Here is a 57671-nt window from a genome sequence, read left to right as displayed (position 1 = left end):
GCCTCTGGGCCGATCGGCACCCTGGCCGCGCCGACGCGCTGCTGCTGAACAGCCCGTGGCTGGAGCTGCAGACGAAGGCGATCGGACGGCAGGTCATCGCGCCGATGCTCGAGCTGCAGTCGCGGGTCGACCCGCACAACACGCTGCCGTCGATCGACCTCGGGTTCTACAACCGTTCGGTGAGCGCCCGGGCGCAGGGCGAGTGGACGTTCGACGAGCAGTGGCGGCTGCCCCGAGGCAGTGACATGCCGGCGATCTGGCTGTCGGCCGTGCTCGCCGGTCACGCGCGCGTCGCCGCCGGGCTCGACGTGCGCAGCCCCATTCTCACCATGACCTCGGCGCAGAGCACGCTGTCGACCAGCTGGAATGACGCCATGCTGCGCACCGACAGCGTGCTCAACGTGCGCGACGTGGCCGAACGGGCGCTCGGTCTGGGCCCGGAGGTCACGGTCGTGCGCATCGAAGACGCCCTGCACGACATCTTTCTCTCGCGGCCGCGAGTGCGGCAGACCGCGTTCGCCGCGATCGAGCGCTGGGCCGGCGGCTATCTGCGGTGAAGTGCCGCCGGCCGACCCCGATCAGCAGACCGAGTGCGTCTCGCTCACAGCGTGAGCCCGTCGACGTAGTCGCTGTGCTCGTCTGACCACTCGCGCAGCGGCCGCGTGTAGTCGTTGCCGTCGACTCCGCTGTTGAACAGCGCGTTCTCGAGCGAGGCCAGCGTCGCGGTATCCATGCGGAAGTTGCGCAGCCAGCCCACCAGCTCGGGGTCGTCGTCTTCGAGACCGGCCCGGGCGAAGCTGTGGATCTGCTCTGCCTGTCCGAGCGCACCAAGCGGGTCTTCGAGATCGCGCACCGGGAACGCGTCGTAGGCCCAATGCGGCTTCCACAGGGTGACCACGATGTTCTGCCCATGACTGGTGGCGTTCTTCAGCTCGGTCAGCATCGCGGTCGTCGACGAGGTCGTGTAGTCCATGCTCTGCAGACCGTACTGCGGGATCACCGCATCTTTGGTGATGCGGGTGAGCCCGGCGCCAGGTTCGATGCCGATCAGGCGGTTGTCGAACGCGTCGGCGTTCGCCGCCAGTTCAGCGAGCGAGGTGATCGGGGCATCCTCGTTGACGGCGATGGTCAGCTTGGCCTCGTCGTTCCAGACACCCAGATCGATCATCTTGTCACCGTACTGCTCGATGTAGTCGCGGTGCGTCTCTGGCAGCCAGGTGTCGAGCACCAGGTCGAAGTTGCCCTGCGCAACACCGGTGTAGGCGGCGGCCGGGTCGACGTTGGTCAGCTGCACCGTGTACCCTTTGCCCTCGAGCTCCTGCTTCCACAGCCAGGATGCGGCGATGCCCTCGTCCCAGCCGTTCATGACCGCGATGCGCACAGTCTTCTGCGTCGAGCCGATCCCGGCGAGACCACCGTTGAAGATGCTCGCGAGCACCAGCACCACGACTCCCCCGAGCGCGATGAGCGCGTTGCGACGCGTGCGACTGGCAGGCGACGCGGTCGGCTCCCCCGCCGCGGCATCCGCCGACACCGGCTGTGCCGACGTCGAGACCCGACGACCCATGGCCGAGGTCACACGGTCGAGATAGACGGCCAGGATCACGACTGAGAGCCCCGCCTCGAAGCCGAGCGCCACGTCGATGCGGCTCAGGCTCTGCACCACCGGACTGCCGAGTCCGTCGGCGCCCACCATGGCCGCGATGACGACCATCGACAGGCTGAGCATGATCACCTGATTCACGCCGGCCATGATCGACGGCAGCGCGAGCGGCAGCTGGATCTGTTTGAGGATGCGCCAGGGGGACGCCCCGAACGACCGGCCCGCCTCGACGACCTCGGGGTCGACGCCGCGGATGCCGAGCTCGGTGAGGCGCACACCAGGTGCGAGCGAGAAAATGATGGCGGCGACGATGCCCGGCACCACGCCGACCGAGAAGAGGATGATCGCCGGGATCAGATAGACGAAGGCCGGCATCGTCTGCATGAAGTCGAGCACGGGTCGGATGACCTTCGAGGCGGTCTGCGACTTCGCCGCCAGAATGCCCAACGGCACTGCGATGATGACGGCGATCAGGCTCGCGACGATCACGAGCGCGAGCGTGTCCATGGCGTTCGACCACTGGTTCAGCGTGTAGACGAGGGTGAGGCCGACCAGCGAGAAGAGTCCGAGGCGCCAGGTCGCGACCCAGGTGGCCAACGCGCTGAGCAGCATGATCACCACCCAGAACGGCGGGGTGACGAGCAGCCAGGCGAGGCCGTCGTAGACACCGCCGAATCCGGTGCCGAGACCGGTGAAGAACCAGCCGAGCACGTCGGTGATCCATGAGATGAATCCGGCGACCCAGTCGCCGAGCGGGATGCGCACGATGGGATCCATCAGTTGGCCCGCTCTCGGTCGTCAGCCGGTGCTTCCGGCGCGACCATGGCATCTGCCGTCGCGCCGGTGCCGATCGACACCGATGCGGGCGTCTCGCCGCCGATGGCATCCTGTAGCACCGCGTGCGCCTGCTCGGTCAGGGTGTCGCCCTCGGCGAGCGCGCGCACCTTCGGGGTGATCACGTCAATCGCCTGCGTCGTCGAAGGCACGCTGCCCAGCGAGGCCAGCAGCGTCGCACGCGGGATGCCGCCCAGCAGACGGCCGTGGTCGTCGACGACGCCGAGCGGAATCTTCGAGATGACCGACGGGCGCACCAGGTCGGCCAGCAGCTCGTCGGGGCCGACCGTGATCGAGGGCTGCACGACCGAGCCGAGGTCGCTGACACCGTCTTTGATCAGGCGCGTCACGTCGCGGTCAGAGACCACGCCGCGGTATTTGCGACCGCGGTCGAGCACAAACGCGAAGGGAATCTGCTGCTCGCGCATCAGACGCAGCGCGGTGCGGGGGCCGGAGCTGACCTGCACCTGACCGAGGATGGGCTCCATCACGCTGCGCGCCGTGAGCACGCGGGCCCGGTCGACGTCTTGCACGAACTGGGCGACGTAGTCGTTCGCCGGGTCGGTGAGGATGTCTTCAGGCGTGCCGCTCTGCACGATGCGGCCGTCGCGCATCACCGCGACCCGGTCGCCGAGGAACATCGCCTCGTTCAGATCGTGCGTGATGAACACGATGGTCTTCTGGAGGTCTTCCTGCAGATCGAGCAGCTGCTCCTGCATCTCGCGGCGAATCAGCGGGTCGAGCGCCGAGAATGCCTCATCCATGAGCAGGATGTCGGTGTCGGCCGCAAGCGCACGAGCCAGCCCGACGCGCTGCTGCATGCCGCCGGAGAGCTCGCCGGGATACTTGGTCACCCAGTCGCGCAGCCCGACGCGTTCGAGCACCGCCATGGCGCGCTCGGCGCGCTCGGCGGGGTCGACGCCCTGCACTTCGAGGCCGTACGCGGCGTTCTCGAGCACGGTTCGGTTGGGCAGCAGGGCGAAGTGCTGGAAGACCATCGAGATGCGTCGGCGTCGCAATGCCCGCAGCTCTTTGGCGTCGAGGTCGCCGAGGTCGTGACCGAAGATGCTGACCGACCCGGCAGTCGGCTCGTTGAGCCCGTTCAGCATGCGGATCAGTGTGGACTTGCCCGAGCCGGAGAGGCCCATGACCACGAAGAACTCGCCGCGGTCGACCGTGAAGCTCGCATCGATCACCGCGGCCGTGCCGAGCTGGGTCAGCTCGCTGCGGTCGGCACCGTCTGTGAGGCGCCGGATCACTTCTTGGGGTCTTCTGCCGAACACCTTGTACAGATGCTCGACTTCGATCACTGCAGACGTCATGCTCACCTCCGTGGCACGTCGTCTGAGGCTGGCGCTGCGGTGCGTGGCGCTCAGACGTCGTGCCGAGTGTCGCGAACGGGTCGCCGAGAGCCCGAGACACTCACCGGATCAAGCCTGACCTTCATGGCGGCGATCAATGAGACTGTACGTGCGCGGTTCGCACGCCCCTCCGACGACCATACGAATGACCGCGGAGCAGAGCCCGACACGATCACGCGCGTTCTGTTGTGCTCCGAGCAGTGTACGCCAGTGCGGCGCGGCTATTTTACCGAGTGAAAGAGATGCGGGGCCGAGCACTCAGTCTCGACCCCGCATCCGCGGCTCACGGCTCGGTCACCGCAGCGGTGTCACGTCAGCTCTCGACGACACCCTCGGCGTTGATCTCAAGGCCGTCTCCGTCAGGCTTCACCGTGACGCGCACGCTCTGGCCGTCACGCACCTCGCCGGCCAGCAGCTTCGTGGCCAGCTGGTCGTCGACCTGCTTCTGCACCAGACGACGCAGCGGGCGTGCTCCGTAGACCGGGTCGTAGCCCGTGTCGGCCAGCCAGGTCTTCGCCTCGGGTGAGACCACCAGGCGCAGCCGACGCGATTCCAGCCGCGCGCCGAGCCGTTTGATGTAGAGGTCGACGATCTTGGTGAGCTCCTCTTTGGTGAGCGAGTCGAAGAGCACGATGTCGTCGAGCCGGTTCAAGAACTCCGGTTTGAACGTCTGGTGCACGACCTGCATGACCCGCTCGCGCTTGACGTCGTCGGTGAGCGATGCGTCGATCAGGAACTGGCTGCCCAGGTTCGAGGTCAGAATCAGGATCGTGTTGCGGAAGTCGACCGTGCGACCCTGGCCGTCGGTCAGACGGCCGTCGTCGAGCACCTGCAGCAGCACGTCGAAGACGTCGGGATGCGCCTTCTCGACCTCGTCGAGCAGCACCACCGAGTAGGGACGCCGCCGCACGGCCTCGGTCAGCTGGCCGCCCTGCTCGTAGCCCACGTAGCCCGGAGGCGCACCGACCAGACGTGAGACGGTGTGCTTCTCGCCGTACTCCGACATGTCGATGCGCACGATCGCGCGCTCGTCGTCGAAGAGGAACTCTGCGAGCGCCTTCGCCAGTTCAGTCTTGCCCACGCCGGTCGGCCCCAGGAACAGGAACGACCCGGTCGGACGGTTCGGATCGGCGATGCCGGCACGCGTGCGGCGCACCGCTTCGGCGACCGCATGCACGGCATCCTTCTGACCGATCAGGCGCTTGCCCAGCTCGTCTTCCAGATGCAGCAGCTTCTCGGTCTCACCCTGCAGCAGCCTGCCGACGGGAATGCCGGTCCACGCTGCGACGACCTCGGCGATGTCGTCTTCGGTCACCTCCGTGCTGACCATGCGCTCGCCGTTCTGCTCGGCCGTCTGCTCGGACTCCTCGGCCTGCTTCAGCTGACCCTCGATCGCCCGCAGCTTGCTCTCGATCTCAGACAGCTTCTTCCAGACGCCGGGGTCGTTGCTGCCGCTCGCCAGCTGCTCGTTCAGCAGTCGATCCTGCTTCTGCTCCAGTTCGGCCTTGCGCTCGCGCAGCTCTTTCGCCCCCTGGAAGACCTGGCGCTCCGACTCCCAGCGCGTCTTCATCTCATCGAGATCGTGCTCGACCTTCGCCTTGTTCTTCTGCACGTCGGCGAGGCGATCCCGACTGGCGGCATCACTCTCTTTCTTCAGCGAGGCCTCGGCGATGTTCAGCCGGGCCAGCTCGCGGTTCAGCGCGTCGATCTCTTCGGGCGACGACTCCTGCTCCATCTTGAGCCGACTCGCCGCCTCGTCCATCAGGTCGATGGCCTTGTCGGGCAGCTGACGATCCGGGATGTAGCGATTCGACAGCTGTGCGGCCGCCACGAGCGCGCCGTCTGTGATGCGCACGCCGTGGAAGTTCACGTAGGTGTCTTTCAGCCCACGGAGGATCGCCACCGTGTCTTCGACGCTGGGCTCACCCACATAGACCTGCTGAAAACGGCGCTCCAGCGCGGAGTCCTTCTCGATGTACTCGCGATACTCGTTCAGCGTGGTCGCGCCGATCAGGCGCAGCTCACCGCGAGCCAGCATCGGCTTCAGCATGTTGGCGGCGTCCTGGCCGTCACCGGCACCCGCGCCCACCAGCGTGTGGATCTCGTCGATGAAGGTGATGACCTGTCCTTCGCTCGCCTTGATCTCGGCGAGCACCTTCTTCAGCCGCTCTTCGAACTCGCCACGATACTTCGCACCGGCGACGAGTGCGCCCAAGTCGAGCGAGATGAGCTTCTTGTCTTTCAGCGAATCGGGAACGTCCCCCTTCACGATGCGCTGGGCGAGGCCTTCGACGACGGCCGTCTTGCCGACGCCCGGCTCGCCGATGAGCACCGGGTTGTTCTTCGTGCGACGGGTGAGCACCTGCGACACCCGACGAATCTCGGCGTCACGACCGATCACCGGGTCGAGCTTGCCGCTCTTGGCGATCTCGGTCAGGTCGGTGCCGTACTGCTCGAGCGCCGATTTCTCCTCCTGCTGATTGGCCTGTTGCCCCTGTGGCTGCTGTGCCATGCTGTCTCCTTTCGTGCGGCGAACCCTGTCGTCTCGTCCGCACCTGCGGTAAAACCTCAGTCAGACATGTGTGAGATCTGCGGCTGCCACCGCGACCCCACTCTCACGTTCACATCTCTCACAACATCTCTCAGCTTGAGTCTATTCCACTCAACTTTCATTCGCACAGTCGATGCGAGTCCGTTCTGCAGCCCGAGCCGCCACGTCATCCAGCCGGGCAGCCGGTCTGCAACGCCCGTGCTGTGCAGATCACCGACGGCATCCTCCCTGCCACCGCTACAGTGATGCAGAGAACACAGCATCAGTCAGTCGACCAGAGCAATGCCGAGCAGTCGGCGACACGTCGACGCGGAAAGGCCCCCATGTCGAGACAGCGCGCCCAGACCGTCACCTTCGATGAGCTCGTCGGCGACGCCGAAGACTCCCCCACACGAGCGCGACGCAGCACCGGCTCGCGCTGGGCGAGCGTCTTCTCAGGCCTGCTGCTGACACTCGCCGTACTGGCCTCGCCTCTGGCCATGGGCGGCTGGTGGCTCGAGCACGACCTGCTCGACACCGACGCATTCGTGGCGCAGAACGCCGATCTGATCAACGACTCCCAGGTGCGCGACGCCATCGTGACGAAGGCCACGAGCACGATCAAGGCCCGGCTCAATCTGCCGGCCGCAGCACAGGCCGTCATCGGCGACGCCATTCAGAAAGATCTGCTTACCGGGATCGACGCGACCCTCGCCCCAGACACCATGCAGCAGACCTGGCGCGCACTGCTCACCGCATCGCATCAGCAGAACGTCGCCGCACTGCGCGACGAGGCCACCCCCGCTGACTCCTCGTTCACGCTGCAGCTCGGCCCCCTCGTCGATCAGGCGCGCACCCAGCTCGCCACGGTCAACGCGCCGTTGGCGGCGATGCTGCCCGATGCAGACATCAGCATGTCGATCGGACCCGCCGGCTCGATCGAGAAGACCAGGCCCGTCGTGGCGATCGCCGATCAGTACGCCACCCCGCTGGTCATCGGCGTCATGGTCGCGCTGGTCGCGGGCGTCGCGCTGGCTGCCGGCGGGCGGATGCGTGCGCTGAGTCGCGTGGCCACGTGGCTGGTGGTCGCGTGTGCGGCGACCTTCGCACTCGCTCGAGCCGGTGCCTGGGTGATGGCGAATCTGCTGCAGCGGCAGCTGGGCGACGCCGCACAGCCGCTGTTCACGAGCGTGTCGATGCCGCTGCAGACGCTGGCCACCGTCATCGGCGTGATCGCCCTGGTGATCGCCCTGGTCAGCCGGGCGATCTTCGTGATCGCCCGCCGCCGCCGCGCCTGAACGACGATCAGCGCTCGGCGGCGACCAGCGCTCGGTAGCGTCGCAGCATCTGCTCGGTGAGCCGGCTCTGCAGCCACCGCCCGCGGTCGATGCCGCCGACGCGCAGTTCGCGACCCTCGGCCCGGCTCTGACCGATCGCCGCGACCGCGTCGTCGATCGCCTGCGTGAGATCTGCCGTCGTCGCGACCGCCGCCACCCAGCGCGGCTGCACGTCGACCTCGTCGGCGATCGAACGGTCGCAGAACACCACCGGGGTGCCGAGGGTCGCAGCCTCGTACACCGTCATGCCCTGCGTCTCGAACCCGACCGAGGTCTGCAGCAGAGCGTCTGACCGAGAGATCGCGCGCAGCGCCTCGAGGTGCGACACCGCACCGTGCAGCCGCACACGGGCGCTGACCCCGAGTTCGTCGATGCGTCGCCGCACCGTCGCTTCGAGCAGCCCGTGGCCGTAGACGTGCAGCTCGGCCGACGACGCGTCTGCGCGCTCGCTCGCGGCGAACGCCTCGACGGTCTCGACGATGCGCTTCTCACTGCTCATGCGCCCCAGCCAGACGAGTCGAATCGGAGCGCGGCCCGGTGCCGCCTCTGCCGCCGCCGGCTCGTGCATGTGGGCCTGAACCTGCTCGATCAGCCGGTCGTCGACCCCCGTCGGCATCACGATCGCGCCTTCGACGCCGTGCTCGCGCAGTCGTCTGGCGAAGTGCGCGCTGGGCGAGATCACCAGTCGGGCCGCAGCGGTGAGTTCGGCGAGATATCGCCACGCACCTCGAGCTCGGGGCGACACGGGCGGCGACCCTCCCAGCAGCATCCGCCGCCAGGCCCGCAGCGCGACGAACACCGGCCCGGCCAGCGGGGTGACCGCACGGGTGCCGGAATCGACGTCGTTGTGCAGCGTGTGCACCACCGGCACATGCAGCAGCCGTGCGATGCGATAGCCGATCAGCGCTCCCCAGAAGTCGCCCTGCACATGCACGACGTCGACCGGCGGCAGCAGCGGGTCGGCGAGACGCTGCAGCAGAAACCGGTCGGTTCGGCGCCCGGGCCACGACATGCCGTACTCGCCGTCGCGAGTGAGGCGCATCGAAGGCAGGTCGATGTCATCGGCGTGCGGGGGATGCGCCCGGTGCAGACGCGGGGCCACCACTGTGGCGAGATGGCCGGCTTCGGTCAGCGCCGCCTGCTGCTGTCGGATCGACACCTGCGCCCCGCCGAGGGAGTCGGCGTGCTGGTCGGTGACGATGAGCACATGCATGGTCAGCGCGGTTCGTTCGACGCGCCCGGCCGCCCCGCCTCAGGTCGATGCCCGTGATAGAGCTGCTCGAACACGTCGAGCGTGCGATCGATGTCGTGCACGCGAACACCCTGCAACGAGGCGTTCTGCATGCGCAGCCGCTCTGCCCGACTCTGCCGCAGCACCTCGACGAGCCTGGCCGTGAGGTCGGCGACGTCGCCGGCGCGAAAGAGATAGCCGTTGTCGCCGTCGTGCACCAGATGCGGCAGCGCCATCGCGTCGGCTGCGACGACGGGCAGCCCCGACGCCATGGCCTCCATGGTCGCGATCGACTGCAGCTCGGCGATCGAGGGCATCACGAAGACGCTGCCCTCAGAGAGCACACGACGCAGATGCTCGTCGGTCACACGCCCGTGGAACACCACGTTGTCGCTGATGCCCAGCACCACCGCGAGTCGCTTCAGACGGTCGAGCTGATCGCCGCCGCCGACGATGTCGAAGCTCACCTGCAGCTGCGGCGGCAGCGCGGCCAGAGCCCGCAGTGCCACGTCGATCTGCTTCTCTTCGGTGACCCTGCCGACGAAGACCAGCCGCTGGCCGGCGCCCGGATCGGCGGTGACGAGTCGGGGCGAGTAGTCGCTGGCGCGGATGCCGCAGCTGACCGGCAGCACGTCTCGCAGCCCGGTGCAGCGCTCGAGGTAGTCGGCGGCCCGCTGCGTGGGCGTCGTGACGAACTGCGCCAGCGCGAAGACTTTGCGGGCCTCACGCCAGACCGCGTCGATGAGCCTGCGGTCGAGGTTCGCCGGAAGACCGGTGAACTCGACACCGTTCTCGGGCATGAAGTGGTTCGTGCCGATCACCCTGATGCCCCGAGCATGGGCCTCGATGGCCAGCCCGCGACCCACGATGATGAACGACTGAAAGTGCACGACGTCGGGCCTGACCTCGTCGAGCAGCGCTCGCGCCCGACGCCTGATCGTGAGGGGCCAGACGAAGCGCAGCCAGTCATGCGGGTACCACCGCCAGGAGGGCCACCGGTGCACGGTCATGGGCACGCCCTCGATGACTTCGGTCGACGTGCCCGCGGTGCGGCGGCTGGTGGCCGGGGCGACGATGTGCACATCGTAGCCGCGCTGCTTGAGACCTGCGGCCAGCCGCTCGGTGAATCTCGCCGCCCCGTTCACATCGGGTGAGAAGGTGTCGCAGCCGAGGAGAATGCGAAGTGGCGGGTCGTGGGGCGTCTGAGTCACGCCCTCAAGAGTACCGAAGAGTGCAGACGCGATCAGCCGACCCGGCTCAGCACGGTCGAGAATTCCACGAATCCGTGATCCTCGACGGCGACGAAGCCGAGACTCGGCGCCTCCACCCCGAAGTCGGCGAACGTGATCGGAATCTGCCCGGCGACCCGCACGCCGGCGCCCTCGGTGGCGACGGCGGCATCCACCGTCACCGCCTGCCGCACCCCGTTGATCTCGAGATCGCCCTGCAGCTGCACCGACGTGCGCGCGGCACCGGCCTCGTCGGTGAGGTCGACCGGCTGGGTGAGCGTGAACGTCGCGGTCGGATGCTGGCTCACGTCGACCGCCTGCGTGCGGAAGTACCGGTCTCGCCCGTCGGCGTCGCTCGCGATGCTGCCGACGTCGGCGCTGATCTGCGCGGCGGTCAGCTGCGTCGACGTGGTCGTGGCGGTGCCCGTCACCTGCGAAGTGCGCGCGGTCACCGTGACATTCTCGCCCCGCAGCACCTCATCGAGGCGATAGCCGGCATACGACCCGGAGCTGACCGACCACTGCCCCGCCGTCATCGGTGACGGCTGCCCCGTCGACTCGGTCTGCAGCTCGTCGATCGGGTTCTCCGCCGCCGGCGCGACGAAGGCCGCCCGGTAGACCGACGGCCCCCAGATGAGGGCGGCGGCGGCGAGCACGACGACTGTCGTGAGCGCCCAGATCCAGCCGCGACGACGGCGCGGGCGGGGCGACTTCGGTGAGGCCCCGGCTGCCGCGTCTCGGGCTTCGTCTGACAACGGGTTCGACTTGGGTGTGGGAGTTGCGGGCATCGTGTGCTCCTTTGCGTTGGGGGCCGCAGCCCGATCGCTGCTCTCTCGTCTCAGGTCACTCGTGCATATTGCTTGTATCTGCAACATTAGAGTGGCAGGCTGTGCTGCCACTGTGACCTGGGGCAGCGGGAGCGGGCCTCGGCCCGAGACGGAGAACGCCCCGCGGCACCGGCATCGAGGTGATGCCGACGCCGCGGGGCGAACGACTGCGGTCTGCTCGGATCAGCAGACGCGAACCGACTTCAGGTTCGTGAACTCGCGGATGCCCTCTGCGGCGAGCTCGCGGCCGTACCCCGAGCGCTTCGTGCCGCCGAAGGGCAGCTCCTGGTATGAGATCGTCGAGCTGTTGATCACCACGCTGCCCGCATCGAGCTCGGTGATCAGACGCTGCTGCTCGGCCTCGTCGTTGGTCCAGGCGGCCGACCCCAGGCCGAACGGCGTGTCGTTCGCCAGCTCGATCGCCTCATCGAGGCTCGAGACCTTGTAGACCGATGCCACTGGGCCGAACGCCTCTTCGTAGAACAGGCGAGCCTTGGTGGTGAGGCCGGTGATCACGGTGGGCTCGACGAACCAGCCGTCGCCCTCGGGAACACTGCCGCCGACGAGCACGCTCGCGCCGTTCTCTTTGGCGTCTTCGATCAGGTCGACCAGATCGGCGCGACCCTGCGCGGTCGAGACCGGCCCGATGTCGGTGCCGGCGTCGAGCGGGTCGCCCAGGCGCAGCTTCGAGAACGCGTCGACGAACTTCTCGAGGAACTCGCTGTAGACGTCGGCGTGCACGATGAAGCGCTTCGCATTGATGCAGGCCTGACCGTTGTTCGACACGCGTGCGGTCACTGCGGTCGCGACCGCCTGGTCGAGGTCTGCCGAGGGCAGCACCACGAAGGGATCCGAGCCGCCGAGCTCGAGCACGCTCTTCTTGACCTCGTCGCTGGCGATGGCGGCGACCGAGCGGCCCGCAGGCTCGCTGCCGGTCAGCGTGACGGCGGCGACACGGGAATCGCGAATGACCTTCTCGACGCGGCGTGCGCCGATCAGCAGCGTCTGGAAGACGCCCTCGGGCAGGCCGGCGCGCAGAAAGAGCTGTTCGAGATAGACCGCGGTCTGCGGAACGTTCGACGCGTGCTTCAACAGCCCGACGTTGCCGGCCATGATGGCGGGAGCGGCGAATCGGATGACCTGCCAGACCGGGTAGTTCCACGGCATCACCGCGAGCACCGGGCCGATCGGCTGGAAGACCGAGAACGCCTGCTTGGCGTCGACGACTGACGGGTCGGCCAGAGGTTCGGGAGCGAGGAAGCCCTCGGCCCTCTCGGCATAGAAGCGCAGGGCCTTGGCCGACTTGTGCACCTCGCCGACGGCCTGCGCCAGCGGCTTGCCCATCTCGATGGTGATGGTGCGGCCGAGCGTCTCTGCGTCGGCGTCGAGCAGGTCGGCAGCCTTCTGCAGGAACGCCGAGCGCTCGGCGAACGTCGTCTTGCGGTGAGCGAGCCAGGCGTCGTGCGAGACCTGCAGGCGGCGCTCGAGCTCGGCATCGTCGATCTCGTCAAACGACTTCTCGACGGCACCCGTGGTGGGGTTGACGGTTGCGATGGACATGTCTGATGGGCCTCTCTTCTTCTCTGAACAGGTGACGCGGCGTGCGGGTGCTCATGCGACCGTGGCCGTGGATTCCCAGCAAAAGAGTATCGCCGCCGCCGGCGGCGTTCCAGCGGATACGCTCACAGCGCACGAGCACGACGGTGGGGCGGCCGATACGGTCACCCCGCCGTCGATGACGAGCGATGCCTGGATCAGTATCCGACGGTGAAGCGCTGGCGGCTGTGCGTCGAGTGCTCGATCTCGTCGACGAAGGCCTGAGCGAAGTCGGCACCCGAGATGAACGAACGGCCGTCTTCGGTGGTGAGCAGCACATCGCCGCCGAGGCGGAACGTGCCGGTGTGCTCACCGGGGTTGAACGAGCCGTACTCGCCCGAGGGGCTCACGTAGAACCAGTCGACGTCGTTCGGCTCGGTGCGCAGCAGATCGAGGATCTTCGCGTGGTTGCCTGCCTCTTCTCTGAAGGCATCCGGGAAGTCAGGAGTATCGAGCACCTTGGGCCCACCCTCTGAGACGCTGAGCGACCCGGCGCCTCCGACGACGCCCAGACGCCTGCCTGCAGCGGCCACAGCCGAGGTCACGCCGGCAATCGCCTCGATGAGCCTGTGCCCGTCGATCTCGCGCGCCGGCAGCGCGACGACGACGACATCGCTCGCCTCAGCAGCTGCGCGCACCACCTGCGCGTCGAAGATCGATCCGGTGCGGTAGTCGACGCCCGGCGCGCGCGAATCGTCAGCCGGCAGGTGGCGAGAGTACGAGATGACGCTGATGCCGCGCGACGCGGCCTCCTTCGCGATGTTTCCGCCGGTGTAGCCGGTTCCGCCGAAGATGCTGATGGTCGTCATGACGAGCCTTCCTGTCGAGTATTCGTTGATTCTTCAACTATTCGAACGAGCTGGTGCCCGTGTTATTCCGACACTGCCGCAGCCCCGCCCGCATTCTGGACGATCTGCCCGCCGCGGGGCCTCCAGCCGAGACGCGGTGCGAGCTCGCCCGCGATGTCTTCGATCAGCTGGTCGTAGTCGACCTGTTCGAAGCTGAACGGCAGCGCGAACGCCACCTCGTCGACGAGCCGGAAGGCGTGCAGTTCGTTCAGCTGCTCGGCGATCTGCTCCGAGGTGCCGATCAGGTCACGGGCGAAGAGCGTGTTCTTCGGGCCATGCCCAGAGGTCGTGCGCGGCAGCCGTCGTTCGACGTACTCCTCGTACCTGCGCACCTGGCCCGGCGTCGCGCTGTCTGTGGGAATCACCACGAGGCCCTGCGACACCCGAGGCGCGCCGACGCCCTGGTAGCTCTCGCGGTACACCTCGATCTGATGCCGCTGGTTCTCGTCGAAGTCGTCGCCGAGCTCACCGCTGATCACGCTCGACGTCAGCAGGTTGAGTCCGTGCTCGGCCGCCCAGCGCACCGAGCGCTCTGAACCGGCACCGTACCAGAGCCGGTCGATGAGGCCTTCGGCGTGCGGCTGCACCCGGTCCGAGTACTCCTCGACGATGCCGTCGGCGCCGGCGAAGTCGCTGACGCGATCACCGCGCACCGCCTCGATGAGTCGCTCGACGCGCCGGTAGGTGAAGTCTTCCTCGTCGAAGGTGTCGGGGTAGAGCGCGTGCTTCCAATCGTCATAGTGAAACGGCCGCCCGACGCTCACACCGGGGTTCACCCGCCCGCCCGAGAGCACGTCGACGGTGGCGAGGTCTTCGGCCAGGCGCAGCGGGTTCTCGGCGCCGAGCGGAATCACCGCGGTGCCCAGCTCGATGCGCGAGGTGCGCTGCGTCGCAGCGGCGATGACGGCGATCGGCGACGAGATGCCGTACTGCAGGTGGCGCTGCCTCAGCCAGGCGCTGTCGTAGCCCAGCCGTTCGCCTCGCTCGATGATCTCGAGCGTGGTCTCATGCCCGCCGCGCGGGTTCTGCTCGTCGAAGAGTCCGATGGTGAGAAACCCCAGGCGTCGCAGCGACAGGTTGTCGGTCATGGTGTGCGGTCTCCTCGGTATTCGTCGAATGTGCGGGTGCAGAGGCGGATGCGATGGACTCGTCGAGCAGCCCGACCGATGCGAGCATCGCACGTGCGACGCGGTCGTTGCATCTGAAGCTCGGCGCGTTCGTGTCGGGGCGGGCGAAGGCGGCGGGGCGGCCCACGTCGGTGAACTCCCCCAGCGCCCAGCGGTTCGACAGCTCGCAGCCGTCGGCGGCGACCACCCGGAACGATGCGGGGGCCACGACGAGTTTGCCGTTGGTCGCATGCCGACCGTCGACGCGCAGACGGCGCTCGTGGCCGAGACCGGTGCGGTGCAGGTCGCTGAGCGCCGGGTTCGCCGAGGCCGACACCGAGCACTGCGGCTGGTACGCCTCGATCAGCACATCGGCCGTGCGCCGCTCGTCGAGCGTGCGGCTGTGCACCACATAGCCGTCTGCGATCGGCTGTGCGTCGTCGATCGAGCCGAGAAACTCCAGCACGCCGGCGTCTGCGAGCGCGAGCAGCAGCTCGAGACGTTCGCCGGGCGGGCCGCTCGCGATGAAGCTGAACAGGTTCTGCCAGAACCCGGTGAACTGCGCGGCCTGCGCAGCGTCGCTCCAGGCCGGGTGGTCGAGCGTCTCGGCCAGCACGAACGAACAGCCGATGATCGCCTGCACCAGCGCGGCCTGCTCGCTGTGCTCGTCGGTCTCATGCCGCCGCAGGTCGTCGAGCAGATAGGTGCGCAGCAGATCGCCGAGCGCTTTCGCGCTCTCGCCCCGCACCTCGGCCAGCGGATGCTGCAGCCGGGCCAGATCGAGTCGGTCGTCATCGTCGACCCGTGCGCGCAGCCAGGCGTCGACGACCGGGGTGCCGACGCCGCCGGCCGCCTGCACGAGCTGCTGCAGCTCGGACCAGCTGCCGCGCACACGATCGGCATGACCGGTGAACAGCTCTCGGTAATAGGCATAGCCCAACTCGCTCTGCACCCAGGGCCAGACGTCGGCGACGAAGTCGACGCGCTGCCACGCCTCGAGGTGCGCATCGAGATGGTGCCGCAGCCACTCAGCGGTGAAGAACGTCGTGGCGAAGCCGTGATCCTCACCCTGCACTCGCGAGGTCGTCTTGGCGTGATAGGGCACGCCTCGACGCGATCCGGTCAGGATGCTCGGCTCGCGACCGCTGGCGGAGTACGTCACCCGGTGGCCGAGCGGCTTGGCGGGGTCGAACGCATAGCGGCCGCCTCGATCGACGGTGAGCCGGACGACCAGGTCGACGAAGCTGAGCCCGGCGCCGCGCAGCAGCACCGTGTCGTGCTCGGTCACCGCGTCGAGGTCGAGGTCTGCGGCGTAGCCGGGCGGCTGATAGCGAAGCCCGTGCGCAGCGGCCTGCAGCGCGATCGCCCGATGCCGAGGTGCGACCTGCGCGTCGACGTGCCCGATCGCGTAGAGCACCGCGTCGGCCGCGATCACAGAGCGTGCGCGCGCATCGCGGCCGAAGCCCTCGATCACCGTCACGTCGAGCTCGTGACCGGCGCCGGCATCCGCATCACGCACGCCGACCACCGTGCCGCGATGCTCGATCACACGCCAGCAGCGCGGGGCCCGGTCGCGCGCGCGCTCGTAGAACCAGCGCAGATAGTGGCTCTGCAGCCGGCGGCTGGGAAAGCTGCGCGGAGTGATCCGTGCGATCTCGGCGCGCACACCGTCGTCTATGTCAGCGGTCAGCGCCGCCGAAAGGCGAAGTGTTCCCGCGTGCACACCGTGCGCCCACTCATAGAGGCTGGGACCGGGCGCGATCGGCCCGTCGAGGGTCGAGGTGCGGTCGCTGAACAGCGAGACTTCACCGGCGAGCGAGTTGAGACGCAGCTCGGCCGACTGCTCACGGCGCCAGATGCGGCCGGGGCCGACGCGATACGGGTCGACGAGGTGCACATCGAGCGCCGAGGCTGCGGCATCACGGCGCGCATTCTCGACGAGGCGCTCCAGAACGCCGATGGCGCGCGGGCCACCGCCGATCACCACGATCGTGCGACGTGCACTCATGGGGCTCCCCTCTCTCGACGCGCTCGCCGGGCGTGGCTGCGGCGAGAACAGCCCAAGGCTATGCGCGTCGAGTGACGCTCCCCAGTCGAGACGACACGTATCGTCACACGCCGTTTTCGAGACCCGTTCGCCGCTTAGCATTCCCTGCATGACAGATGTGCAGACCGATCAGATCGTCGTCGTCTCGCTGGCCGAACCGATCTCGCAGCCCCTGCTCGACGAGCTCGACCACGAGTACTCGACGCGCTACGCCGACTACCACGGCTTCGATCAGCCGCAAGACGCCCCCAGCGAGATCGAGCTGTACCCGCCGTTCGTCTTCGAGCCGCCGCTCGGCCTCGCGCTGCTGATCGTGCGCGACGGCGTGCCGGTCGCCGGCGGCGCGTTCATGCACCTCGACGATCGCACCGTCGAGTACAAGCGCATCTGGACCTCGTCGGCGCACCGCCGACAGGGCCTGTCGCGACGCGTGCTGGCCGCGCTCGACGTCGAGGCCGCGGCGCGCGGCTACTCCCGCGTCTATCTGACCACCGGGCCGCGGCAGCCCGAGGCGAAGCACCTGTACCTGCGCACCGGGTTCACCCCGCTGTTCGACCTCGACGAAGACCCCGAGAAGATCGTGCATCTGGCCTTCGAGAAGCGCATCGTGCCGACCGGGCCGCGCGTGCGCCACCTGAGCGAGAGCGATCGCAGCAGGCAGGCGAGGCAGCTGGAGCGCATCATCTGGGCGCAGCAGTACCACCCGTCACCGGCGTTGCGTCTCGACGACCTCGCCGGGGGCATCCCTGATCGCATGCACCACTGACAGCACCACGATGGCGGCGACGGCGACGCCGCCGCTGATCAGCGCAGTCCAGCTGACGACGATCGTGACAGTCGAAGGATGCCCCACCCCGCACCGTGCGGCTGTCGATCGACTCTCAGGCCGCGACGAGCTCGGGCGAGAACTCCGGTGACAGCCCGAGATGCTCCCGCAGCGTGCTGCCGGCGTAGTCGGACGGATAGATGCCGCGACTCTGCAGCTCGGGCACGAGTTTGTCGACGATGTCGTCGAGCCCGGTCGGCGTGAGGTACGGCGTGATGTTGAAGCCCGCGACGATGCCGGAGTCGGCGTAGCGCTGCAGGCTGTCGGCGATGGTCTGCACGCTGCCGACGAAACCGTTGTCGTCGTTGCCGCGCGCCGTGTGCCGAATGACGAACTCGCGGATGCTCCAGCCGTTCTCGTGCGCCTGCTCCCGCCATGCGACGGCCGCCTCACGGGTGCGCGCGTTCTGGAAGCCCGCGCCACGCGTCTCGTTCGAGACCTCGACGGCGGGATCGATCTCGGGCAGCGGCCCGTCTGGATCGTAGGCGCTCAGGTCACGCCCCCAGTACTGCTCGAGATAGGCGAGCGCGGTCTGCGGCGTGATCTGCGCGAGCCGAACCTGTCGATACTTCTCTCGGGCCTCGGCGTCGGTGTCGCCGATCACGAAGGTCGACCCGGGAAACGCCCGCACTGCGCCGGCGGGCCGGCCCGCAGCCTCGACGCGTCGGGCGACGTCTGCGGCGAACGCGGTGGCGTCTTCGTACGCGGGGTGCGCCGAGAAGATGAGATCAGCCTGCCTGGCGGCGAAGTCGCGGCCCTCGGGCGAGTCGCCCGCTTGAAAGAGCACCGGGCGACCGCCCGCGACCAGCGGCAGGGTGCGCTCGACCGCGATGTCGTAGAACTCGTCTCGGTAGCGCACCGGCACCGCCTCGGGATCACCGCCGGCCCGCCAGATCGCTTTGACCGCCCGCACGAACGACTCGGCGTGCCGGTAGCGATCGGCGCCGTCGAGGTAGCCGCCGCGGCGGAAGTTCTCGCCGGTCCAGGCGTTGTGCGTGGTGACGATGTTCCAGGCGTTGCGCCCGCCGCTCAGCCGGTTCAGGCTGGCCAGACGATAGGCCAGGTCGGCGGGGTCGTTGAACGTCGTGCTCTGAGTCGCGACGAGACCGATGCGCTCGGTGACCGCGGCGAGCGCTGCGTCGAGCGTCTGCGCATCCGGGCGGCCGGCGATGTCGAGGTCGTGCAGCCGGCCGAGATGCTCGCGCAGCCGCAGCCCCTCGCCGACGAAGAGCGCCGCGAAGTTGCCTCGCTCGGCCGTCTGCGCGACCCGGCGGAACGATTCGAAGGCGACCTGATCGCCGCTCTCTGGCCAGTGCCAGATGGTCGAGAAGTTCACCCCCTGAAAGAACACGCCGAACTGAATCTGATGGGCCGCGAGATGCGGCGTCGTCGGTGATGCGGTGGTGGTCATGGGTCAATTCCTTCCCGCGAGGGCGGCGTCGGGTGTGGTGGGGATGTCATCGACAGCCAGCTCGGCCGCACGTTCGACGGCGAACTCGTTGCGTGCCGTCGGCAGGCCGAAGGTCTGGCGCAGCGTCTCGCCGTTCGTCGGGGCCTCGAACACGCCGCGCGCGATGAGCTCGGGCAGCACCGCGTAGCGCAGCTCGTCGAGGTCGGCGCCGAGCTCGGCCGGGAGCAGCCGCACCCCGTCGACCACGTGCGCCAGCTGCTCGATGCGCTCGACCAGCTCATTCGCGGTGCCGACGAAACATGCTCCGTCGGCGTCGGCCCAGACCGCGGTGCGGTCGAGGCGGGCGAGTCGGTCGGCGGCGTGCTCGCCGCGGGAGTCGAGCACGACGGGCAGATCGGCGATGATCCGTAGAACAGAGGATGCGGTGGCGGCCTGCGAGCGCAGGCGGCGCACCTGCTCGGCGAGGTCTCGCGAGGCGGGCAGCAGCACGGCATCCGCCGACACCGCGTGCGCTGTGCCGATCGCGGCACGCGCCGCCGGCACCAGCACGGGCAGCTGCCCCTGCGGCGGGCGCGGAACGATCGCCGCCCCTTTCACGCTGAACGACGCGCCGGCGAAGTCGGCGTCGTGCACCCTGTCGCGGTCGAGATAACGGCCGGTCGGCAGGTCGCGGATCACGGCGTCGTCCTCCCAGGTGTCCCAGAGACGACGGTTGACGGCGACCACATCGCGCACCTCTCGCTGCAGCTCGGACTCCCCCGTCGAGGTCGGCGCATCGTCAAGGGCGCTGCGGCCGAACTGAGCGGCCGCCTCTTCGGAGTTCTCGTCCGAGACCAGCCAGCCGGCTCGCCCCCGTGACGCGTAATCGACACTCGCCAGCTGCGTGGCGGTGTGGAACGGCTCGACATAGGTGACGGGCACCTGCGCGACGAGGCCGAGTCGCGAGGTCAGCGGCCCCGAGAACGCAGCCTGCTGCACGGCGTCGAGACGCCCGGTCGTGGCGGGGGCGCCCGCCCCCTCGGGCGGCAGATGCGAGCCGGCGAACGTCGCGTAGCCGAACCCGGCGGTCTCGGCACGGCCGACGACCTGTGCCGCCCACCGTGCGCTGAGGATGTCATGGCCGGCCGACTGCGCGACGGCGCCTGCGGCCGGGTGCGAACCTGCCCCGTCGATGTGCAGGCCCACGGTGAACGTGCTGCTCATGGAGTGTGCTCTCTTTCGTCGTCTCTCGATTGCCTCTGGCGAGGCTAGAGCAGGTTCGTCGACGCAGACGGGCGGGCGGTCACATGCCGCAACGACCGGTCACAGTGCGCAACAATCGGGCAGGGTATCGTGAGATGTCATGAACGACTTCTCCGCCTTGTCTCAGCAGTCGCTCGAGCTGCTGCAGCGTCTTGTCCGCAACGCCGCCGTCAATGACGGCACGCCCGACTCAGGCCAGGAGCTCACCAGCGTGCGCACGCTGCAGGCGTTTCTGCGCGATGCGCTTGCGCAGCCCGGCGTGGTCAGCGAGGTCATCGAACCGCATGCCGGTCGGGCCTCGCTCATCGCGCGCATTCCCGGACGCGACCCGAATGCCAGGTCGCTGTGCCTGCTCGGACACATCGACGTCGTGCCGGCCGACGCCGAGCACTGGCAGCACGACCCGTTCGGCGGCGAGCTCATCGACGGCGAGGTGTGGGGCCGGGGCACCATCGACATGCTCACGCTGACCGCGGCGATGGCCACCGTCTTTCGGCACGCGGCCGACCCGCGGCACCGCCCCGAAGGCGACCTGGTGCTCGCCGCCGTCGCCGACGAGGAGTCCGGCGGCAGGTACGGAGCCGAGTGGATCAGCGAGCATCGGCCCGACCTGCTGCGCACCGACGAGGCGCTCACCGAGCAGGGCGGCGTGCTGCTGCAGCCCGAGAGTGCCACTTCTGGCATCACTGTCGGCATCGGAGAGAAGGGGCAGGCCGCCCGTCGTCTGCTGATCACCGGCGTGCCGGGGCACGGCTCGGTGCCGTGGGGCGCGCGCAACGCCGCCGGCATCGCCGCCGAGATCGTGCTCGAGCTGCTGCGCAATCCGGCGCCCCCGGTGGTGCAGCCGCACTGGGCGAGCCTGGTGCACGCACTGCAGCTCGACCCCGATCTCACCGAGCGTCTGCTCGACCCGGCACGACTCGACGGCGCGCTGCCGGCGCTCGGGCCGCTCGCGCCCCTCGGCCACGCCCTGACCCGGGTGACGGTGTCACCGAACATCCTGCGCGCCGGTGACAAGCACAATGTGATCCCGGGCACCGCCGTGATCGACCTCGACATCCGCGTGCTGCCCGGCCAGACCCCTGAAGACGTCGACGGACTGCTCGAACGACTGCTGAGGCCGTGGGCCGACTGCGTGCGCATCACCGGAGACCAGTTCTCGCCGGGCAACATCACGCCGACCGACACGGCGATGTACGCGCGCATCCTCGAGGTGTTCCGTCATCACTATCCGAAGGCGGTGCCGGCCTCGGTGATCGGGCCGGGAGGCAGCGACGGCCGTTTTCTGCGGCCGATGGGCACGAATGTCTACGGATTCGGCCTGTTCTCACGGCAGATCAACGTCGCCGAGTTTCGACGCCGGCTGCACGGCAACGACGAGCGCGTCGACGTCGAATCGGTGCGTCTGACGACGTCAGCGCTGGCCGAGGTGGTCTTCGGCCAGCGCTGATAAAAGACAGAAGACAGACGCACGGCCTGGTTCAGCGCGGCTCACAGCACGCGGTTGACGATCACCTCGTCCGGGTTCCCGTCTCGACGATCTGTCCGTCTTCAAGAAGGACGACTCGGTCAGAGATCTCGTGCGCGAACCACATGTGTCGGGCGCTGCCGGTCGCTCAGTCTTCGGGGTGCTTCACGAGATCGATCACTCGCTCATATTCCTCTTTCGCCTTCTCGAGCTTCTTCTCGGCCTCTGACACCGCACGCTTCTTCAGACGAGTGGCCTCTGCCTTCAACTTCGCAGCGGCCGCGTTCGCGGTTTTGCTCTGCTCTTTCAGTTCGTCTGCGTGTGCACGTGCGACGCGGAATTCTTCGAGAACGATTTCATAAGTACGATCTGGATTCGCTGGTCTACGAGCCATCTTCGGGTCTCTCATTCGTTGGGGGTGCTGGTCAGTTTTCGAACACTGATCATCATACGAGATGGCCTTCTGTGCACCGCCATTCACTGATCTGTGCCCAGACCGCTGACTGGCGTCGCACGGTTTCGCAGCGTACTCGACTTCTGCGTCTTCTGAGGAGCACCTGAGCTTGGCGATGACGCGTCGTCCCCTTGGAATCGAGAAGGATACTGTTGCGCACAACTCGACGACGCCTCGGCGCGCACAGAGCATCGAGAAGCGCGGACGAGGATACGGCCCCGCCCTGTTGGTTCATCTCGCGCAGACTGCCCAGCAGCGAGACTGCGCCCGAGTGGAGCGGACGGTACTCAACGGGAACGAACAGTCGATTCGGTTCTACCGCCCGCTCGGAGCGGTTCCGATGCCGGAAGGAATCGCCCAGCCACTCGATGCGGCGGCGATACCTCGAGTCGCAGCGTTGTCGACGACCACGTCGGCGTAGTCGCATGGGTGTTCGCGTTCGATGAATGCGTCCTCCTGTGCACTCCAACGCGCCCAGTGCGGCGCATACAGTGCGCCGTCGCGGCTCAGCGCTCGACGGCGTCGCTCGTTCGCGGGGGTTTCGACCCAGAACGCGACGTCGACGAGATGGCGCGATGCGCACGTGAGCGACCCCACGCCCTCGACGATGAGCCTGACGTCAGCGGGCAGATCATGAGTCGCCCCCGGCCTGTTCGCCGACCAGTCCCACTGCCGCCAGCGGCCGGGTCTGCCCAGGGCACGCGGCTCGAGCAGGTCGGTGCGCACGTGTTCACTGGCCCATCGAAGGCCGTCCCAGCCCGGATAGATGTCGTCGAGATGCACGATCTGCACCGAACGCATGCCCGCCCGAACAACATCCGATACCGTCGTTCGCACGGGTATCAGCAAGTCTGAGGCCTCCCAGGCAGCCGCCAGAGCGGCCGCGAACGAGGTCTTGCCACTCCCGGATCTGCCGTCGACGAGCACCGTGCGCGCGCCACGCCGTACCAAGCAGCGAGCCAATCTCAGACAGTCATCGGACATTCTGCTGCACTCCTGTGACGAAAGACTCCTCAGTGCCAGTCTACGGGCGCGCCGACAGCCGACAGACGGAGCCACCCGGTCGCGATCGCCTGCCGACGACCTCGATTGCACGAGGCATGCGATCACTCACGTGCGATGTCCGCAGTCACGAGACCACCTCATGAAGCAGCGCGGCCCGTGGCTTTTGGACACGTCCGGGAACGGCGTCGATCAGCGCCGCAGTGTACTTCTGCTGCGGACGTTCGAAGATGTCATGCACGGTCCCGCTCTCGACGACCCGGCCTCGACGCAGGACGGTCACGGTGTCGGCGAACTGGCGGACGACGCCGAGATCATGCGAGATGAACAGATACGTGAGCTCGCGTTCCGTCTGAAGACCGACCAGCGTAGCGATGATGTCAGCCTGCACAGAGACGTCGAGCGCCGACGTCGGCTCGTCGAACACGATGACCTCTGGCCTCAGCGCGAGTGCCCGCGCGATGGCCACCCGCTGCCGCTGACCGCCCGAGAGATCGGCAGGCCTGCGCCTCAGCACGCTCTCGTCGAGCCCGACGTCGGCGATGACCTCGCAAACACGATCGCGCTGCTCGCCGACGGTGCCCACCTGATATCTGTCCAGCGGCTCTCCGACGGTGCGTTCGACGCTGAATCTCGGGTCGAGCGAGGTGTAGGGGTTCTGATAGACGAAGCCCAGCTGCCGGCGGATGCCCCGCAGACGACCGGCAGAGCGGCGGTCGACCGGCTGGCCGTTCACCCCCACCTCGCCGGAGTCAGGGGCGTCCAGCCCGAGGAGGATGCGCGCCGCGGTGGACTTTCCCGAGCCCGACTCGCCGACCAGCGCATGAGTGCGCCCGCGTTCGATGCGGAACGACACGTCGTCCAGCGCCGCTGTGGTCTGATCACCGACGGTGAAGCGCTTCGATACCGCGGTGAAGTCGACGACGGGCGTCGTGCCTGCGACCGAATCGCCGAGCGGTCGCCGCGCAGCTTTCACGCTCGCGTAGCGATCGGGGTTCAACCCCGGAACGTCTGCCTGCAGCCGCCTGGTGTATGTCGATTCCGGCGCCCCGAAGACCCGTGCGGCGGGCCCTGCCTCTTGGATCGCCCCGTCTTTCAGCACGATCAGCGAGTCAGCCCGTTCTGCGGCGAGGGCCAGGTCGTGGGTGATGAGCAGCAGACCGATGCCCAGCGACTTCTGCAGACTCGTGAGCAGGTCGAGAATGCGTTTCTGCACAGTGACGTCCAAGGCCGACGTCGGCTCGTCGGCGACGATCAGGCGGGGCTGCGGAAGCACCGCGAGCGCGATGAGCACGCGCTGCAGCATGCCACCGGAGAGCTGATGCGGGTAGGAATCGTACACGCGCTTGGGATCGGGCAGCCCCACGCTCTCGAACGCCTCAAGAATCCGCCCCTTGCGCTGCACCCGGGAGACTCCCCCGATCAACGCCGCCGCCTCCTCGGCCTGAGACCCGACCGTTCGCACAGCGGTGAGCGCGTTCTGAGGATCCTGCGGCACGAACCCGAGCTGACGCCCACGGTACTGTCGAAAGCTGCGCAGAGAGAGATCCAGCAGGTTCTGCCCGTCGAAGACGACGGAGCCCGTCGCCCGGCCGCCCTCGGGCAGCAGGCGCAGCACAGACCGGGCGATCGTCGACTTTCCCGAGCCTGACTGGCCGATCAGGGCGACAGCCTCTCCGCTGTGCACGGTGAAGGATGCATCGTGCACGATCGCGTGCCCTGCGTATGAGACGTCGAGACCTCGGACGTTCAGCAGTTCTGCAGACATGGTGATGGCTCCTCGCTGTTCAGTTCTTCTGCCGCAGCCAGCGGCTGATGACGTTGACGCTCAGCACCGTCACCGCGATCGCGGCAGACGGAAAGAGCACCAGCCACGGCGCTGACGGGTAGTCCTTGCCGCCTGCGACGAGCAGTCCCCAGTCGGATGCTGGAGGTGGGTCGCCGTAACCGAGGAACGCCAGCCCGGCGATGACCAGAATCGAACTCCCGAACTGCAGAATGGCCAAGGCCAGTACCGAGCGGTAGGTGTTCGGCAGCACGTGGCGGAACAGCACGTACAGCGGCAGGCCGCCCTGCAGACCGGCAGCCTCGACGAAGACCGAGCTGCGCACTTTGATGACCTCGGAGCGCATGACCCGGGCGAAGACGGCCACCGCCGACACTCCCGTCGCGATCGCGGCGTTCACGGTGTAGAACCCCAAAGCGCTGACCACGATGACGGCGAGCAGGAAGCTCGGGATCGCCAGAAGCACGTCGACGATGCGGCCGAGCGTCGAATCGACCCACCCTCCCAGGAACCCGCCCACCAGCCCGATGAGCCCACCGACGATCAGACCGATGAACACGGCGATCAGCGCACTCGTGACAGATGAGGCGGAGCCGTAGACGACACGTGCGAACATGTCTCGACCGAGGTGGTCGGTGCCGAACCAGTGCTGGCCGCTCGGGGGCAGGAACTTCTCGGCGGCAGACCCGCTGACGATGTCGTACGAGGTGAACCAGGCCGGAACAGCCGACCAGAGCACCACGATGACGATCAGCACCGCGGCCACCAGCACCGAGATCGGCACCTTGGGCCTGGGTGTTGAGAAGATCGCCCGTTGAAGGGGAAGCGTCGCCTGTCCGCTGCTCATGCGAACACCTCTTTCGACTGTTTCGATGACTTCATCGCGAAGATCCCCGTGCTGCGCAGTCGCGGATCGAGCAGCGGATAGACCAGGTCGGTCACGAAGTTGATGACCACGAACACCACCGCGGCGAGCGAGACGGTCGCCTGCAGAATCGGCAGGTCCTGCGAGACCACCGCCTTCTGCACCAGCGTGCCGATGCCGTTTCGCCCGAACACCGTCTCGGTGATCAGGGATCCCCCGAGCAGCTCTCCCGCGGCCAGAGCGACGATCGTGATCACCGGCAGCAGCGACGGCTTCAGCAGATGCCTGAAGAAGATACCGGGATGTGTGAGCCCGCGCGCCCGCGACACCACGGTTGACTCCTGGCTGCGCTCGTGATCGAGATTTGCCACGAGCACCTCGGCGATCTGAGCCGAGACGGGGATGCCCAAGGCCACCGCTGCGAAGAAGGTCGCGGCGGGAGCCTCTGGCTTGAGGATCTGGAACGCTCCCAGCCCGAACGCGAAGACGTGGATCAGCAGCAGGCCGATGACGAAGTTCGGCACCGACAGGAACAAGGAGGGCAGAGAGCGCACGAACCCCTGGCCGTACCGCTTGGGCAGGTACTGCGATGCATATCCGATGGCCAGGGCGAGAATGAGCGCGAAGACCAACGCCGTGCCCGCCAGCGCAAGCGTCGACGGCAGCGCCAGCGCGATCTGCCCGCCCACCGAGGTGTTCGACCGCAGAGAGACCCCGAAGTCTCCGATCAGGAACCGCCCCAACGACGTCACCAGCTGCAGCAGAACCGGCTGGTCGAGACCGTAATACGAGCTCAGCTGCCGGATCTCCTCTTCGGAATACCCGTTCTGCGGATCGCGCAGCATCGTCGTCACCGGATCTCCCGGCAGCACCGTGACGATCGTGAAGGTCAGCACGTAGGCCAGAATGATGACGAGGATGCCCTGCAGCGCGCGACGCAGAGCGTACGACCAGTACCCGCTCACGTGGACTACTCCTTCCAGGCGTCGTAGAAGTTGGCGTACGCGATGCCGTTGAAGCTCACGCCGTGCAGCTTCGGCGTCTCGAGATAGATGCGCTGGACGATCTGCTCGATCGGGATGTAATACCCCTGCTCCAGCACGTAGCGCTGGAGCTCGGCGACCAGCGTTTTGCGCTGCGCCTCATCTGACGCGGTGGCGATGCCGGATGACAGCTCGTTGAGCTTGGCGTCGCTCTCGCCGACGGCGAACCAGTCCTCACCTGACTTGGCACTGGTCAGCACGCCTGCGACGGTGCCGACATCGATGAAGCTGCGAGTGACGTCGCGCAGCGGGATTGCCGGGTTCGTGTCGACCCGGTCGAGGTATGCCGCCGTGTCGAGTTTCTGCTGCGTGACCTTGAAGCCGATATCTCCGAGCTGGCGCGCGATGATCTCGTCGATCTGCGAGGCCGTGTTGATGTAGGTGGTCGGGTAGAGATCGAGGTCGAGCGTCTTGCCGTCCTTCGTGCGCACGCCGTCGGCACCCTTTACCCAGCCGGCCTCATCGAGCAGCGACTCCGCCTTCGCCTTGTCATAGGTCAGCAGATCGCTGTTGTCCGTGGCCTCGGGAACGTTGCTCTGCAGGAACGACGTGGCTTTGTCCCAGTCGTCGGTGTAGACCGTCTGCAGAATCTCGTCGCGGTCGATGCCGACCTGCACCGCCTGACGAACCCGAACGTCGTCGAAGTTCTCTGCCTTGGTGCTCACCTTGAATCCATGCGAGAAACCAAGGTACTTCGGGGTCTCTACCGTGAAGCCGGCGCTCTTGAGGCGGGAGATCTCCTGCGGAGAGATGTTGTAGGCGACATCGGCCTGCCCCGACTCCACCGACGATGAGCGGATGGAATCCTCTTTCACGATCTTGTAGGTGATCGTGTCGAGGTAAGCCGGGCCGGTGTGCTTCGCATTGTCGTAGGCCCAGTTGTAGTCGTCGCGCTTCTTGAGCACGACGTTGTCGCCCTCTGTCCAGGAGTCCACGACGAAAGGCCCCGTTCCGCTGTAGTTCTTGAGGTCTGCCTGCTGCTCTTTCGAAAGGTCGAGCGTCTTCGGAGACGTCAGGATAGAGCCGTGATATCCCAACGTGGGGATGAAGCCGAGTGTCGGCGCGTTGAACGTGACCTTCACCGTCGAGTCGTCTACCGCCTCCGCGGTCTGATACGTCGAAGAGGGGAAGAGACCGATGCGCTTCACCCCTTTCGCTTCATCACCACGCGCCCAGTAGTCAAGGTTGCGCACGACCGCAGCGGCATCGAATGCGGTGCCGTCCGAGAAGGTCACACCGTTCTTGAGATGCAGCGTGAATTCAGTGCTGTCCGAGTTGTTCTCCCAGCTCTCGGCGAGCCAGGGTGAGATGTTTCCATCAGGGTCGACGTAGACGAGCTTGTCAGTGATGGAATCCCAGACATTGCCTTCATAGCTCGAAATGGCCGATTCATTCGCGACCCATCCGGCGTCGAAGTTATTGATCAGAAAGGTCAGATCGCCGCCCTGCTTCGGCTCTCCGGAACCGCCTGCGCTGCTGGCCCCCGCACCGCTGGCGCATCCCGCCATGAGAGCTCCGGCCAGCCCGAACGCGGCGAGCGCAGCGGTGAACTTCCATCTGCGACTGCTCGGCGTCTTCACTTTCGACCGGCGGTGATCTTCATGAGCCATCGGGTTCTCCATTCGCTTGCACACCATTCACCGGTGTGCATTGTTGATGTCTCAAGCACAATATTCAACGAGGAGTCACTGCAGAAATGGTTCGGTCATCTGCTGACATATTTCGTCTGACTTCTTCACCTCAGATGGCTTTTCCTGGATTGAAGAGTGCCTGCGGATCCATGGCGGCTCTGATGGCCTGCTGCAGGGCACGATTCCGATCAGAGAGTTCGAGCCGCAACCACTCCAGCTTGGCTGTTCCGATGCCGTGTTCTCCCGAGACCGTTCCGCCGAGATCCAGTGCACGCTGCACCAGTGCGGTGGCTGCGGCAGACACCTCCTGGGGCAGCTCGGTCTCTCCGGGCAGCCGCACCCGCGAGATCTGCGGATGCAGGTTGCCGTCACCGGCATGCGAGACGGCTGAGATCTTCACGCCGTACTGGCGGCCGATACCTGCGAACGAGGCGTAGATGTCGGGAATCCGCGACTTCGGCACAGCGATGTCCTCGCCGATGGTCCAGAGGTCTTCGACCTGCCCTCGCCCGCTGCGGCGCAGCTGCCACAGGCGCTCCGCCGCCTCCTCGGCCTCGACGGCGACGACGGCCCCCGCCGCGCGAAGATGTCGGGTGAGGTCACGCGTCTGATCGTCGATTCCATAACCGTCGAGTTCGATGAGGATGAGCGACGCGCCTCTCGTGCGCAGCGCGGAGCCGCTGAACTCGTCGATGTTCTCGAGCGTCGGCTGATCGAAGAACTCGACGACTGCGGGTTCGACCGGCGAACGTGTGATCGCGTCAAGCCCCCGGGTGCCGGCCTCGGTCGAGTCGAAGAACGCCGTCAGCGTTCGCCGTTCGAGGGGAATCTTGCGCAGCCGCAGTGTCGCCCCGACGACGATGCCGAGAATGCCCTCCGACCCGACGAAGAGTGACACGAGGTCGAGCCCCGAGACGCCCTTGATCGACCGGTGCCCGATGTGCACGAGCGAGCCGTCGGCCAGCACCACGTCGAGAGCCAGGACTGAATCTCCGGTGACGCCGTATTTGGCGCAGCGCAGACCACCGGCGTTGGTCGCGATGTTGCCGCCGATCGCCGAGATCTCGAAGCTCGCAGGGTCTGGAGCGTAGAACAGTCCGTACTGCTCGAGCTGCTCGTTGAGCCGCGCGTTGACGACGCCGGGTTCGACGACCACGACTTGGTCGAGTGGCGCGACCTCGACCACTCGGTTCAGCCGATCGGTGGCGACGACCAGCTGCCCGGCATCCGGCGTCGCCCCGCCCGACAGTCCCGACCCGGCGCCGCGGGGCACGATCGAGACGCCGTGGCGCGCAGCGGTCCTGACTACATCCTGCACCTGCTCGACTGTCGCGGGAAGCGCCACTGTCGGCCCCGGGGCCGCAGGCTGCCAGTCGCCAGGCGATCGCCAGGAGTAGTCCCCCGCATAGGCCGCCGTCTGCTCGGCGTCGACAAGCAGCTCGATCTGCGGATGATTCGCGACGAGGTCGTCGATGAGCGCCTGGATGGTGGTCAGCGTGGATGGTGCGAGAGTCATGATGGCCCGGCCTTCTCGTGTCTGGATGTGTGCATGCCCGTCACAGACGCCTATGAGAGCGAGTGATACGCAGCGGCAAGTCGTTCGACGCCCTCGTCGATGCGCTCGACGGTGTTGTCTCCGTACGCCAGGCGGAGGTGTCGGTCGGCGTCGGTGCCGGGGCCGGATGCGAAGAACGCGCCCGGCTGATAGCTCAGCCCGTGCTCAGCGGCGCGCGCATAGAGCTCCTGCCAGTCGGCCGAGTCATCTGCCAGACGAGCCCACAAGAAGTAGCCGCCGCTCGGCACGGTGGTCTCGAAGGCTCCCGGCAGATGCCGGTCGAGCGCGGCGACGAGGCCTTCGGCTCGGCTCCTGTAGAGCGATCGCGCCCGCACGAGGTTGTCATCGAAGAAGGCCGGTTCGCCGTTGAGCACCTCGGCGACCAGGGTCTGGGTCAGCGTCGACGTCTGCGAGTCGTTCCTGTTGCGCAGCCGTACCACGTCGGCGACCGTGCGCTCGGGCAGCACGATCCAGCCGAGTCTGAGGCCCGGGCCGAGCGTCTTCGAGAAGGTGTTGACGTGCACGGTGTTGGGGCTTTCGTGGAAGACAGAGGTGTCGAGTCCCCGCTCGCCGAAGTGCAGCTCGCGGTAGGGGTTGTCGGCGATCAGCCAGAAGCCGTACTCGTCTGCGAGGCGCACGAGGTGCCGGCGCTTCTCTTCAGAGAGGCTGCCCTGCGTCGGGTTGTGGAAGTCGGGAACGGTATAGAGCGCGCGGATGCGTCTGCCGGCCCGGAGCTGCTGCTCCAGCGCGCTGACGTCGATCCCGTCGGCCTCGACGGGAATGGGCAGGATGTTTCTGCTCTTCAGCTCGAGGATGCCGAGGAACAGCGGCCAGATTGGGTTGTCCACCGCGACGAGGTCTCCCTCGTCGACGAACGCGCGCACCACCAGTGAGAGTCCATGCTGCCCGCCCGCAGTGACGAGGATGCGATCGGCGCTGACGCCTTCGCGTGTGGCGATCCATTCCCGCAGCTCAGGAATGCCCTGCGCGTTCGAATACTGGAAGCCCTCGATCAACCGATCGGGGTCGTGCTGCAGCCTGCCGTAGGCACGAGCGAACGCGTCGGTCGGCAGAGCGCTGCGATCGGGAACGCCGGCGAGCAGGCGAATGGTGTCGGGCGCCGACGCGACGAGCGTCGCATCGCTGAACCCCGTCGTCTGGGTGAGCTCCTGCAGCAGTCGCGCAGTGGGCGCCGCGACGGCATCGATATCTGTGCTGGTCATGCTTCCTCTGTTCGTCTCAGATCGAGTTCGTCTGGGGTGGTGCGCGTCTTGACCCGAAGGCCTCAGTGGCATTGGCCGCCGTCAGACGGCTGCAGAACGGGTGAATTCTCGATCGTGACGAAGTCGAGCACGCCATGCTGCGCGATGCGCACCAAATCGAGCCGCTATCGGGCGTCGAAGAGCCTGCTCGGGTGTGCGCTCGGCTCACGCGATGCTGCTGGGTGCCAGCCGGCACCCTCAGGTGCGACGCTGATCTGCATCTGGCGGGGTTGACTCATGATCGTGGCCTCCTGGCTCGACGCCGCACTTCTGAGACCAGGTCTTGGTGTCGGCCGGTCTGCCGGGCTGCGTTCGTGCTGGTCAGCGTAGAGCCCTCACCCAGTCGGCCGATGCCTCGCGGTAACGGAGTGTCAGAAGCCGTCACACAGCGTCACGAAGACGCCGCGTCAGCTCACGCCTCACGGGTGATGTGCACCGAGACGAACAGGTGCGATGCGCCCTCGCCCGAGTAGACGCCGCGCAGCGGCGGCACATCGCCGTAATCGCGACCGCGACCCACCTGCACGTGCCGATCGGTGATCTCGGTGTGGTTGGTCGGGTCGTAGCCGTGCCAGTCCCCGTCCCACCATTCCAACCATGCATGTGACTCGCCGGCGACCTCGTCACCGATGACGGCATCCGGCCGCGGATGCAGGTAGCCAGAGACGTACCGGGCGGGAATGCCCACCGCTCGCAGTGCGCCCAGCGCGATGTGGGCGATGTCCTGGCAGACCCCCTTTCGTTTCTCCCACGCCTGGGCCGCGCTCGTGGTCACGCCTGTCACACCCTGCACGTATTCGATCGACTCGCCGACCGTGTTGAGGATGCTGACTGCGGCACCAGCGGGAGTGTCGGTCTGGTCGACGGCTTGCCGTGCCAGCCGCGTCACCTCGGTCGGGGGTCGCGTGCGACCGGTCTGCTGCAGCTGCTCGCTCAGGGCGATCGTGTCATTGCGGTGCTCGGCCAGCTGCTCCCAGGTGGCACCGCCCGGCCCGTCGGAGTGCGGTCGCACCTCGACCAGACTGGTTGCGACCAAGGTCAGCTCGTCGTGGGGGCCCAGCACGTCGAAGCTCGACACCTTGGTGCCGAAGTAGTCGACGTAGCCGAACTGCGACGTGGCCTGTGAGACGGTCAGGTCGGAGCTGATCACCAGCTGCGACCTGCCGCTCGCCGGCAGCATGCGGGCCTCGTTGTACGAGGCGACGGCCGGGCCGTCATAGGTGTAGCCGGTGCGATGTTCGATGCGCAGACGCTTCATACGTTCTCTCCGATCCAGGTCGGATCCGGGTTGACTGGGAAGAATCGGTCGCGAATACCCTCGGCCGCATCTTGCACAGCAGACTGCACCGTGGCCATGTACCGCGGCAGGTCGTCCTGCAGCGTCTCGACGGGAGTGTACTCCAGCTGGCTGCGCACCCGACCGAGCATGCGCAGAGCGTCGACACCGACCGAGACCCGGGACTGCATCGGGTCAAGCCCGCGCAGGCAGTCGACGGCACGGTTGAGCGAGTAGGTCATCGACCGAGGAAAGAGCAGGTCGAGCAGCAGGAACTCGATCGCATGACGGCTGCTGGCCCGCCCGCGATACGTGTGCTGGAACGCCTCGAACCCGCCGCACGAACGCAGAATGGTCGACCACGACGGCCCGCTGGCCTCGGTCAGCGAGCGGGTCGCGAGCAGGCGCGCCGTCATATCGACGTGTTCGAGGCAGCGTCCCAACGTGATCAGACGCCAGGCGTCATCACGGCTGATGTTCGAGTCGATGATGCCGAAGACCAGCGCCGCCCGTTCGCGCACAAGTCTGAAGTACTCGTGCGATCGCTCCTGCTGCACCTGTCGGGGCAGGCGTTTGACGGTCATGTTCAGCGCCTCCCAGAGTTCGCTCGGCAGCACGTCACGAGCGCCGCGGGCGTTCTCACGAGCCGCCCACAGCGACGTCGCGATCGACGAGGGCTGCGTGCGATCGGTGCCGAGCAGCCGCAGCACATCGGCACGGCAGAGCCGGCTGAACGTCTTCGGCGCGCTGCCCATCACCCCGAGCAGCGCCTGGCACGCGTTCGACTCCTCGACCCAGGGGTCTTCGAGCAGCAGCTGCAGGTGCACGTCGAGCAGACGCGCGGTGCCGTCGGAGCGTTCGACGTAGCGGCCGATCCAGAAGAGGCTCTCAGCGATTCGTGACAGCATGATGCGCCTCCCCGTGTTCCCGAGCGTCTCGACTCTGCTGCTGCTCCTGCTCTTGCTGGCGGCGCAGGTCCGGGGCGTTGCGGGGCCCCTGTTCCGGGCCGATCAGACTGCCGGTGCCGCCGGATGCGACCGAGCCGCCGAGCGTCAGCAGATCGTTGGCCGGGGTGTCGATCTGGTCGTCGTGCACGAGTTCGTCGGCCAGCGACGATCGAGTGGGCGAGCCGAGCACCCAGGTGTCCTTCGATCCGCCGCCCTGCGAGGAGTTCACCACCAGCTGCCCCTCTGGCAGCGCCACGCGGGTCAGCCCGCCGGGCAGCACCCAGACATCCTCACCGTCGTTCACGGCGAACGGGCGGAGGTCGACGTGACGGGGACGGATGCCCTCTTCGACCACGCTGGGAATCGTCGACAGCATCACCACCGGCTGCGCGATCCACCCGCGGGGGTCTCTCTTCAGACGCCGACGCAGCTGGTCGAGCTCTTCACGGCTCGCCTGCGGGCCGAGCACGATGCCCTTGCCTCCCGAGCCGTCGACCGGCTTCACCACGAGCTCGTCGAGTCGGTCGAGCACCTCTTCGAGCTGCGCCGGGTCTTCGAGGCGCCAGGTCGGCACGTTGGGAATGACCGGCTCTTCGTGCAGGTAGTACCGGATCAGATCGGGAACGTAGGTGTACATCAGCTTGTCGTCTGCGACCCCGTTGCCGACCGCGTTCGCGATCGTGACGTGTCCGAGACGAGCCGCCAGCATGAGGCCGGGCGAGCCGAGCAGCGAGTCGGCGCGAAAGTTCAACGGGTCGATGAACTCGTCGTCCGTGCGCCGGTAGATCACGTCGACGCGTTCCGGGCCGCCGGTGGTGCGCATGTAGACACGGCCGCCGGTGCAGAAGAGGTCGCGGCCCTCGACCAGCTCGACGCCCATGCGCCGGGCCAGCAGCGTGTGCTCGTAGTAGGCCGAGTTGTGCATGCCCGGGGTCAGGACGACCACGGTGGGATCGTCGACGTCGGCGGGCGCAGCGGACTGAAGCGCTGCGAGCAGGCGAGACGGGTACTCCGTGACCGGTCGCACCGTCTGCGTGCCGAAGAGCTCGGGCAGCGACTGCGCCATCACGCTGCGATTCGACATCACGTAGCTGACTCCGCTGGGCACGCGCACGTTGTCTTCGAGAACGCGCAGCACGCCCCCGGCATCACGGATCAGATCGATGCCGGCGACCTGGATGCGCACCCCGTTGGCCGGTCTGATGCCGGCAGCCTGACGGTGGAAGTGCTTCGACGACGCCACGATGTGCGATGGGATGACTCGATCTCGAATCGCGTTCTGCGGCCCGTAGACGTCGTCGAGGAGGGCTTCGAGCGCACGCACTCGCTGCGCGATGCCGGCCTCGATGTGCTGCCACTCGAGGTCTTCGATGATTCGCGGGATCGGGTCGATCGGAAAGGGCCGCTCCTCTCCTGCGAAGTCGAACGTGACGCCCTGTGTGAGATAAGAGTTCGCGAGGGCGTCGATGCGTGCGCTCAGTTCGCGGCGCGGCATGCCCTCGAGCACGCTGAGCACGCGGTCATAGCCCTCGCGCACCTGTGCGCGGCCGCCCGGCGTGCCCGGCAGCACCGAGAACATCTCATCCCAGGCGTCAGATCCGAACGAGTGTCGCGCCGCAGCGGCGTGATACCCCGAGAACAGATCGTTCATGTGCTTCCCCTCCTGCAGAGCCGAACGGCCCGGACGAGAGAATCGGATGTCGTCGGATCTGCGAACACTGAGCAGTCTCTCAGCCCAAGGTGTCGGGAATGTTACAGCGCTGGCGGGCCTCAGGCGCTCCGCATCGAGACCGCGGGTCGAGAATGGTCGCGTTCAGTCTCGATTCACCTGCCGCCGCTAGGCTTGTGACATGACCGCATCCTCCGCTTCTGCTGGCGAGCGCCACGTCGAGATCGAGCGCAAGTTCGACGTTCCCGGGGCCGCCGCCCTGCCTGACCTCACCACGATCGACGTCGTCGCGCATGCGGTCGCGCCTGAGCCCGCTCATCTCGATGCCGTCTACTACGACACCCCAGCGCTCACGCTGATCCACGCGAAGGTGGCGTTGCGCCGCCGCACCGGCGGCCACGACGCGGGCTGGCATGTGAAGACGACCGGCGAGCACGGGCGCATCGAGCGGCACTGGCCGATCGACCCCGCCGCCCCCGACGAGATTCCGGCCGGCGCGCTGCGTCTGGTCGAGGTCTGGGCCAAGCCTGACGAGCTGGCTCCGGTGGCGCGCATCCAGACCACGCGCACCGCCACCGAGCTGAGCGACGCCGAGCAGCGACCGCTCGCCGAGATCGCCGACGACGAGGTGCGCACCACAGATCTGCGCGACGGCACCGTGCGACAGTGGCATGAGTGGGAGGCCGAGCTGGCCGAGCGTCTCGACGACGCACCCGACAGCCCCGGCGCGCTGCTGCTGCGAGTCGTCTCGGAGCATCTGATCGCCGCCGGCGCCCGGCCGTCATCGGCGGTGGCGAAGCTGCAGCGTGCGCTCGGCCTCGACCGGGGCGCGCATGCGACGGCGGCACAGGCGGTCGCGCACATCGCGCAGGGGCTGGCCGCCGACCTCGACGCCCGTCTCGACGATGCGATCGCCGACCGGCCAGACGGCGTGCACCAGGCCCGCATCGTCATCCGCCGGCTGCGCAGTCTGCTCGACGTCTACGGCGTCTTCGTCGACCCGTCGGTCGTGCGGGCCGCCCGTCGGCGCCTCAAACGACTCGGCGACGATCTCGGTGCCGCCCGCGATGCCGAGGTGCGTGCGCGCGACGCCGAGCGGCAGGTGCTGCAGCTGCAGGGTGTACCCGCGGCGAAGCGTCTGGTCGGCCGGCTGTCCGAGCCGGCCTGGCGGGTCTACGCCGCAGCGCACGCGCAGCTCACCGCTGATCTCACCGACCGGCGTCGCAGCGACATCGCCGATCAGCTGCACCGTCTGACCGCGCCTGAGGCGGCCTCGCCCGAGGGGCAGGCGGATGCCGTGCCTGCGCTGCGTGCGCAGCTCGCCGAGGCGGTCGCCTCGCTCGTCGTCGACGACCATCGGCTGGTCGAGATCTGGGAGCAGCTGCACACCCCGGGGGCCGGGGCGCGCGCACGTTTGAGGTTCGAACACGCCCTGCACGAGGTTCGCAAAGACGGCCGCCGCATCCGATACGCCACCGAGGCGGTGTCGCTCGGGCTCTCCGACACTCCGCTGCAGGTGCTCGAACGCGCGGATGCGAAGCGTCTGGCGAAGGCGGCGAAGCGGCTGCAAGATCTACTCGGCGACCACCGTGACGACTCGCTCTTCGCCGACCACGTGCTGCATGTGGCAGCCGACGACGAGCGGGCGCGCAGCACGCAGCGGGCGGCGCTCCCGTATTACCTGCTCGCCCTGCATGCCCGCGAGCGCGGTGCCGAGGCGCTCGGCCGCTACGGCGAGACTCGAGACGAGCTGCTCGCCGCGGCGAAGGTCGTGCTCGACTTCTGACGCTCGGCGGTGCGCTCCAGTCGCACCGGCGCCGACATGTTCAGACCGAGGCCTGAACCGGGCGCAGCTGGTGCAGGGCGATGGGCACGATTTGCGAGGGGCGCAGTGTGCCCATCTCAAGCACGCGGCCATGGTCGGTCCCGTCTTCGGCACCGCGTGGCGACGCATCCCCGGCGTGGTGGTGCGCGTCGGCCGGGCCGTGACTCTCTGGGCGGCCGCGCTGGGCCGTCCGCCAGCCCGTGCGGCGGGGCACACGGATGCCGATCGCCCGATCGGTGGCCGGGTTCACGAGCACCACGTCGCAGCTCGCCGCTCCCTGGGTGCTGAACTGCACCGGGGCGGGCAGCACGATGACATCCGGGTCGATCTGTGCCGCCTCGAGCAGCGCGTCGAAGGCGCACATCTGCGTGACCAGCACGGAGTACCAGTCGTCAAGCTCTGCGACGTCGTCGACCGCGAACTCGCCCGAGGCCTCGATACCGCGACGGGTGCCGCTCAGCCGGTCGATGTCGTCGCGAATGGCGAGCCTGGCGCCTGCCGCCGCATCGAACGCGGTCTCGGCGACGCGCTGACGTGCCCCGCGGTGCTCAGCGCTCTTCGCAAGACGCAGCCAGGCGGTGCCGAGATGCGTGTTCATACGGTGAAAGGCCATCTCTGCGAGCGCCGTCATCACCTCGGCGTCAGACGCTTCGAGCGTGTGGCTCAGCTGCCGCATGAGCACGTCGCCCACGGTCTCGAACCATCCTTGGTAGGCGGTCTGCAGCGTCTTGACACGTCTGCTCAGCACGCCCTCCCGCTGCCCGGCGAGGGCTTCGCACAGCACTTCGCCCCACGCCCCCGAGAATGTCCGTGCCGGCAGCATGATCGTGTCGATCTCGCTGCCGCGCCGCTGCGGCACACGGTATGGCGCCTGGTAGGCGCGAGCGAACTCTTGGGTCTGCATGGGTTCCTCCCGATCGTGACAATGGTGGCCATTTCGCAGTGTCGCCGATTCATCTGGCCGTCGCCTGATCTCCGGCTGTGAAGTTGCTCGCCGTCGTTCCCCGCGCCGCGGGTTGTCCACAGGCTGCTGATAGACGTCTGCAAGCCTTCTGCCAGTGGCTCACCGCAGAGTTGTGCTCATGCGAATCTCGAAACCACTGCTCATCAACGGGGGCCTGGTCGCCGGCATCGCTGCCATCGCGGTCACCGCCTGGATCGTCATGCATCCTGCCTCCGCGACGAACGCCGACGCCACCCAGCTCACCTCCACCGTGCAGCAGGGCAAGGTCACCACCGGCATCACCGCCTCGGGCAACCTCGCCGCCCTGAGCGAGACGACCGCCGCCTTCAGCACCAGCGGAACCATCGCCTCCATCGACGTGAGCGTCGGTCAGACGGTCGAGAAGGGGCAGACCATCGCCACACTCGAGACGACCGACCTCGACACCGCCGTCAGCGATGCGCAGACCACCCTCACGAATGCGAAGAACTCGTTGACCCGAGCCCAGACGACATTGGCAGAGGCGAAGGCGGGCACGACCACGACCGACTCTCGCAGCGGTGAATCGACGACTTCGGTGAGCACGCAGTCGGTCAACTCGGCGCAGAGCAGCGTCGAGCAGGCGCAGACCACGGTCACCGAGGCCACCCGTGCGCTGACCACAGCGCGTGAGAACCGGGCAGCCGCGACGCTGACCGCGCCGATCGCCGGCCTGATCGTCTCAGTCGACTCAGCCGTCGGCTCGTCGTCGGGGTCGTCCTCAGGGTCGTCGAGCAGCTCATCGTCAAGCGGGTCCGGATCCTCGGGAGGCTCAGGGTCATCCGGCTCATCGGGCGCTTCATCAGCATCAGGCGGCACCACGGCAGCCACGACCAGCAGCTCGTCGTCGAGCAGCGGATCCTCTGTGGCGACCATCGCCGACACCTCTGCCTACACCGTCTCAGCAGCGATCCCTGAGGCTGACATCGCCAGCGTGCAGGTCGGTCAGGCCGCCAGCGTGACACTGCCGGCCCTCGATGACAAGACCGTCGACGCCACGGTGCTGAACATCTCGCCCACTGGCACCACGAGCAACTCCGTGGTCACGTTCGCCGCGATCATCAAGCTCGACTCCGTGCCTGAGAACGCACGCATCGGCAGCAGTGCGAATGTGACAATCACCACAGCGACGTCGGCCGACGATGCTCTCTACGTTCCCAGTGCGGCGATCAGCACCGATGCATCCGGCGCATCGACGGTCCAGGTGGTCGGCGCCGACGGCACCTCGACCAGCTCGGTGACCGTCACGACGGGCCTTGCCGGTGATCAGGGCACGGTCGTCACCGATGGCCTCACCGCGGGTCAGACCATCGTCATCGGGTCGGTCTCGAACGACACCTCCAGCAGTTCGTCGTCATCCGGTTCGTCGTCATCGGGCGACTCACAGGGCGGGATGCCGGCAGGCGGTCCCGGCGGCGGCTCGGCCGGCATGACCGGCGGCTCAGGCGGCGGCCCCGGCGGCCAGATGCCTGCAGGCGGTGGCAACCTTGGCTGACACGGCAGAGTTCGCCCGCGAGCAGATCGATCTGCTCGACCGCGCTGAGATCATTCTGAGCCTCACGGCGATCACTCAAGTCTACGGTGACGGAGAATCGGCCGTGCATGCGCTCAAAGGCATCGACCTCGAGATTCACCGCGGAGAGCATGTGGCGATCATGGGCCCCTCGGGCTCAGGCAAGTCGACCGTCATGAACGTGCTCGGCTGTCTCGATGTGGCGACGAGCGGTTCGTACCTGCTCGACGGGGTGAACGTCGACGAACTCGACGAACACGACCTCGCTCACGTGCGCAACCGCAAGATCGGATTCGTCTTCCAGTCGTTCAATCTGATTCCACGCATGTCGGCGCAGGCCAACGTGGAGCTGCCGCTCGTCTACGGAGGCGTGGGCCGTGCCGAACGGCACGAACGAGCCGCCCATGCACTCGATCGAGTCGGGCTGGCGCAGCGAGCGACGCATCTTCCGCAGCAGCTCAGCGGCGGTCAGCAGCAGCGAGTGGCCATCGCTCGCGCGCTCGTGACCGAGCCGGCCATCGTGCTGGCCGACGAGCCCACCGGCAACCTCGACAACCAGGCCACCGGCGAGGTGCTCGACCTCTTCGACGAGCTCGCCGCGGCGGGCAAGACCATCGTGATGATCACGCACGAAGACGACGTCGCCGAACGGGCCGATCGCGTGCTGACGCTCAGCGACGGCCGCATTCTCGACGACCGTGCGACAGGAGCACTCTCATGAACCCCGCAGAGGTGCTGCGTTCTGCCTGGCACGGAATCGCCGCCAACCCGCTGCGTTCGCTGCTGACCATGCTCGGCGTGCTAATCGGCGTCGCCAGCGTCATTCTGCTGCTGGCCGTCGGCAACGGCTCCGCAGCGAAGATCCAGAGTGCCATCGACGGGCTCGGCACCACGACGCTCACGGTACGCCCCTCGGGGCAGGGCTCGTCTCTGACCACCGACGTCGCCGACCGGGTGGCTGCCGCGAAGCTCGGGCACATCGACAAGGTCGTGCCGCAGGTCAGCACCTCGCAGACCGTCTCAGCCGCAGGAAACAGCAGTGATTCCGTCTCAGTGGTCGGCACCACGCCCGACTACTTCTCGATCGGCACCTCGACCGTCGCAAGCGGTTCGGCGTTCACCGAGGCAGAAGCCGATCTCGCCGCGAAGGTGGTGGTGATCGGCCAGACCACGGCGACCGACCTGTTCGGGTCGGTTCGGTCAGCCCTCGGCTCGACCCTGCAGATCGACGGCACCTCGTACACGGTCAAGGGCATTCTGAAGAGCCAGTCGTCGAGCACGGCGAGCGACGCCGACAGCGTGGTCATCGCCCCGTTGAAGCGCATACAGCGATCGTTCACCGGCTTCGACGACATCAGCACGCTGACAGTCACGGCGACGAACGCGGATTCCGTGTCAGCCGCCGAGGGCGAGCTCACCGTTCTGCTCGATCAGCTGATGCCGTCGACGGCTTCAACGGCCGAGACCTCGTCAGCGCAGACGAGCGGATCGGCTCGGTCGGGCACCTCATCGTCGACAGCGACCTATCAGATCGTGAACCAGAGCTCTCTGCTCGAGACGCAGGCCGCGAGCGCTCAGAGCTTCACCACCCTGCTCGGTGCCGTGGCCGCAATCAGCCTGCTCGTCGGGGGCATCGGAGTCACCAACGTGATGCTGGTCTCTGTGACTGAGAGAACCCGCGAGATCGGCATCCGCAAGGCCCTCGGTGCGACCAGGGGGGTCATCCTCTCGCAGTTTCTCGTCGAAGCAGCCCTGCTGACGCTCGCCGGCGGCATCGTGGGCGTGGGCATCGCCTGTATCGGCTCCACCTTCGAGATCAACGGCACCGAACCCGTGATCCTCGGCTGGTCGATTCCGCTGGCGCTGGGTGTCTCGGTCGCCATCGGGGTCTTCTTCGGTGCCTATCCGGCAGGGCGGGCAGCCTCACTGCGCCCGATCCAGGCCCTGCGAGCAGACTAAACCACAAGAGAGAGACAGCAGCGACACAGCAGTCGAAGACCCCCCAGACAGGGTCTTTCACGACACTGGGGATCACCCGCACAGCGACACTCGTCGGCCACCAGCCGACGAGACTTGAGATGAAGGAGCAGTCATGACCAGCCCGACAACGAATGAACAGATCAGTGGCGAAGGCGGCGCTGAACCGCGCTCGACCCCTCCTGCTGCACCCGATACCACGGCCACGACTCCCGGTTCCAAGTCGAAGATCGGAAAATGGCTCACCGGCGGGCTGACCGCGGCGATCCTGGTCGGGCTCGGATTCCTCGGTGGCACCGTGGTCGCTCAAGGAGCTTCCACCTCCGCCGGTTCCATCCAGCAGGGGCCTGGAGGCACAGGCGGTCAGGGCGGGCCGATGAGCGATTCAGAGGGCGATACGGCCTCAGGCAGCATGCCGACCGGCATGACCAGCGGCACGATCACCGGCGTGTCAGATGGCACCATCACGATCAAGACCCAGTCGGGCGAAACAGTCACGATCAGCACCGGGTCGAACACCTCGGTGACCACCACGCAGCAGGGCTCCGTCTCAGATCTGGCCGTCGGCGACTCGATCCGCGTCCAGGGCGACGAGTCGAACGGCTCGATCACGGCCCAGTCGATCACCGAAGGCGATGACGCCGCGACCATGCCGATGGGCGGAGAGCAGGGCGCGCCAGGGCAGGGCGGCCCCGGCCAGCAGCAGAACGGGCAGGGCGGCGACCAGAGCTAGCTGTACTGCCCCGTCAGGCTGCGGCTGCGATCGATGGGGTCTGCCCTCCCCTGTCGCTGGCACTCGCCGCAGATGAGTCGTCAGCCAGCGATCCGCCGGGCGCAGCACAGTCTCAGGCGCTGGGACGCGTCGAAGACAGTCCACCTGCGAACGCGGCACAATAGAAGGCATGAGCTCGTCTTCTCCCTCCCCCGCCTCGCACCCCGCAGACCCGACTCCGACGGGCGAGATCCTGCTCGAGCCGATTCACCTGATCGAGAAGTCGAACGCCATCATGCGGCTGGGCAAGATGATGCTGCAGGCGAGCTCGAGCTCGTTCCGCGTGAAGCAGGCGATGTCACGCGCAGCCCGTGCGCTGGGCTTGACCTCGCTGCACACGCAGATCACCGCCACCGAGATCGTCTGCACGTTCTTTCGCGGTGCCATCTTTCGCACGCGGGTGGCCGAGGCACGAGTCGGCGGGGTCGACGCCGATCGCATCGTCGAGCTGGAGCGGCTCTCGCACCACATGCCTCAAGGCATGCTGCCCGAAGAGCTGAACCGTCGTCTCGACATCATCGAGCAGCGGCCACGTCACTACCCCACATGGCTGACGCTGATCGCCGCGATCATGGCCTGCTCGGGCTTCGCGTTTCTGAACAACGGCGGGTGGCAGGAATGCGTGGGCGTCGCCCTCTCGGTGTCGATCGCACAGTGGCTGCGCGTCACGCTGGTGAAGCTGCGCATCAACCAGCTCGCGATGTACTCGCTGTGCGGATTGATCGCCAGTCTCTGCTACGTGCTGTTCACCGGCATCCTGTCGGCGGTGAGTGGGCACGTGAGCCCGTTGCACGACGCCGGCTTCACCTCGGCGCTGCTGCTGCTCGTGCCGGGCTTTCCGCTGGTGACGGCGACCCTGGATCTGGCTCGCCTCGACCTGAACTCGGCCATCGGGCGCCTCACCTTCGCCGGACTGGTGCTGATGTCGGTGTCGTTCGGCGCCTGGGCGGTCGCGATGATGTTCGATCTGCAGCCGACCGCCGCGCCGACGCCTTCGGCATGGCCCGTCTGGGTCATCATCGCTTCACGACTCGTGGCCGGCTTCGTGGCCGTCACCGGCTTCGCGATGATGTTCAACACCCCGTTCACACTCGCGCTGAACGCCGCCTGGATCGGCACGATCGCGAACGTGTTTCGTCTGACGACCGGCGACATGGGATGGCCGGCTCAGGTGTCGACCGTCTCGGCTGCGCTGCTGGTCGGGCTGTTGGCCTACGTGATCGCCTCACGTCTGGACGCCCCGCGCATCACGCTGACCGTGCCGGCCGTGCTCATCATGGTGCCCGGGTCGAGCGCCTATCGTGCGCTGGTGTACCTGAACCAGGGCGACATCGTGCAGGCCGGCGGCTACGGGGTGCAGGCACTGGCGACCATCGTGTCGCTGGCCGTGGGCCTCACCATCGCACGCATGCTCACCGAGCGCGAATGGTCATTCGACGCACTGCGTGGTTGACTGCGCCAATCTGTCGTCAGTCGTCTGCTGGCAGCTGTCGGCTGCTTCGGCGCACCGGGTGCCAGACCACGAGTTCGCCGCCTGCCGCCTGCACGCGACGACGCCCCTGGTCGAGGGTGATGATCTCGCCTGCCGTGCCGGCGGCGAACGTTCGTGCGCCGGGCCGGTAGATGAGCGCGTCATCGAGGGCGGCCTCAAGCTCGGTGACACGGCTCTGCAGCGCATGCACCTGATTCTCGAGATCGATCACCCGACGAATGCCCTCAAGGCTCACCCCGGCGTTCGAGAGGCGCTGCACCTCTCGCAGCTGCACGATGTCGCGCAGCGAGTACCGACGAGAGCGCCCCGCAGTGCGCTGCGGCTGCACGAGACCGATTCGGTCGTACTGCCGCAGCGTCTGCGGGTGCATGCCCGCCAGCTGTGCGGCCGCCGAGATGCTGAACAGATGCTCCATCTCTTCCATCATGGCGACCCACCTGCTCTCTTACTTCTCTTCAGCCTGCGCGTAGAGCTCTGCACGCGGGTCTTCGTCGCCGATCGCCGCAGTGAGGTCTGCCAGCGCCTTCTTCGCCGTGCTGTCGAGCTTGCTCGGCACCACGACCTGGACTTCTGCCAGCAGGTCGCCGGTATGCCGCCCTGCCTTGACACCCTTGCCCTTGACGCGCAGCACGCGGCCCGAGGGAGTGCCCGGACGAATCTTCACCTTGACCGGTTCGCCATCGTAGGTCGGCACCTGAACGGTCGCTCCCAGAGCGGCCTCGGCGAACGTCACGGGCAGTTCGACCCGCAGGTCGTCGCCGTCACGTTTGAACACCGGGTGGGTGCCCACATGTACGCGCACGATCAGGTCGCCGGCCGGGCCGCCGTTCTGACCGCGCTCGCCCTTGCCGCGAACCTTGATCTTCTGACCGTCTCGAACTCCGGCCGGAACCTTCGTCTTGACGCGCTTGCCCTGCGGGGACGCGAGCGACACCGTCGCCCCGCGCACCGCCTGGGCGAAAGTCAACTGCGCACGAGCCTCGACGTCACGGCCGCGCTGCGGCGCAGCACGGTAGCCTTGACCTCCGGCGCCCTGCCCGAACAGTCCGCCGAAGAGATCCTCGTAGCCCGCACCTGCGCCGCCGGGTTGTCCCCCGGTCTGAAAGCGCACACGCTGACCACCGGGTGCGCCGGCACCCTGCCCGAACAGTCCGCCGAAGAGATCTTCAAATCCCTGACCGCCCTGGCCGCCGGCACCCGCGGTGAAACGCGCGCCGCCGCCCATCGCTCGCAGCGCGTCATACTCTTTGCGCTGCTTGGGGTCGGAGAGCACCGAGTAGGCCTCGCTGATCTCTTTGAACTTGTTCTCTGCCGCAGTGTCTCCCGGATTCGCATCGGGGTGATACTTGCGGGCAAGCTTGCGGTATTCCTTCTTCAGATCGGCGTCGGAGATGTCCTTCGACACTCCCAGCACGGCGTAGAAGTCCTTCTCAAGCCAATCCTGACTCGCCATGCCTCTCGCCTCCTTCTGTCGTCTTCATCTGTGGAGCGCCCCGTGTCGGGAGGGATCGAGAGATGATCCGCATCCCGTCACGGGGCGCGATGCCCATCGGGCGCATTCTCGTGCGACCGATCACTCAGCCGGGGCCAGCACGACCACTTTGGCCGCCCGAAGCAGTGTGTCGCCCAGTTTGTAGCCGGGCTCCACGACCTCGCCGATCACGAGTGCGTCGACATCGGGGCTCGGCTGCTGCAGCACAGCCTCATGCTGGTTCGGGTCGAAGGGTTCGCCCTTCGCCCCGAAACGCTCGATGCCGAGTCCTTCGCCGACGGCCCTCAGCTTCGACGCGATGGTCGCGAACGCAGTGCCCTCGGCGAGGTCGCCGGCCTTCTCAGCCCGGTCGAGGTCGTCGAAGATCGGAAACAGCCGTTTGGCCGCATCGCCGACCGCGCGCTCACGATCACGAATCTGCTGGGCTTCGGTGCGCTGGCGGTAGTTCTTGTACTCCGCAGCCAGACGCTGCAGCTCGTCCAACAGTTTGTCCTCGCGCGAGGCCTCGCCGTCGGCGTCGCCCGCCCCGTCATCGGCACTCACGCCGGCATCCGTCTGACCCTGCTCGCCGGGCCGGCCGGGGGCGGCGGATGCTGCATCAGCACCCTGCGCGCCCTCGGCCTGCTGCCCGCTCGGCTGGGCCTCTGGCTGCTGGCTCGTCGGCTGGGATCCGTCGTCAGGAAGCCCTGACTCGTTCGGAGTGCCCGCCGCGTTGTTGTCAGCCATGGTGAATCGCCTTACTTCTTGTCGTCATCGTCGTCGACAACCTCTGCGTCGACCACGTCGTCGTCATCGCCCGACTTGTCGTCTGCCTTGGCCTCGCCGTCAGCAGCGCCCGCGGCGCTCTCTTCCTGCGCGGTCTTGTAGATCTCCTGTCCGAGCTTGACCTGCGACTCGTTCAGCTTGTCGAACGCAGCCTTCACCGCGTCGTCGTCCGACCCTTCGAGGGCCTTCTTGACGGCCTCGACGTCAGCGGTGACCTCGGTCTTGACCTCGTCAGAGAGCTTGTCTTCGTTCTCTTTGATGAGCTTCTCGATCGAGTAGGCCAGCTGCTCGGCGTTGTTGCGCACCTCGGCGGCGTCACGACGCTTCTTGTCTTCGGCCTCGTTGTCCTTGGCCTCTTTGACCATGCGGTCGATGTCCTCCTGCGAGAGGCCGGATCCACCCTGGATGGTGATCTCCTGCTCCTTGCCGGTGCCTTTGTCTTTGGCCGAGACCTTCACGATGCCGTTGGCGTCGATGTCGAAGGTGACCTCGACCTGGGGCACGCCGCGCGGAGCCGGTGCGATGCCGGTCAGCTCGAATGTGCCCAGGCTCTTGTTGTCGCGGGTGAACTCCCGCTCGCCCTGGAACACCTGAATGGCGACCGACGGCTGGTTGTCCTCAGCAGTCGTGAACGTCTCGCTGCGCTTGGTCGGGATGGCCGTGTTGCGCTCGATCAGCTTGGTGAAGATGCCACCCTTGGTCTCGATGCCGAGGCTCAGCGGGGTGACGTCGATCAGCAGCACGTCTTTGCGCTCGCCCTTCAGTACGCCGGCCTGGATGGCTGCGCCGACGGCGACGACCTCGTCAGGGTTGACACCCTTGTTCGGCTCCTTGCCGCCGGTGAGCTTCTTGACCTCTTCGACGACTGCCGGAATACGAGTCGACCCGCCGACGAGCACCACGTGGTCGAGATCAGAGACCTTGACTCCGGCCTCTTTGATCACGTCGGTGAACGGCTTGGCCGTGCGCTGCACGAGATCTGCGGTCAGCTCTTCGAACTTCGCGCGAGTGATGGTCTCGTCGAGGTTCGCCGGGCCGCTCTCGGTCAGTGACAGGTACGGCAGCTGGACGTGCGCCGTGGTCTGGCTCGACAGCTCTTTCTTGGCCTGCTCGGCAGCCTCTTTCAGACGCTGCAGGGCGATCTTGTCGCCCGAGACGTCGACGCCGCTCGCCTCTTTGAACTTCTTGATGAGGTATTCGACGACGCGCTGATCCCAGTCGTCACCGCCGAGGTGGTTGTCGCCCGAGGTGGCGCGCACCTGGATGGTCGAGAAGTCGTCGTCCTTGCCCACTTCGAGCAACGAGACGTCGAACGTGCCGCCGCCGAGGTCGAACACGAGGATGAGCTCGTCTTCTTTGCCCTTGTCGAGGCCATACGCGAGCGCGGCCGCAGTCGGCTCGTTGATGATGCGCAGCACGTTCAGGCCTGCGATCTCACCGGCCTCCTTGGTGGCCTGACGCTGGGCGTCGTTGAAGTACGCCGGCACGGTGATGACCGCATCGGTGACCTTGTCGCCCAGGTAGCTCTCGGCATCGGTCTTCAGCTTCTGCAGAATGCGGGCCGAGATCTCCTGCGGAGTGAACTTCTTGCCGTCGATGTCATCGGTCTTCCAGTCGGTGCCGATGTGGCGCTTCACCGATGCGATGGTGCGGTCGACGTTCGTCACCGCCTGGCGCTTGGCGGTCTCGCCGACGAGCACCTCTCCGTCTTTGGCGAATGCGACCACCGATGGGGTGGTGCGGAAGCCCTCAGCATTCGCGATGACTGTGGGTTCGCCGCCTTCCAGAACCGCGACGACCGAGTTGGTGGTGCCGAGGTCGATTCCTACTGCACGTGACATAGTGTGTCCTTTCTGCTCGGCGAACCGAGCCACGCATGCACGGGCTCTGCACCCGCGCAATATAAGTCTTCTTCGATGGCTCTCAGGCGGCTTCAACTGGCCGGTGCGTCATCTGCTGACGCCCACCCACTGGTTCACACCCTTGAGTCATCTACGCTCAAGATTACACAACGACATGCCCCAGTCAAGCTATTCCCGAAATGTTGAGTAATGTTCACTCAAGTTTCACAGGCCTTCCAAATCAGATGAGCACGGAACGAACCCGGCCACCCATCAGCGGTCGCTCTCACTCGCTCGCTCGCTCCGAGCATCCGCATACGGGGCCAGCGCCCCTCAGCTGTCGCCGTTTCGCAGCGGCTTTCAGCGCTGCCAAGCCCCAGGCCTGCACAAGCCTCAGGCCTGCCAGCCCAACTCTGCCCTCCCATCCCAGCTCAGCTCTGCCAGCCCAGGTCTGCCCTCCCAAACCCAGGTCTGCCCTCCCAACCCAGCTCAGCCCTCCAACCCCAGCTCAGCCCTCCAACCCCAGCTCTGCCCTCCTCGCCCAGGTCTGTGACCACACGATTCCGCCGGAACGTACACGGTTCCGCCCGAATCACCCCAATCCCGGCGGAACCGCACACATCTGGGCGGAACCGCGCACACGCTGTCCCCTCACCTGTCCCCTCACCGGCACCCGCACCGGCACCGGCCCGCCCCTGCACCCGCGCCTGCACCCGCCAGACAGCTCTGCACAGCAGTACGAACACGCTGAGTTTTCAACAGGGAACCCCATCCACTGGCCGCTCATGGCTCGCGGCATGACCCTAGAGGACATGGCCGTTCTTTCAACACCATTCGGGGTATCCAACGCACACGCCTTGGCGCGTGCCGGCATCTCGCGACGCAGACTCGACCAGCTCGTGCGACGGAATGAGCTCGTCCGGCTCAGACCGGGCTGGTTCGCCACCATCGACGCAAACGCGTGGGTGGTCGCAGCCGTCAAGCTCGGCGGGCATCTCTCAGGGCTTCATCGGCTGAAGCTCCTGCACAAAGACATCTGGCTGCCCGCACAGGCTCAGATGCACCTGCATGTCAACACCACACTGCCGGTTGACCCCGCCGCTCCACACCGTTTGGTGAGAACGCACACACACCCTCGATACAATCGCACCGTCTTGCAGCATGGCGTCGTGCCGCCGGTGGCCGCCCTGCGCCATGGCTTGAATGATGTGTCGATGCCCGAGACCGTTGCGGTCGTCGACTCATTGCTGCGCCATGCCACGCTGCGCCCGGGCAACCGTGCGCGACCCCATCTTGATCTGCACGTCAGCACCGTGGATGTCATAGCCGAGTTGCGACGCACTCCCCGCGGTCGTGCTGTGCTTGCGCTCGTCGACGCACAGGCCGAGTCAGGTCTTGAGAGTATCGCCCGAGTGCTTTTAGCCTTGGCAGGTCACCAGGTTGAAGCGCAGGTCTTGCTCGACAACCGTCAGCGAATCGATCTCGTCATCGACGGAGTGCTGGCTATTGAGCTCAACGGCGGCACCCATCGCGATGCAGAGCGGTTTCGGCGTGATCATGAGAAGGACTTGGCCGTCGAGCGTGCAGGCTATGTCAGCGCCAGGTACACCTATCATCAGATTCTGTACCAGTGGCCTGAGGTCTACCGCGATATCCTGAGTCGACTCGCTCGTGCCTGAGCCGTCCCGGCTCGCCCGGAGAAGCCTCCGCCCGACCAGGCTTCTGCCCAGCCCGACGTCGCGAAGCCCAACCGAGCCTCCACCGGGCGAAGCCTCCGCCCGGCAAAACTTCGCGAAGCCCAACCGAGCGCAACGTCCTTCACCGGCGCTCTTGTGAACTGATCGGCAGCTTCCGCTGAGCCTCGAAATGACGAGCGGCACCATCGACCGGGTCGGTGAACGACAGTTCGGCAGCCAGCAGCTGCAGCGGCTGTGCGAAGTCGTCCGCCGGCGGCCCACCGGGCCACGCCTCCCGAACCACGGGATACAGCGGATCGCCGAGAATCGGCGCCCCAAGCCGGTTCATGTGCACCCTGAGCTGATGGGTGCGTCCGGTCGAAGGCTCCAGCCGAAAGACGCCGACGCCAGCAATGCCGCCGTCAGCACCGCCACGACTCGCCCCGGCACCATGGAGTTCTTCCGATACGCACTCGTCGCCCGCACCTCCAAGCATGCGCTCGAGGACGATGCAGCTGATCGCGTTGACCTCACCCGGCAGCTCCTCAGCCTGCCAGCGGCCGCGGCGCTTCTCGATACGGCTGCGCACCTCGACGAGCGCCCCAATAGTCCAGGCCGGCCGCGCCGCGCCATCCTCAAATCTGCGCGGCTCACCCCTGTCCAGAGGCATCAGCGCCACCCGTGCCCCAGACCGCTGCGACGTCCTTTTTACAGACAGCTGCGCCAGCGCTTGGTATACCTTGTGCACTTCACGCCGCTGAAACAGCGTCTGATAGGCGCCGCGCCAGCGACGCTCGGTCGTCAGCACGACGAGGCCCGAGGTGAGCCGGTCGAGCCGGTGCACCGGTTGCAGCTCTGGAAGCCCGAGCTCAGAGCGCAGCCGCGTCACGACCGTCTGCCGCACGTGCCGCCCCCGTGGAATCGTCGCCAGGAACGGCGGCTTGTCGATGACGATCAGCCGCGCATCCCGGTGCACGATGCGGATGGCGCCGGGCACCTCCGTCTCGTCGGGAAGATCGCGTTCGAACCAGATCTCGGTGCGCGGGCGATACTCATCCGTGGCGATGACGGTGCGGCCGTCGGCGTAGACATAGCGCCCCGCCTCGAGTGCCTCATCGACGTCGACGGATGCCGGAAAGCGCAGGCGCAGCCACTCACCGATCGTGCGTGACGAGGTCTGGCCAGCGTGTCGTGTCTGGCGCACCGGCGGCGGGGTGATCACGCGCGTGGCCGACACACCGTCGCGGGGCGCGAACGGAGCAGAGGGCATAGGCATCAGCGTAGTCCCGGCTTGGACTCTTCAGGCTGATCTGCCGGCACCGTTCCGCTGAGATGTGCGCGCTTCCGCTCAAATCACCCTGATCTCGGCGGAACCGTGCACTTCTCGGCGCAACCATGTGCATTCGGCATAGCCGCGCACATCTCGCGGAACCGAGCACATGCCGACCGAGCTGCATCCACCGCACAGCACTGCATCCACCGCACAGCGAAATGCAGCCGCCGGGCCAAGGGGCATGCCCGACGACTGCATTTCTGGGTGCGACGCCGATAAGGGGAGCTCAGCGCCGCGATCTCACGTCAGTCAGCTCACTTCTTCTTCGCTGACGACTGGCTGGGTTCGGCTCCTTTCGGCCGCCGGCGCGAGCCGACCACCATCAGGGTTCCGAAGAGAGCGGCCATTGCGGCCAGAGCGATGAGCCCTCCGGCTTCGATTCCTGTTCTCGCAAGGCCTCGGCCACTGCCGTACGAGCGGTAGGCCGAGGTGGTACCGCCCGGGTCACCGGGCTGCCCGGGATCTCCCGGGGTGCCGGGATCATCTGGGTCCGGGGTCACTGGAGGCACATGGTGTGTGGTCTCGCCGGGGGGCGGGCTGATCGGTGGGAAGCCCGGCGGCGTCGCCTCCGCCGTCGCCACGTTCTTCAACGTGACTCCATGCGCATCAGCATTGACCGTGACCCGGTAGGTCAGCTTCGCCGACTTTCCGGCTTCCAGCTCGAACGCGCCACTGTCCAGCCGCTGGTCGACAGGGTCATCGACGTCGACCGGCTCCGCATCACCGACGACCAGCTTCGCCGACCCCGGGTCAAACGTCGCATGCACCAGCACACCGGTCAGATCGTCCGACACCGCCACCGGGGTCAGCACCGTCTCACCCGTGTTCGACACCGTCACGGCATACGTGATCACCTGGCCGGGCGCCACCGTCGAGCCCGTCACCGGATCCGACGACTTCTCCAGGGTGAACCCCGGAGTCGGCACCGAGTGCGTCGTCTCGCACTTCACGTCCTGCCCTTCAGCCGGCACACACTCGCCGCCGGCACCAGGCGTCGCCACGTTCCGCACCGAGACACCGACCGCGTCAGCCTTGATCTTCACCCGGTAGGTCACTTGGGCGCTCGACCCGTCATCAAGATCGGGAATCGCCCAGGTCAGCGACTTCTCATCACCGCTCAGCGTCAGCCCCGCCGGCAGCGGAGTCACCAACTCCGCGTGCTCGAGCACGCCGGAGAGATCGTCCGAAGCGGTCGCACCCGACACCTTCGCGCCGTTGCCCGACGTGTTCGACGTCGTCAGGGTATACGCGACCTCAGCGCCCGGCAGCACCGTGGCCCCACTGGCCGGATCAGAGGTCTTGGCCAACGACCACTTTCCAGTCACATGCGTCGTGACGCACTCGGGGTCGGTGACGGGGTCGTCGCCCTCAGGCGTCGGACACGTCGTCGGCGGCACGTCGCCCGCGCCGGTCGCCACGTTGCGGAGGGTCGCCCCGTAGGCATCCGATTTGACGGTGACCTGGTAGCTCAGCGTCGCCGTGGCGCCGCCCGGCAGCTCGAACGCATTCGTCTGCAGTCGATCGTCAGTGGGATCAGCCACATCTGTCGTCGTCGATCCGATGACGAGCTTGGCCGAACCGCTCACGAAGTCTGCTGCGGCGAGCACCTCGTCGAGGCGGTCGGTCAGCACCACGTCTCGAATCGCAGCGGGAGCATCCGCAGCACTGGCGGTGACCGAATACGTGACGGTGTCACCGGGCTTGACCGTAGACCCCGTCGCCGGATCCGATGACTTCCTCACCGTCCAGGGACGCGGCTGATCGTCGTTGACGATGCGATACGTCGCCTCTCCCAAGACCGGCACTGTGACGTCCCAGCCTTCGATGTCAGTCCAGTCGGTGCCGTCCAGCCGCTGCAGCTTCGTCTGCACATACCCTGCCGGGCCTGCCGACTCGCTCACCGTGTAGGTGTGCTCTGGGCGCACGTTGAAGGTGTTGGCCGCAGATGCTGCATCCGCGCCGGCGACCGTGCTCGGCTGAAGCCCGTCGACGCCGGTCGCGGGAGTGGCGGTGAGGTCCCAGTCGCTTGCGACCGCGGTACCGCCGTCATCGTTGACCACAGCCTTCAGCAGCGTCAGTGAGGCCGTCTGGTTGACGGCGTCGCAGGTGACGCGCTTGCCCAGAGGCACCGCAACCACACCGCTCAGTCCGAGATTGAAGCCGGGAATCGTGTTTCCGTCGCCATCGATCTCGCGGCAGTGCCATGATCCGCTCGCCTGCGGGTACTGCACAGGCTCGGTGCGCACGTCGACCTGTCGATATCGAGGGTCACCGCCAGTCTCGCGGAGCACGAAGTTCTGGCCTGCGGTGACAGCCTGTGCCGTCACCGCAGGACTGCCCGTCGCACCCGAGATCACCGGAGTCGTGCCATCAGGCAGATACGCGCCCAGCGTCCAGTCGGTCGGTGCAGCCGATCCGCCCTCCACCGTCTTCGTCAAGGTCAGCTGACTTTCACAGGTCACCACATTGGTGATGGTGGCGTGATTGCCCTGCTGCGTCAGTGCGACTTGCCAGGCTCGCGTTCCATCATCGGGGTTCGACAGCTCCTGGTCGTTGAAGACGACCTTCGGCGTCGATGTGCACAGCCCACCGCTCGGCAGGGTCACGTCTTCGCCGAAGGTGACTGCATCGCCGATGGAGTACCCGGTTCTGGGCTGTTCCCACGCCTGGTAGGTCGCGCCGCCGGCGTCTGGGCCGGTCAACGAGGCCACTGCCGAGAGCTCGGCTGGCTGAGCGCCGTTGACATATGCAACGCCGTTCACCGTCCAGAGCTTCTTGAGCGTGATCTCGGCATGAGGCTGTGCCTCGCGGTTGAACATCGTGCAGCTGATCGGTGCCGTCACCGAGGTGTCGACGGTGAAGCCGAGCGCCCCGCTGTTCGTCACGTCGACGGTGTTTCCCGTGGCCAGGTTTCGACAGACCGCGTTCTTGCCGTTCTGCGTCACCAAGTCGAACGACGGCTGCTGCGTCTCAGTGACGGTTACCGGGCCCGAAGTGGTGCCGCCTGTGAACGTCAACGGGAAGTTCACCGTACCGGTGCCGTCAGCCGTGGTGGTCTCGCTTGCCGGCAGACCTCCGATGTCTGCGGATGTGGTGGTCGCGTCGAACTGCCAGCCGGCGCCGGCAGCGGTCGCCCCGCTGACGTCTTCACCGGTGTTGCCCGACGGAACGATCTGTTTGACCACAGAGACCGAGCCTTTGCAGTTGGCCAGAGCCAGTTCGCGAAGAGCGGTTCCCGCCGCCTGGTAGTTGGTGGTCTGAAAGTAGTCAGCCGCGGTGGCGTTGCTGCCGTCGAACTTCGTCTGGCCAGAGATGGCGGCCAGGTTCAGAGCGGTCTCGGGGCTTGTGACTCCCGAGCCCACGCCCAGCGCGATGACTCGGGTGCCCTTCGCCTTCACCGCGTTGCCCGAGAAGATCCCGTTCTCCACCTCGCGGAGCCGCGTGCTGCCTCCCGGCCCCAGAGCCGGATCGTTGTAGTAGGTCGGGTTGCCGTCGGTGAGCACGATCACGACGTCGTAGTGAGCCGGGGACTGCGCGGCGACGGCAAGTGCCCGATCCCAGTTCGTGCCGCCACCGGACGTCCAGTCTGCGTAGCGTTCTTTGACCGAATCGGCCTGTGCCTGCGTCGCCACCGCAGCCAGCGAGGGATAGTTCTGCGTGGCACCGGCGCCTGGCGAGACCGTGGCGAATGAGAAGAGCCCCATGCGCGACGGAGTGCCGACCAGGGAGTCGACCAGAGTGTCGCTGGCACCTTTCAGCTGCGGCATGCTGCTGCCGACCGACCCCGAGATGTCGAGAACCAGCCCGACGTCGAGACCGCACTTCGCCGGGAAGGACGGATTGACTCTGGACTGCTGCCAGACGCCGCCCGAAGCCGTCGCGTTGCTGTTGTTCGTCGAGATCATGAACTGACCGGTCGATGAGTATGTCTGCCCCGAGCGCAGCTCGTCGCCTGTTCTGAACGCGTACCGCTGCTGTACTGATCCGCTGCCGTCACCGGCACCGGTGCGCAGCGTCTCGTTCATGAAGTACCCGCTCGGAGCAGCCTGCTGCACGACCCAGAAACGCTGGTCGCGGTTCTGCCCGCCGTTGCCGGTGTTCGGCACGACGAAGCTGCAGTCGCCCTGAGCGTCTGAGATGCATCGTGCCCACCCGGCGCCGTCGCCCGCCACCCCGTCGGGGCGAGTGTTCGACGGGCCGCTGCCGCCACCTGTGCGCAGGTGCAGAACGACACCCGCGAGCACTGACACCGTCTGCACACCCGAACGGTCGCTGCCGACCTTCACCGTGATGACGGCTTCGCCCTGACCCGGAGCGGGCACGCTCAACGGCGTGATCGCTTCTGCCTCGGGTGCCGTCAGCGAGTCGGTTTCGTCGTTGCCGTCATCGCTGACGGTGTTCCCCGCAGATGACGTCGGCTTCGCGGCAGGAGTCACCGGCTCTGTCGTCTTGGCCTCTGGCTGATCAGGCGTCGGCGTCGCCGCCGATTCTGGCTGCTTCGTCGAAGGCGCTGCCCCCTCGACGGTCTTTGTGTCGTCAGCATCGGCCTCTGCAGCGACGGCCTTCGCCGACCGCGAGGTGACGACGCCGATGTCGGCCTGCTCTGACGAGGATGACGGGGTCGCCTGATCTGCGACGGCCGGGACACTGCCGTAGCCGACGCTCGCCACGAGCGCGAAGCTGGCCGCGGCCGCGACCGCCATGGCCGCGGCTCGAGGCAGAAGCCTCAGCCGCAGGGGAGCAGACGCCTCTTCGTGCGGATGCGACCGACCGGGCGGCGCGCCCTGCCGCCCTCGCCGACTTGAACGATGCTTGCGTGTACTGTGCCGACTGCGCTTCTCACCAGACATGTTTCAGGCCCTCTCGATGACGTTCCGCCATCGATCCCCCGGACGCGCTCTGCCGACGCACAGCAGCGTGCGTCTGCAGATACCGCCCCTTTTGGCCCCTTGAGATCGCTATCTTGGCTCCACGCTAGCAGCCGCGTCGGCAGAGTGACCAGAGATCAGACCAGAACGTATATCAATCAGCACGGACGCGCCGACGAGAGGTCGCCGCACGGCCTCCGCGACGTCCACAGGGCACGCTTTCGATGTCAGGTGCTGCGCGTAGCATGGCCACATGGCTTCTCCAGACCTCGCGCAGAATTCCTCCCCGACTGCTGGGAACGATCTGTCGAGCGAGCAGAAGCTGCGCGAGCGCGCTCGTCGCATCCTGCACGAGGTCTACGGCTACGATGCATTCCGCGGGCAGCAGGAAGACATCGTCTGCGAAGTGGCCTCGGGCCGTGACGCGCTCGTGCTCATGCCGACCGGCGGCGGCAAGTCGGTCTGCTACCAGATTCCCGCACTGCTGCGCCCCGGAGTGGGCATCGTCGTGTCGCCGCTCATCGCGCTCATGCAAGACCAGGTCTCGGCGCTCAACGCAAATGGCGTGCGCGCTGCAGCGCTGAACTCCAGCGCCCCGCTCGACGAGCAGCACATGATCGAGCAGCAGGCCCTCGCCGGCGAGCTCGACCTGCTCTACCTCGCTCCAGAGCGACTCGGCACCGAGCGCACCTCTGACCTGTTCGACCGGCTCGACGTCGGGCCCGGCATCTCGGTGTTCGCCATCGACGAGGCGCACTGCGTGTCGCAGTGGGGCCATGACTTTCGCCCGGACTACCTGCGTCTGAGTATGCTTCATGAGCTCTGGCCGCAGGTGCCCCGTGTGGCGTTGACCGCAACGGCCACCACGGCCACGCGAAGAGAGATCGTCGGCCGTCTGGAGCTCGACGACGCACGACAGTTCGTCTCGAGCTTCGACCGCCCGAACATCCAGTACCGCATCGTCGAGAAGAACCGCCCCATCGAGCAGCTGGTCGACTTCATCACCAGCGAGCACGAGCATGAGGCGGGCATAGTCTACTGTCTATCTCGCGCGAGCGTCGAACGCACGGCAGACTCTCTGCGCGACCATGGCATCCCCGCGCTCATCTATCATGCCGGGCTCACCGCCGACGTGCGGGCGCAGAATCAGGCGCGCTTCCTGCGCGAAGACGGCCTGGTGATGGTCGCGACCATTGCCTTCGGCATGGGCATCGACAAGCCCGACGTGCGTTTCGTCGCACATCTCGACCTGCCGAAGAGTGTCGAAGGGTACTACCAAGAGACCGGCCGAGCCGGCCGTGACGGGCTGCCGGCGACCGCATGGATGACCTACGGCCTGCAAGATGTGGTGCAGCAGCGGCAGATGATCGAACGCGGCAACGGCGACGAGCGGCATCGTGAGGTGCAGCGTCGACAGCTCGACGCGATGCTCGCGCTGTGCGAGACGCTCGACTGCCGTCGAGTGCGGCTGCTCGCGCACTTCGGCGAGGCCAGCGAGCCCTGTGGCAACTGCGACACCTGCCTGACACCCCCAGAGCGATTCGACGCAACCGTTCCGGCTCAGAAGCTGCTGTCGACCGTGGTGCGCCTCGAACGCGACTACCACCGGCGCTTCGGCTCGGGCTATCTCATCGACCTGCTGCTCGGGCACGAGAACGAGCGCGTGCAGCAGTACGGGCATGCCGAGCTGCCCACCTTCGGCATCGGCGGCGAGCTCTCGTCGGCCGAGTGGCGCGCCGTGATCCGCCAGCTGCTGGCACTCGGCTACCTGCGCACGTCGGGCGACAAGTACGCCACGCTGTCGATCACGCAGGCCGCGGTGCCGGTGCTGCAGGGGCAGCAGACGCTCGAGCTGCGCCGCGATCTGATCGGCCGCCGGGCCTCAGCCGGCTCACGGCGCCGCGGCGGCCGCGGCGCCTCTCAGGCCGAGACCGTTCCCGAGGCGCTCGACCCGCTCTACCAGCGGCTGCGATCCTGGCGCAGCGCCGCGGCGAAAGAGCGGGGCGTGCCCGCCTACATCGTGTTCAACGACGCGACACTGCGCGGCATCACCACGCAACAGCCGCATTCGCTCGACGAGCTGGCTCGGGTCAGTGGCGTCGGCCAGACCAAGCTGGCCGCCTACGGCGAGGCCCTGCTCGAGATCGTC

At 67.0% G+C, this 57671-nt stretch carries 42 protein-coding genes and 2 pseudogenes (2 of these 44 only partly in view); 13 read left to right on the top strand and 31 right to left on the bottom strand.

Annotated features, from left to right (window positions below):
- Nucleotides 1–557, top strand: partial view of an alpha/beta hydrolase gene (locus LRX77_RS05255; RefSeq protein ID WP_231831867.1) — the 3' portion only. It extends 535 nt beyond the left edge of the window; the window shows 557 of its 1092 coding nt (coding positions 536–1092); its start codon lies off the left edge, out of view; the stop codon is at nucleotides 555–557.
- Between the two features lie 44 nt (nucleotides 558–601).
- Here LRX77_RS05255 and LRX77_RS10585 read toward each other — a convergent pair.
- The 4 genes and pseudogenes from LRX77_RS10585 to LRX77_RS05235 form a co-directional block, all read right to left on the bottom strand.
- A pseudogene (locus LRX77_RS10585) lies at nucleotides 602–1375 on the bottom strand (glycine betaine ABC transporter substrate-binding protein); the annotation flags it as partial.
- A 186-nt stretch (nucleotides 1376–1561) separates the two neighbouring features.
- A pseudogene (locus LRX77_RS10580) lies at nucleotides 1562–2380 on the bottom strand (ABC transporter permease); the annotation flags it as partial.
- Nucleotides 2380–3759 (bottom strand): quaternary amine ABC transporter ATP-binding protein, encoded by a 1380-nt coding sequence (locus LRX77_RS05240; RefSeq protein ID WP_231831866.1) that lies wholly within the window; start codon nucleotides 3757–3759, stop codon nucleotides 2380–2382. The pseudogene LRX77_RS10580 and the gene LRX77_RS05240, both read right to left, overlap by 1 nt.
- 352 nt (nucleotides 3760–4111) lie before the next feature.
- Nucleotides 4112–6310: an ATP-dependent Clp protease ATP-binding subunit gene (locus LRX77_RS05235; protein WP_231831865.1), complete on the bottom strand. Its 2199-nt coding sequence runs from the start codon at nucleotides 6308–6310 to the stop codon at nucleotides 4112–4114.
- A 362-nt stretch (nucleotides 6311–6672) separates the two neighbouring features.
- Here LRX77_RS05235 and LRX77_RS05230 point away from each other — a divergent pair, with 362 nt between their 5' ends.
- Entirely contained in the window at nucleotides 6673–7626 is a 954-nt protein-coding gene (locus LRX77_RS05230) for a hypothetical protein (RefSeq protein WP_231831864.1), read from the top strand.
- Nucleotides 7627–7633: 7 nt separating this feature from the next.
- On the opposite strand, the gene LRX77_RS05225 is transcribed toward LRX77_RS05230, so the two are convergent.
- The 7 genes from LRX77_RS05225 to LRX77_RS05195 all read right to left on the bottom strand — a co-directional run bounded on the left by LRX77_RS05225 (nucleotide 7634) and on the right by LRX77_RS05195 (nucleotide 16510).
- Nucleotides 7634–8878, bottom strand: coding sequence for a glycosyltransferase (locus LRX77_RS05225; RefSeq protein ID WP_231831863.1), 1245 nt, complete (start codon nucleotides 8876–8878; stop codon nucleotides 7634–7636).
- A 2-nt stretch (nucleotides 8879–8880) separates the two neighbouring features.
- Nucleotides 8881–10107 (bottom strand): glycosyltransferase, encoded by a 1227-nt coding sequence (locus LRX77_RS05220; RefSeq protein ID WP_231831862.1) that lies wholly within the window; start codon nucleotides 10105–10107, stop codon nucleotides 8881–8883.
- A 32-nt stretch (nucleotides 10108–10139) separates the two neighbouring features.
- On the bottom strand, nucleotides 10140–10913 hold the full coding sequence (locus tag LRX77_RS05215; RefSeq protein WP_231831861.1) for a YceI family protein: 774 nt from the start codon (nucleotides 10911–10913) through the stop codon (nucleotides 10140–10142).
- Between the two features lie 222 nt (nucleotides 10914–11135).
- Entirely contained in the window at nucleotides 11136–12512 is a 1377-nt protein-coding gene (locus LRX77_RS05210; protein WP_231831860.1) for an aldehyde dehydrogenase family protein, read from the bottom strand.
- A 194-nt stretch (nucleotides 12513–12706) separates the two neighbouring features.
- The gene (locus tag LRX77_RS05205; protein WP_231831859.1) at nucleotides 12707–13357 is read right to left on the bottom strand and encodes an NAD(P)-dependent oxidoreductase; all 651 of its coding nucleotides are present in this window, start codon (nucleotides 13355–13357) and stop codon (nucleotides 12707–12709) included.
- A 62-nt stretch (nucleotides 13358–13419) separates the two neighbouring features.
- Nucleotides 13420–14484, bottom strand: a complete 1065-nt coding sequence (locus LRX77_RS05200) for an LLM class flavin-dependent oxidoreductase (protein WP_231831858.1) — start codon at nucleotides 14482–14484, stop codon at nucleotides 13420–13422.
- Nucleotides 14402–16510 (bottom strand): FAD/NAD(P)-binding protein, encoded by a 2109-nt coding sequence (locus LRX77_RS05195; protein ID WP_231831857.1) that lies wholly within the window; start codon nucleotides 16508–16510, stop codon nucleotides 14402–14404. Before LRX77_RS05195 ends, LRX77_RS05200 begins: the two co-directional genes overlap by 83 nt.
- A gap of 148 nt (nucleotides 16511–16658) precedes the next feature.
- Between LRX77_RS05195 and LRX77_RS05190 the strand changes: the two genes are divergently transcribed.
- The gene (locus tag LRX77_RS05190; protein ID WP_331716137.1) at nucleotides 16659–17315 is read left to right on the top strand and encodes a GNAT family N-acetyltransferase; all 657 of its coding nucleotides are present in this window, start codon (nucleotides 16659–16661) and stop codon (nucleotides 17313–17315) included.
- A 115-nt stretch (nucleotides 17316–17430) separates the two neighbouring features.
- On the opposite strand, the gene LRX77_RS05185 is transcribed toward LRX77_RS05190, so the two are convergent.
- Complete coding sequence (locus LRX77_RS05185) at nucleotides 17431–18786, bottom strand: NtaA/DmoA family FMN-dependent monooxygenase (RefSeq protein ID WP_231831856.1); 1356 nt, start codon at nucleotides 18784–18786, stop codon at nucleotides 17431–17433.
- Between the two features lie 3 nt (nucleotides 18787–18789).
- A complete protein-coding gene (locus LRX77_RS05180) occupies nucleotides 18790–19989 on the bottom strand; it encodes an LLM class flavin-dependent oxidoreductase (RefSeq protein ID WP_231831855.1) in 1200 nt (399 codons plus the stop codon).
- Between the two features lie 139 nt (nucleotides 19990–20128).
- Between LRX77_RS05180 and LRX77_RS05175 the strand changes: the two genes are divergently transcribed.
- Nucleotides 20129–21478 carry a M20/M25/M40 family metallo-hydrolase gene (locus LRX77_RS05175; protein ID WP_231831854.1) on the top strand — a complete coding sequence of 450 codons (1350 nt, stop codon included), beginning with the start codon at nucleotides 20129–20131 and terminating at the stop codon, nucleotides 21476–21478.
- Between the two features lie 166 nt (nucleotides 21479–21644).
- On the opposite strand, the gene LRX77_RS05170 is transcribed toward LRX77_RS05175, so the two are convergent.
- Nucleotides 21645–21890, bottom strand: coding sequence for a hypothetical protein (locus LRX77_RS05170; RefSeq protein ID WP_231831853.1), 246 nt, complete (start codon nucleotides 21888–21890; stop codon nucleotides 21645–21647).
- A gap of 175 nt (nucleotides 21891–22065) precedes the next feature.
- Between LRX77_RS05170 and LRX77_RS05165 the strand changes: the two genes are divergently transcribed.
- Nucleotides 22066–22371, top strand: a complete 306-nt coding sequence (locus tag LRX77_RS05165) for a GNAT family N-acetyltransferase (RefSeq protein WP_231832012.1) — start codon at nucleotides 22066–22068, stop codon at nucleotides 22369–22371.
- Here the strand turns inward: LRX77_RS05165 and LRX77_RS05160 are convergent.
- From LRX77_RS05160 to LRX77_RS05115, 10 genes are all read right to left on the bottom strand, one after another.
- Nucleotides 22266–22751: a hypothetical protein gene (locus LRX77_RS05160; protein WP_231832025.1), complete on the bottom strand. Its 486-nt coding sequence runs from the start codon at nucleotides 22749–22751 to the stop codon at nucleotides 22266–22268. The two genes, LRX77_RS05165 and LRX77_RS05160, sit on opposite strands and share 106 nt — an antisense overlap.
- A gap of 328 nt (nucleotides 22752–23079) precedes the next feature.
- The gene (locus tag LRX77_RS05155) at nucleotides 23080–24720 is read right to left on the bottom strand and encodes a dipeptide ABC transporter ATP-binding protein (protein ID WP_231831852.1); all 1641 of its coding nucleotides are present in this window, start codon (nucleotides 24718–24720) and stop codon (nucleotides 23080–23082) included.
- Nucleotides 24721–24739: 19 nt separating this feature from the next.
- The gene (locus tag LRX77_RS05150) at nucleotides 24740–25585 is read right to left on the bottom strand and encodes an ABC transporter permease (protein WP_231831851.1); all 846 of its coding nucleotides are present in this window, start codon (nucleotides 25583–25585) and stop codon (nucleotides 24740–24742) included.
- A complete protein-coding gene (locus LRX77_RS05145; protein ID WP_231831850.1) occupies nucleotides 25582–26568 on the bottom strand; it encodes an ABC transporter permease in 987 nt (328 codons plus the stop codon). Before LRX77_RS05145 ends, LRX77_RS05150 begins: the two co-directional genes overlap by 4 nt.
- Before the next feature lie 5 nt (nucleotides 26569–26573).
- The gene (locus tag LRX77_RS05140) at nucleotides 26574–28256 is read right to left on the bottom strand and encodes an ABC transporter substrate-binding protein (protein WP_231831849.1); all 1683 of its coding nucleotides are present in this window, start codon (nucleotides 28254–28256) and stop codon (nucleotides 26574–26576) included.
- A gap of 130 nt (nucleotides 28257–28386) precedes the next feature.
- Entirely contained in the window at nucleotides 28387–29793 is a 1407-nt protein-coding gene (locus tag LRX77_RS05135) for an FAD-binding oxidoreductase (RefSeq protein WP_231831848.1), read from the bottom strand.
- A gap of 50 nt (nucleotides 29794–29843) precedes the next feature.
- Nucleotides 29844–31055, bottom strand: a complete 1212-nt coding sequence (locus tag LRX77_RS05130; protein WP_231831847.1) for an aminotransferase-like domain-containing protein — start codon at nucleotides 31053–31055, stop codon at nucleotides 29844–29846.
- A gap of 451 nt (nucleotides 31056–31506) precedes the next feature.
- Nucleotides 31507–32352, bottom strand: coding sequence for a transglutaminase family protein (locus LRX77_RS05125; protein ID WP_231831846.1), 846 nt, complete (start codon nucleotides 32350–32352; stop codon nucleotides 31507–31509).
- On the bottom strand, nucleotides 32349–33278 hold the full coding sequence (locus LRX77_RS05120; RefSeq protein ID WP_231831845.1) for an alpha-E domain-containing protein: 930 nt from the start codon (nucleotides 33276–33278) through the stop codon (nucleotides 32349–32351). The genes LRX77_RS05125 and LRX77_RS05120 overlap by 4 nt, the downstream gene beginning before the upstream one ends.
- Nucleotides 33259–34968, bottom strand: a complete 1710-nt coding sequence (locus LRX77_RS05115) for a circularly permuted type 2 ATP-grasp protein (protein WP_231831844.1) — start codon at nucleotides 34966–34968, stop codon at nucleotides 33259–33261. The genes LRX77_RS05120 and LRX77_RS05115 overlap by 20 nt, the downstream gene beginning before the upstream one ends.
- A 199-nt stretch (nucleotides 34969–35167) precedes the next feature.
- Here LRX77_RS05115 and LRX77_RS05110 point away from each other — a divergent pair, with 199 nt between their 5' ends.
- Nucleotides 35168–36772, top strand: a complete 1605-nt coding sequence (locus tag LRX77_RS05110; protein ID WP_231831843.1) for a CYTH and CHAD domain-containing protein — start codon at nucleotides 35168–35170, stop codon at nucleotides 36770–36772.
- A gap of 40 nt (nucleotides 36773–36812) precedes the next feature.
- Here the strand turns inward: LRX77_RS05110 and LRX77_RS05105 are convergent, their stop codons facing one another.
- Nucleotides 36813–37715, bottom strand: a complete 903-nt coding sequence (locus tag LRX77_RS05105) for a hypothetical protein (RefSeq protein ID WP_231831842.1) — start codon at nucleotides 37713–37715, stop codon at nucleotides 36813–36815.
- A gap of 178 nt (nucleotides 37716–37893) precedes the next feature.
- On the opposite strand from LRX77_RS05105, the gene LRX77_RS05100 reads away from it, so the two are divergent.
- From LRX77_RS05100 to LRX77_RS05080, 5 genes are all read left to right on the top strand, one after another.
- Entirely contained in the window at nucleotides 37894–39288 is a 1395-nt protein-coding gene (locus LRX77_RS05100; protein ID WP_231831841.1) for an efflux RND transporter periplasmic adaptor subunit, read from the top strand.
- Nucleotides 39272–40027: an ABC transporter ATP-binding protein gene (locus tag LRX77_RS05095; RefSeq protein WP_442961607.1), complete on the top strand. Its 756-nt coding sequence runs from the start codon at nucleotides 39272–39274 to the stop codon at nucleotides 40025–40027. Before LRX77_RS05100 ends, LRX77_RS05095 begins: the two co-directional genes overlap by 17 nt.
- Complete coding sequence (locus LRX77_RS05090) at nucleotides 40024–41265, top strand: ABC transporter permease (RefSeq protein ID WP_231831839.1); 1242 nt, start codon at nucleotides 40024–40026, stop codon at nucleotides 41263–41265. Before LRX77_RS05095 ends, LRX77_RS05090 begins: the two co-directional genes overlap by 4 nt.
- A 133-nt stretch (nucleotides 41266–41398) precedes the next feature.
- Complete coding sequence (locus tag LRX77_RS05085; protein ID WP_231831838.1) at nucleotides 41399–42016, top strand: DUF5666 domain-containing protein; 618 nt, start codon at nucleotides 41399–41401, stop codon at nucleotides 42014–42016.
- 169 nt (nucleotides 42017–42185) lie between these two features.
- The gene (locus LRX77_RS05080; protein ID WP_231831837.1) at nucleotides 42186–43508 is read left to right on the top strand and encodes a threonine/serine ThrE exporter family protein; all 1323 of its coding nucleotides are present in this window, start codon (nucleotides 42186–42188) and stop codon (nucleotides 43506–43508) included.
- A gap of 16 nt (nucleotides 43509–43524) precedes the next feature.
- On the opposite strand, the gene LRX77_RS05075 is transcribed toward LRX77_RS05080, so the two are convergent.
- The 4 genes from LRX77_RS05075 to dnaK form a co-directional block, all read right to left on the bottom strand.
- Nucleotides 43525–43971, bottom strand: coding sequence for a heat shock protein transcriptional repressor HspR (locus tag LRX77_RS05075; protein WP_231832011.1), 447 nt, complete (start codon nucleotides 43969–43971; stop codon nucleotides 43525–43527).
- Between the two features lie 21 nt (nucleotides 43972–43992).
- Nucleotides 43993–45000: a DnaJ C-terminal domain-containing protein gene (locus tag LRX77_RS05070; protein WP_231831836.1), complete on the bottom strand. Its 1008-nt coding sequence runs from the start codon at nucleotides 44998–45000 to the stop codon at nucleotides 43993–43995.
- A gap of 120 nt (nucleotides 45001–45120) precedes the next feature.
- Nucleotides 45121–45765, bottom strand: a complete 645-nt coding sequence (locus LRX77_RS05065; protein WP_231831835.1) for a nucleotide exchange factor GrpE — start codon at nucleotides 45763–45765, stop codon at nucleotides 45121–45123.
- A gap of 11 nt (nucleotides 45766–45776) precedes the next feature.
- Nucleotides 45777–47645, bottom strand: a complete 1869-nt coding sequence (gene dnaK, locus LRX77_RS05060) for a molecular chaperone DnaK (RefSeq protein ID WP_231831834.1) — start codon at nucleotides 47643–47645, stop codon at nucleotides 45777–45779.
- 812 nt (nucleotides 47646–48457) lie between these two features.
- On the opposite strand from dnaK, the gene LRX77_RS05055 reads away from it, so the two are divergent.
- Nucleotides 48458–49324, top strand: coding sequence for an endonuclease domain-containing protein (locus tag LRX77_RS05055; protein ID WP_231831833.1), 867 nt, complete (start codon nucleotides 48458–48460; stop codon nucleotides 49322–49324).
- 139 nt (nucleotides 49325–49463) lie between these two features.
- Here LRX77_RS05055 and LRX77_RS05050 read toward each other — a convergent pair whose 3' ends face one another.
- Both LRX77_RS05050 and LRX77_RS05045 read right to left on the bottom strand, forming a co-directional pair.
- Complete coding sequence (locus tag LRX77_RS05050; RefSeq protein WP_231831832.1) at nucleotides 49464–50591, bottom strand: pseudouridine synthase; 1128 nt, start codon at nucleotides 50589–50591, stop codon at nucleotides 49464–49466.
- Between the two features lie 317 nt (nucleotides 50592–50908).
- Nucleotides 50909–55357 carry a DUF7927 domain-containing protein gene (locus tag LRX77_RS05045; protein WP_231831831.1) on the bottom strand — a complete coding sequence of 1483 codons (4449 nt, stop codon included), beginning with the start codon at nucleotides 55355–55357 and terminating at the stop codon, nucleotides 50909–50911.
- Nucleotides 55358–55775: 418 nt separating this feature from the next.
- On the opposite strand from LRX77_RS05045, the gene recQ reads away from it, so the two are divergent.
- Nucleotides 55776–57671, top strand: the 5' portion of a protein-coding gene (gene recQ / locus LRX77_RS05040; protein ID WP_231831830.1) for a DNA helicase RecQ. It continues 12 nt past the right edge of the window; 1896 of the gene's 1908 nt are visible here — the first part of the coding sequence; its start codon is at nucleotides 55776–55778; the stop codon falls past the right edge of the window.

Origin of the sequence: Pseudoclavibacter sp. 13-3, from assembly GCF_021168475.1 — a bacterium.
GTDB lineage: Bacteria > Actinomycetota > Actinomycetes > Actinomycetales > Microbacteriaceae > Pseudoclavibacter_A.
The sequence above is the reverse complement of the archived record's forward strand: the minus strand, read 5'-3'. Positions and strand labels throughout refer to the sequence as shown.

Coding starts and splice junctions, on each gene's coding strand:
- LRX77_RS05210 (WP_231831860.1), bottom strand. CDS start 12,512: ATGTCCATCGCAACCGTCAACCCCACCACGGGTGCCGTCGAGAAGTCG.
- LRX77_RS05115 (WP_231831844.1), bottom strand. CDS start 34,968: ATGAACGATCTGTTCTCGGGGTATCACGCCGCTGCGGCGCGACACTCG.
- dnaK (WP_231831834.1), bottom strand. CDS start 47,645: ATGTCACGTGCAGTAGGAATCGACCTCGGCACCACCAACTCGGTCGTC.
- LRX77_RS05185 (WP_231831856.1), bottom strand. CDS start 18,786: ATGACCACCACCGCATCACCGACGACGCCGCATCTCGCGGCCCATCAG.
- LRX77_RS05065 (WP_231831835.1), bottom strand. CDS start 45,765: ATGGCTGACAACAACGCGGCGGGCACTCCGAACGAGTCAGGGCTTCCT.
- LRX77_RS05045 (WP_231831831.1), bottom strand. CDS start 55,357: ATGGCGGTCGCGGCCGCGGCCAGCTTCGCGCTCGTGGCGAGCGTCGGC.
- LRX77_RS05105 (WP_231831842.1), bottom strand. CDS start 37,715: ATGCAGACCCAAGAGTTCGCTCGCGCCTACCAGGCGCCATACCGTGTG.
- LRX77_RS05200 (WP_231831858.1), bottom strand. CDS start 14,484: ATGACCGACAACCTGTCGCTGCGACGCCTGGGGTTTCTCACCATCGGA.
- LRX77_RS05170 (WP_231831853.1), bottom strand. CDS start 21,890: ATGGCTCGTAGACCAGCGAATCCAGATCGTACTTATGAAATCGTTCTC.
- LRX77_RS05215 (WP_231831861.1), bottom strand. CDS start 10,913: ATGCCCGCAACTCCCACACCCAAGTCGAACCCGTTGTCAGACGAAGCC.
- LRX77_RS05110 (WP_231831843.1), top strand. CDS start 35,168: ATGACCGCATCCTCCGCTTCTGCTGGCGAGCGCCACGTCGAGATCGAG.
- LRX77_RS05205 (WP_231831859.1), bottom strand. CDS start 13,357: ATGACGACCATCAGCATCTTCGGCGGAACCGGCTACACCGGCGGAAAC.
- LRX77_RS05165 (WP_231832012.1), top strand. CDS start 22,066: ATGACGCGTCGTCCCCTTGGAATCGAGAAGGATACTGTTGCGCACAAC.
- LRX77_RS05150 (WP_231831851.1), bottom strand. CDS start 25,585: ATGAGCAGCGGACAGGCGACGCTTCCCCTTCAACGGGCGATCTTCTCA.
- LRX77_RS05180 (WP_231831855.1), bottom strand. CDS start 19,989: ATGAGCAGCACGTTCACCGTGGGCCTGCACATCGACGGGGCAGGTTCG.
- LRX77_RS05230 (WP_231831864.1), top strand. CDS start 6,673: ATGTCGAGACAGCGCGCCCAGACCGTCACCTTCGATGAGCTCGTCGGC.
- LRX77_RS05240 (WP_231831866.1), bottom strand. CDS start 3,759: ATGACGTCTGCAGTGATCGAAGTCGAGCATCTGTACAAGGTGTTCGGC.
- LRX77_RS05225 (WP_231831863.1), bottom strand. CDS start 8,878: ATGCATGTGCTCATCGTCACCGACCAGCACGCCGACTCCCTCGGCGGG.
- LRX77_RS05070 (WP_231831836.1), bottom strand. CDS start 45,000: ATGGCGAGTCAGGATTGGCTTGAGAAGGACTTCTACGCCGTGCTGGGA.
- LRX77_RS05075 (WP_231832011.1), bottom strand. CDS start 43,971: ATGGAAGAGATGGAGCATCTGTTCAGCATCTCGGCGGCCGCACAGCTG.
- LRX77_RS05100 (WP_231831841.1), top strand. CDS start 37,894: ATGCGAATCTCGAAACCACTGCTCATCAACGGGGGCCTGGTCGCCGGC.
- LRX77_RS05080 (WP_231831837.1), top strand. CDS start 42,186: ATGAGCTCGTCTTCTCCCTCCCCCGCCTCGCACCCCGCAGACCCGACT.
- LRX77_RS05155 (WP_231831852.1), bottom strand. CDS start 24,720: ATGTCTGCAGAACTGCTGAACGTCCGAGGTCTCGACGTCTCATACGCA.
- LRX77_RS05120 (WP_231831845.1), bottom strand. CDS start 33,278: ATGCTGTCACGAATCGCTGAGAGCCTCTTCTGGATCGGCCGCTACGTC.
- LRX77_RS05055 (WP_231831833.1), top strand. CDS start 48,458: ATGGCCGTTCTTTCAACACCATTCGGGGTATCCAACGCACACGCCTTG.
- LRX77_RS05140 (WP_231831849.1), bottom strand. CDS start 28,256: ATGGCTCATGAAGATCACCGCCGGTCGAAAGTGAAGACGCCGAGCAGT.
- LRX77_RS05195 (WP_231831857.1), bottom strand. CDS start 16,510: ATGAGTGCACGTCGCACGATCGTGGTGATCGGCGGTGGCCCGCGCGCC.
- LRX77_RS05125 (WP_231831846.1), bottom strand. CDS start 32,352: ATGAAGCGTCTGCGCATCGAACATCGCACCGGCTACACCTATGACGGC.
- LRX77_RS05190 (WP_331716137.1), top strand. CDS start 16,659: ATGACAGATGTGCAGACCGATCAGATCGTCGTCGTCTCGCTGGCCGAA.
- LRX77_RS05160 (WP_231832025.1), bottom strand. CDS start 22,751: ATGCGTTCGGTGCAGATCGTGCATCTCGACGACATCTATCCGGGCTGG.
- LRX77_RS05085 (WP_231831838.1), top strand. CDS start 41,399: ATGACCAGCCCGACAACGAATGAACAGATCAGTGGCGAAGGCGGCGCT.
- LRX77_RS05135 (WP_231831848.1), bottom strand. CDS start 29,793: ATGACTCTCGCACCATCCACGCTGACCACCATCCAGGCGCTCATCGAC.
- LRX77_RS05235 (WP_231831865.1), bottom strand. CDS start 6,310: ATGGCACAGCAGCCACAGGGGCAACAGGCCAATCAGCAGGAGGAGAAA.
- LRX77_RS05175 (WP_231831854.1), top strand. CDS start 20,129: ATGAACGACTTCTCCGCCTTGTCTCAGCAGTCGCTCGAGCTGCTGCAG.
- LRX77_RS05130 (WP_231831847.1), bottom strand. CDS start 31,055: ATGACCAGCACAGATATCGATGCCGTCGCGGCGCCCACTGCGCGACTG.
- LRX77_RS05090 (WP_231831839.1), top strand. CDS start 40,024: ATGAACCCCGCAGAGGTGCTGCGTTCTGCCTGGCACGGAATCGCCGCC.
- LRX77_RS05050 (WP_231831832.1), bottom strand. CDS start 50,591: ATGCCCTCTGCTCCGTTCGCGCCCCGCGACGGTGTGTCGGCCACGCGC.